Genomic DNA, 57,671 nt, shown 5'->3' with positions numbered 1-57,671 from the left:
TGAATGCGCAAGTGGGGATTACCACTCCGGGCTATATCGGCGCTGATGTATCACACCTCAACTTGCACAAAACTTTCTGCATCCCACATGGTGGTGGCGGTCCGGGTATGGGGCCAATTGGTGTCAAAGCCCATTTGGCGCCTTTTGTTCCGGGCCATAGCGTGGTGCAAATTGATGGCATGACGACCCAACAAGGCGCAGTTTCAGCGGCGCCATTTGGTAGCGCATCCATTTTACCTATCAGTTGGATGTATATCCGCATGATGGGAGCCGATGGCCTGAAACAAGCCAGTCAGGTTGCTATTTTGAATGCGAACTACATTGCGACGCGCCTGAAAGAAGCATATCCGGTGCTGTATACCGGCCATGATGGCCGTGTGGCACATGAATGTATTCTGGATATTCGCCCGCTGAAAGAAGCAACAGGGATCAGCGAGATGGATATCGCCAAGCGCTTGATTGACTTCGGTTTCCATGCGCCAACGATGTCCTTCCCGGTCGCGGGCACACTGATGGTGGAGCCGACAGAATCTGAAAGTAAAGTCGAGTTGGACCGCTTTATCGATGCCATGCTGGCTATCCGTGCGGAAATCGAGAAAGTTGCCCGTGGTGAATGGCCACTGGAAGATAACCCGTTAGTGAATGCGCCGCATACTCAGGCTGAGCTGGTTGGTGATTGGCAGCACCCTTACAGCCGAGAGTTGGCGGTGTTCCCGATTGCGGGTGTGATGGAGAATAAATACTGGCCGACCGTGAAACGTCTGGATGATGTGTACGGCGACCGTAATCTGTTCTGCTCATGTGTACCAATCAGTGACTACGAATAAATACATGTGTTAAATAACAAAGGGGTCGCGTAAGCGGCCCTTTTGCTTTGTGGATGACAATCAATGGTATTTGCCATATCTCACTATCAATGACTACGCTTATTTTTCGTTATACAAATAGTGAGCATGAATATTATGGTAAGCCATCAGTTTATCGGCAGTTGGTCACTGATTTCACAGCACTTTACTTTGCCGGACGGCAGTATTCATTATCCGATGGGGCAGCAAATGTCTGGTCGAATTAATTATGAAAAACAAGGTACTATGGCTGCTCAGTTATACTGCGGTGGTAGACTGAACTTTGCTTCTGAAGACTGGCTGCAAGGCAGTGATGATGAGATAAAAAATGCCTTTATCAGCGCGCTAACTTATTTTGGTCGATACAAAATCGATGAACAACAAGCCACCGTTACACATTTTATTGAAGGCAGTTTATTTCCCAACTGGGTAGGTAGCCAGCAACTTCGCTATTATCAATTCGAAGAAAATCGCTTAACACTTCGCACACCACCGCTGCAAATGAACAATTCTGCGCTGGTTGGGGTACTCATTTGGGAAAAAATTCACCGTTAAGTATGGAGCAGGGATATGCATAAGAAAGTCGCATTAGTGACCGGGGGGAGCCGGGGGATTGGTCGTGCCACAGCATTGCTATTAGCCAAACACGGCTATCGTGTCGCGGTTAATTATATCAATGATGAGCAAGCTGCCCGGCAGGTCGTCGCAGAAATTGCCGCCGCGGGCGGGTTGGCGGTGGCAATACAGGCCGATATTGCCGATGAATATCAAGTCATTGCACTATTTGAAAAGCTTGAAGCACAGCTCGGGCCGATCACTGCGCTGGTCAATAATGCCGGTATTTTGTTCCCGCAAACCACCATCGAGGGGCTGACGGCTGAGCGCATTAATCGGGTGCTGAGCACTAATGTGACGGGATACTTTTTATGCAGTCGCGAAGCAGTCAAACGCATGGCATTTCGTCATGGTGGCAATGGTGGTGCGATTGTTAATGTCTCTTCTGCCGCGGCCCGCCTTGGCGCACCGGGCGAGTATTTAGATTATGCCGCCTCCAAGGGCGCAATCGATACATTGACCACCGGCCTGTCACTAGAGGTGGCGGCTGAGGGGATTAGGGTTAATGGAGTACGGCCAGGCCTTATCTACACTGATATTCATGCCAGTGGGGGGGAGCCGGGGCGGGTTGACCGAATCCAAAGTTTGTTACCCATGAAACGTGGCGGTCAGCCACATGAAGTGGCAGAAGCAATTATCTGGTTGTTGTCAGACAATGCTTCTTATGTCACTGGCAGTGTGTTGGATTTAGCGGGTGGGAAATAAGTTACTTCAGCCAACCCTTTTGCTGCGCTGCTTGCAACTGTGGCAGTAAATGCTGCCAAATCTCAGGATAGTATTCGGCAACCAGTTGGTTGCGTTCCAGAACTTGCTGCAACCGAATACCATTTTCTATCCAACTTTGCCCCTCAGTATGCAGGTTAATGAGCATGGGCAAAATACGGTCTAACACGGTAGCAAAACGCGCATTAGCAGTCTCTTCCGCTTCATACTCGTCCCATAGCTCGGTAAATTGTGCGCCTAATGCTGGAGGTAATATGCCAAATAAGCGTTTGGCGGCAGCCACTTCTTGTTCATGAATTGCGGCTCTGGCCACCAGGTCATAGACGATAACATCACCTGCATCTATCTCGACAATATCGTGCAATAGCGCCATTTTGATTACGCGATTGATATCAACATCCGGCCCTGCATAGGGGGCCAGACTCATGGCCGCCACAGCAAAATGCCAGCTGTGTTCGGCCGAGTTCTCCTGACGTAAGCTGGCGATGACTTTAGTCCGCCGCTGGATATCTTTCAGCTTATCGATTTCCATCAGAAACTGAATGGTTTCTGTCAGTGGGCCAAAATTCAAAGTTGCTAATGACATAATAAACCTCAGTTTTAGATAACTAGCAGACCAGCCAAAAGTTAACTGATTATCAGCAATTGCCCTAGTTTTTTCGATGATTTATCCAATAGACATGATGGTTTACATGTACTGACAGAATATTTAAGCGTACACGTGTACACTGGAATCATTCTCAGTTAACCTATGTGTACTATTTTTGTCCAGTTACAGTGCTCACCGGATGAAATAACGATATTAATCATACTTCAAGTCGCCTGTGCGTTGGCCGCTTTGTTCACTTACCGCCTTCCAGTAACTTGAATTATTTGGAGTATATTCACTTTTAGGATAATCAGTATTGAAGAATAAATCAGCTCTGCCGACGTCGACGACCTCGGTCACGTCCACGGACGTAACAACACCGTCTTATCCATGGGCAGAAGAAATCGCCAATAGCATCAGTCATGGTATTGGGGTGATATTCGGAATTATCGGTTTGGTTTTACTTTTGGGGCAGGCGATAGATAGCGGAGCCGATACTAAGGCGATGACCAGCTATAGCCTGTATGGCGGCAGTATTATTTTGCTGTTTTTGGCCTCAACGTTGTATCACGCGGTCCCACATCGCAAGGCGAAACTCTGGCTACAGAAGTTCGACCATTGCGCCATTTACATATTAATCGCCGGGACATATACACCATTTCTATTGGTGGGGTTAGATTCCCCCTTGGCCAGAGGTTTAATGGCGGTGATTTGGGGATTGGCTTTGTTCGGCGTGATATTCAAGCTAGCTTTTGCTCACCGATTTGAAGTGCTGTCGCTGGTGACTTACCTGACAATGGGGTGGCTATCACTGATTGTGATTTACCAACTGGCGATAAAACTTGAGATTGGCGGGCTGGCATTACTGACCATTGGCGGCTTGCTGTATACCTTGGGCGTAGTTTTCTATGCTTCTAAACGTATTCGCTTTGGGCATGCTATTTGGCACGGCTTTGTGTTGGGCGGCAGTGTCTGCCACTTTATGGCGATTTACCTGTACGTTTAATGCTTGATTTGCGGAGGCCGGATGACCAGCCTCCCGCTATTATGTACTCAAAAATAGATATCCAAAGAATTTGGTATTGCTGCTAAATCACAATAATTTCAAGTGATTAGAAATATTATTTTTCTTCGGCTAATGAGTATGGCAATGGCTGAATAGTAAGCACGCTATCCACATCATCACGGACACGCAGCACACTGTCTGCTGCCAAATCATTGTTCAGCACCGCCTGAACCCAAACCGAGCCGTCACTGAGTGCAACAGCAGCCAAAACGCTACCGGTACGCCGCCAGTTTTCACCCAATTGCCATTCTAAATCTTCACCCACTGCCGGAACACGGCCGGCGCGACCGGCTAACCAGTAGAGCGCGCGCTTGTTGGCGCCACGGTATTTTGCTCTGGCGACCATTTCTTGCCCGGTATAACACCCTTTGCTGAAACTGATGCCATTCAACGCCTGAATGTTTGTCGCTTGTGGAATAAACTGGGCGCTACTCTCGGTATCAATGATAGGGAAGCCCGCTTCGATATCCAGAGCCAACCACTGCTGACTGTTATTGAGCTGCGCGCGGCCAGACAATTTTTCCACCACTTGCTGTGCCTGTCCGGCATCGGTCACCAGCAGGAAACGCTCAGCGGGCAATGAAAAATGCAACAGTGTGGTATGACCTTGCTGCACGACCGGATGCTCGATATTAGGCAATTCAGCAAATACTTCCGCCAGTGCAGTTTTTGCCTCAGCACCCGCGATACCTAACAAAATGGCATCAGGTGGCGCAGCAATATCCACTTTGGAGAACACGGCATATTTCTTCAGTTCACTTAACTGTTTATCAAGCACGTTACGGCGTTCGATAAAAGCCAGACCTTCGCCGCGATAAAATAACCGCAGATTGCTCCACATCTTGCCTTTGGCATCACAGTGGGCGCAAAGCACATGTTGGTCAGTGGGCAATGCATCAATATCCGCCGTGACTTGCCCTTGCAGATACTTTACACGGTCCGCGCCAGTTAATGTCACCAGCGCCCAGTCATCAAGTGAAATCAATGTTAACGGCAGCTCGGAAGAGGCAACCGGTGGTTGTGCAGTAAATGGAGTGTTGTAAGCCATAATTTACCTGAAAATAAATATACCCGTCATACTTCGAGCTGTCTGCGCGTTGGCTGCGCTAAATAACCCGAATCACTTACTCATGTAAGCTCATTGGGACGTTGTGTTCGCCGCCTTCCTGCACTCGAATTATTTTGGATATAGTACCTGCGGATAAGTAACATCTGTCAGCGAGATACAGTGAACCGATGCTCAATGGTAAAATAGCCGGGTAGCATTGCAAGCAGTTATTCGACAGATTGAGCATTATTATTCAATATCTGAATTCGGCGATATCTGAGGTACAATAACCGCAGATTTTGTGGCAGAGTGCTGAATATGATTGAAAAACAGCACTATAACGCCTTTAGCCTATCAGCATCCTTCTTTGAGGAGTCAATCAGGACATGGAAATCGATAATAAAGCCCGTATTCACTGGGCGTGCCGTCGGGGTATGCGTGAGCTGGATATCTCTATCATGCCGTTTTTTGAACATGAATATGATGGCTTGAGTGACAACGAGAAACAGGTTTTTATCCGTTTGCTTGAATGCGATGATCCAGACTTATTTAACTGGCTGATGAATCACGGGGAGCCGCAGGACAGCGAGCTGCGTCACATGGTCAAACTGATTCAAACACGAAATAAAGCCCGTGGCCCAGTGGCGATGTGACCTGCGGATATCCTGGCACACTCAACTCTTCTCTTTATTAGCTCATGGCGTCTTGGTAATACTCACGCTTGTGGCGCCGTGGCCTCAGGGCTACACGGCACTCTGGCTAGTATTACTGACGTTAGTGGTGTTTGAGTGTATCCGCAGCCAGAAAAACATTACGTCTTGTCAGGGTGAAATCAGGCTGAAACCCGGCAATGTGGTGCTATGGAAAAGGCATGAATGGATTGTCATTAAACAGCCTTGGATGACCCCTTATGGCGTGTTATTGAGTTTACAACAGACCAGCAGCCGCTCAACTCGTAAGCGTTTATGGCTAGCTGCTGACAGTATGTCTGAAGAAGAATGGCGGCAATTATGCTTGTTACTGCGTCATTCATTTGGACCTGATGAAGGTATCAATTAATGAAGCCTGTAATCTGGCTGGTGGAAGACGAGCCGAGCATCGCCGACACTTTAATTTATACCTTGGAAAGTGAAGGTTTTACCCTCCGGTGGTTTGACCGGGGGGAACCTGCACTTGCGGCTCTTGCCAGTGGGCCACCCGCGCTGGCGATAGTCGATGTGGGTTTACCTGATATCAATGGTTTTGATTTGTGCCGCCGCATATTGGCCTTGGTGCCGGAGCTGCCAGTGGTCTTTTTAACTGCCCGTAGCGAAGAGCTAGACCGGATTATCGGCCTGGAAATTGGTGCCGATGACTATATTGCCAAACCTTTTTCACCGCGCGAAGTGAGCGCCAGAGTTCGCACTGTGCTGCGGCGTCTACAAAAGTCACAAACACGGGCTATCTCTACCACACTCCATCAATTCGGCCATTTCACACTGGATGAGGCGGGGGCTAGAGTCACTTATCACCAACAAGTTTTATCGCTGACTCGTTATGAATATCTGCTACTAAAAACCTTATTGCTGGCACCTGAGCGCGTATTTTCACGCCAACAACTGATGGATATTGTCTGGGCTCAGGCGGAAGAGAGCCAAGACCGCACCGTCGATACTCACATCAAAACTCTGCGCTCAAAACTGCGCATGACCCACGATAATGAATCGCCAATCCGTACTCATCGCGGATTGGGTTATAGCCTGACATATCGAACATGAGCCATCCCCTATGAAGATAGGCGTGCGTTTATTACTGGGTTATTTTTTGATAGTCGCCATCGCCGGTTACTTTGTCATTCGTATTTTTGTGCAGGAAGTGAAGCCCGGCGTGCGGCGTGCTACTGAAGGGACATTGGTTGATACCGCCACCTTGCTGGCGCAATTTGCCCGTCAGGATATGTTGCAAGATAAAGCCGCCGGGGGGCAGTTGGCACAAGCATTCGCGTCATTAAATTTACGGCCAATCGGTGCAAATATTGAAGGCATCCGCAAGGATCGCAATGAATACCGAGTTTATCTGACCAATGCTGACGGGCGGGTGATTTTTGATTCATCCGGTAAAGCTGTTGGGCAAGACTATTCGCGCTGGAATGATGTGTGGCTGACATTGCATGGCGAATATGGTGCGCGCAGTAGCCGCACTGATCCTAATGATGAACAATCATCAGTGATGTATGTGGCAGCGCCAGTTATCGTAGATAATAAAATTATTGGCGTGCTCAGTGTGGGCAAACCCAATATTTCTATGGCACCGGTAATAAAACGCAGTGAACGTAAAATCTTGTTAGCTGGCGGTGTATTGCTGGGTATTGCGCTACTGATTGGCTTGGGTTTTGTCTGGTGGATCAATCGGGCTATCGGCAAGCTGGTGGATTATGCCGAGCGGGTTTCCGAGGGGCAGGTTGCCACACTGCCAGCAATGGGCAGCAGTGAACTGAATGATTTGGCTCATGCGCTGGAAAGTATGCGCCTTAAATTAGATGGCAAAGCTTATATTGAGCAATATGTTCATACCTTGACCCATGAGTTGAAAAGCCCGCTGGCGGCAATTACTGGTGCGGCAGAACTCTTACGTGAATCTCCTCCACCCGCCACTGCTCAGCGTTTTCTGATTAATATTGAGCAGCAAAGTGCCCGTATCCAGCAATTGGTGGACAAAATGCTGATACAGGCACGGCTGGAAAGTCGGGTTGATTTGCAACTGTTTCCATTAGAAATAAGTCATATTGTCAAACAAGCCATTAGTGCCAAAGAGGCGCAGGCTGCCAGCCGGGGAATTAGCTTGCGGCTAATCCGTGTCGATAGCGCGATATTAACGGGTGATGGTTTGTTACTCAGTCAGGCACTGACCAATCTAATTGATAATGCACTGGATTTTACCTCAATTGGCGGAGAGGTGACATTAAGTGGCGAGCAGCAAACGAATGAATATCTGATTACGCTTGAGGACTCGGGCAGTGGTATTCCCGATTATGCCCAAGAGAAGATTTTTGACCGCTTTTATTCATTACCGAGGGCCAATAGCCCGAAAAGTACGGGATTGGGGCTAAATTTTGTGCGTGAGGTCGCCGCTATTCATCGCGGGAGCATTTCCCTTGAAAACCATTTACCGCACGGGGTTTGCGCCCGTTTAACTCTGCCGTTAGATATGACTTAAATCGCGGACTTCACTTTCACTTCACATAACCTCATTTTCCTTTCACTTCACTTAGTTAAGCTGCTCTCCTGACCTTAAAAGGAGTGCAAATTATGTTCAAATCCGTCCTGTTTTGGAAAATTGCCGCGTTGTTGGGCTTAATTCTGTTAATGATGATCCCGAAAGAAATGTTACTGAATGTCATCTCGGAGCGCAGTAGTTATCGGCAAAGTGTGATTGATAAAGTCAGTGACAGCACCAGTCGCGCGCAAAAAATCCTTGGCCCGCTGATTGTGGTGCCTTACAGCGAATGGATTGAAACCGAAGTTGATGGCAAGACACAGGGGCAGCGAGTTAGCCGTCATCGCTACTTATTGCCAGAAGTGATGACTGTTACGGGCGCGCCAGATGTTGAAGTGCGCCAATTGGGTATTTATAAAGCTCAAGTCTACCAAGGGGAACTCAACTTTTATGGGCAGTTTGACCCCTCTTCATTAGAAGATTTGGACCGTGAAGGTGTCACTATCGGCACACCGTCTCTGGTGCTGGCACTGAGTGACTCTCGGGGTATTCAGCATATTTCACCGTTGAGCCTGGGCAATACAAAGATTAATTTCGAACCAGGCGCATTCTTGGGGCGGACGGCGCAAGGGGTGCATGCGCCACTGACCGTTGAGCAGTTTCGGCAGGGCAAGTTCGATGTTAACTTTAAGCTGACACTTGCGGGTACCAACAGCTTGGCGGTAGTGCCTGTCGGGCGCAGCAGTGAACTGACTTTACAAAGTAATTGGCCCCATCCTAATTTTGTCGGTGAGTTTTTACCCTTGCAACGCAAAGTAGATGAAAACGGTTTTCGTGCCAATTGGAGCAGTAACTGGCTGGCTAACAGCATGAATATCAACTTTGCTGGTGACAGTGTGCGCTTTGATTTCAATGAGTTACCTGCCTTTACCACCAGCTTGATTGAACCGGTTGACCACTACCAACTGACAGAGCGCGCCATTAAATATGCCATTTTATTTATTGGCTTAACATTCTTCAGCTTCTTCCTATTTGAGAGTCTGACCTCGCTGCGTGTACACCCCATTCAGTATCTGCTGGTGGGCGCGGCATTGGTTTTATTCTACCTGATGCTACTGGCATTCTCTGAGCACCTTGGTTTTACTTTGGCTTATATTATTGCCAGCTTAAGTTGTAGCTTGTTGATTGCTATATATTTAAGTGCGGTGCTTGGCGGGTGGTTGCGTGGCGCATTATTTGCCGGCGGATTATTACTGCTGTACGGCGTTTTGTTTGGCTTACTGCAATCAGAAGACAATGCACTGCTATTGGGCACTGGTTTACTGTTTATTATTCTGGCTGCGGTTATGGTGCTGACCCGAAGATTGGATTGGTATCAGGTGGCTTCCCCGCAACGCTTTACGGGGCAGAAAAATCCTGAATCAACCGCCAGCGAAATCAAAGACGAAGAAATTTCGAGCGCGATTGTCGCGGCCGAAAGCGGCTCCCAAGATACATTTCGTTTGTGGAAGTAAACTAGCTAAGTCATACGGGGATAGCAAACGGGCACAGCAGATGCCCGTTTATCGCATTAAAGCAAGGCATCCATCTCAAGCAGAATTTGATCACACCACTGTTCGATGCGCTCTTCACTCAAATCGTATTGATTAACCTCATCCAATGCCAGGCCAACAAAGTGTTTGCCATCAGCACTGAGCGGTTTCGGGCTGGTAAACTCAAATCCATCTGTCGGCCAAAAGCCGATAAACTTTACGCCTAGCGGCGCAATATGGTCGTGCAGCATGCCAAGGGCATCCAGAAACCATTCGCTATAACCGAATTGATCGCCCATGCCATACATGGCGACAATCTTTCCCTTGAGATTAAGCTGAGTTAATTGAGGCCAGATGGCTTCCCAATCTTCCTGTAGCTCACCAAAATCCCAGGTAGGGATACCCAGAATCAAGATGGAATATTCTTCCATACGGCCGGGGCTGACATCTTTTAAGTTATGTAAATCAACCAGATCCTCACCCAGGATATCGCGAATTTTTTCTGCCACCATTTCGGTATAACAGGTGCTGGATCCGTAAAAGAGACCAATCTTCATGATGTGTAGCCATAGCATTACTAATAAGGAATAGCATCGAGTGTACCAGATTTGGTTCGTCATCAGGCATAATGGCTACTTATCCAATCAAAGAGAGAAACAGTCATGCAACAGCAAAATAACCCGCTGATTGAACAGTTTCTTGATGTCCTATGGCTGGAGCGGAATCTGGCGGGGAATACACTGGCCTCATACCGTTTGGATTTACATGCGCTGAGCGGATGGTTAGAACATCACGACAGTGATTTATTGCGCGCCGGTTCGCAAGACTTGCAGTCCTTTCTTGCTGAGCGCATAGAGGGCGGCTATAAAGCCACCAGCTCTGCTCGCTTACTCAGTGCGATGCGCCGCTTATTCCAATATTTATACCGCGAAAAATTACGCGAAGATGATCCGACAGCGCTACTTTCATCACCGAAATTACCACAGCGCTTACCGAAAGATTTAAGCGAGGCGCAGGTGGATGCGTTACTCAACTCCCCCAATGTCGATATTCCGCTAGAGTTGCGTGATAAGGCCATGCTGGAAGTGCTTTATGCCACAGGCCTGCGGGTGTCGGAGTTAGTGGGGCTGACCATCAGCGATGTCAGTTTGCGCCAAGGGGTTGTACGGGTTATCGGTAAAGGGAATAAAGAGCGGCTGGTGCCCTTGGGCGAAGAAGCGGTGTACTGGATAGAGAATTACATGGAACATGGTCGGCCGTGGCTTATTAACGGTCAATCGCTGGATGTATTATTCCCGAGTAACCGCAGCCAGCAAATGACGAGGCAGACTTTCTGGCATCGAATCAAACACTATGCGATCCTTGCTGGTATTGATAGTGAACGGCTTTCGCCTCACGTATTGCGGCATGCTTTTGCCACGCACCTGTTGAATCATGGTGCGGACCTACGTGTGGTACAAATGTTACTGGGCCACAGTGATCTGTCGACAACCCAGATTTATACCCATGTAGCGACTGAACGTTTGAAGTTGCTACATCAACAGCATCATCCGCGCGCATAGTTGTTTTTATGAAAACCCTACCGTGTGGAAAAAGATAGGATTTATAAATGAAAAAAAGTTTATTGCTGCTGCCGATGATTATCGCCGCACTTACTGGCCTGGCTCATGCTGATGATGCCGCTATCCAACAAACTCTGAAGAAATTGGATATTCAGAAAGCAGACATCCAACCATCACCTATCCCAGGTTTGAGTACCGTGATGACTGACAGTGGTGTGCTTTATATTTCTGCTGATGGCAAACATCTGTTGCAGGGGCCGCTGTATGACGTGAGTGGCAGCCAGCCCGTGAATGTGACCAACCAGACACTGGTGAAAAAGTTGGAAGCATTGAGCGGCGAAATGATTGTGTATAAAGCACCACAGGAAAAGCACGTGATTACGGTGTTTACCGATATCACCTGTGGCTACTGCCATAAGTTGCACGAGCAGATGAGTGACTATAACGCGTTGGGAATTACTGTGCGTTATCTGGCCTTCCCGCGTCAGGGGCTGAGCTCTCAAGCAGAAAAAGATATGCGTTCTATCTGGTGTATGGCAGATCGTAATAAAGCCTTCGATGAGGCAATGAAAGGTGTCGATATATCACCTGCGACCTGCAAAACCGATATTTCTGAGCACTATAAGCTAGGTGTGCAGTTTGGTATTCAGGGCACTCCGGCCATTGTGTTGCAAAACGGCACTGTCGTTCCGGGATATCTGGAGCCAAAAGAAATGTTACAGATGCTGAATAAGCATCAGGCTTCCTTAAAAGCAGCGGGTTAATCACCCGTGACATTGAAAACTCAACTTCGTCGTCGTGAGGCGGTGGATGATAGCCATTTGCCTGCGCTGGTGCCCCCCTTGTTGCGCCGCCTCTATGCCAGCCGTGGGGTAACAAGTGCGGAAGAACTGGAGCGCGGTGTAAAAGGCCTGCTTGCATGGCAGCAGCTCGACGGTATTGATGCCGGCGTCACTTTGTTGCAGCAAGCATTGGCCTCACGGCAGCGTATCGTTATTGTCGGTGATTTTGATGCCGATGGTGCAACCAGCACCGCACTGGCAGTTCTCGCTTTGCGTAGCATGGGCGGTAGCAATGTTGATTATCTGGTTCCCAATCGCTTTGAAGATGGCTATGGGCTGAGCCCCGAGGTTGTCGAACAAGTGGCTGCGCGTGGTGCAGAACTGATTGTCACGGTCGATAACGGCATTTCCTCTCATGCGGGGGTGGATTTAGCCCACGCCATGGGTATCCAGGTGTTGGTGACTGACCACCATCTACCCGGGGAAACCTTGCCTGCAGCAGAGGCTATCATCAACCCGAATTTGGTCGGATGCAATTTTCTCTCCAAATCACTGGCCGGAGTGGGCGTCACCTTTTACCTGATGCTGGCGCTGCGCGCTCGTCTTAGAGACAACGGCTGGTTTGAACAACGTGCTTTAGCGGTGCCAAATTTGGCTGAATTGCTGGATCTGGTGGCGCTCGGGACCGTAGCTGATGTGGTGCCATTGGATGCAAATAACCGCATTTTAGTGCATCAGGGCTTAAGTCGTATTCGTGCGGGAAAATGCCGACCAGGTATTCGTGCATTATTGGAAGTTGCCAATCGTGATGCTCGCCAATTAGCGGCAAACGATCTGGGTTTCTCTCTCGGCCCACGGCTTAATGCGGCAGGGCGTTTGGATGATATGTCTATTGGGGTGGCATTGCTGCTCAGTGATGATATTGCGCAGGCGAGGGCGCTAGCAATCGATCTCGATACGCTAAACCAGACGCGCCGCGAGATAGAACAAGGCATGCAGGTAGAGGCTTTGCAACTGTGTGACCAATTAGAGCGGACCAGCACTGAGTTACCTTACGGTATCGCGATGTACCACCCAGAGTGGCATCAGGGAGTGGTTGGGATTCTGGCTTCCCGTATTAAAGAGCGTTTTCATCGGCCAGTGATTGCCTTTGCTCCTGCGGGTGATGGTTTGCTGAAGGGTTCCGGGCGTAGTGTCGCGGGCCTGCATATGCGTGATGCTTTGGAGCGACTAGATACCCTAAACCCAGGACTGATGCTGAAATTTGGTGGACATGCCATGGCGGCAGGGTTATCGCTGGAGCAGGATAAATTCGATGAGTTTCGTCAGCGATTTGCCGATTTAGTCGGTGAATGGATGGATGCTTCGCAGTTAGAAGGCGTTATTTGGTCAGACGGCGAGCTGAAAGGCAACGAGTTATCACTGGAAACAGCTGAGTTGCTGCGGGATGGCGGCCCATGGGGGCAATCTTTCCCTGAGCCTACATTTGATGGAAAATTCCGTATTTTGCAGCAGCGGTTGGTGGGGGAACGCCATCTGAAGCTGATGATTGAGCCATTGAATGGCGGGCCTTTGCTCGATGGCATAGCTTTTAATATCGATACCACCTTATGGCCGGACAGCAGCGTACGTGAAGTAAAACTGGCTTATAAACTCGATATTAATGAGTATCGCGGTAATCGCAGTGTCCAGTTGTTGATTCAACACTTGTGGCCTTATTAATCGATAGATTGATATCAGGTTAAATACGGCTTATAGCGCTATTCGTCGAGATAGCGCTATAAATACAGTCAACTTGCTATAAACCGTCGTACAGATCCGTTAGAATTATCTGTTCTAATGACATTCCGTCATCTACGACTTAACGTAAGACTTTAAACCATGTTTGAAATAAACCCGGTAAAAAACCGAATTCAGGACCTGTCTGATCGGACAGCCGTTCTCAGGGGGTATCTTTGACTATGATGCCAAGAAAGAGCGGCTGGAAGAAGTAAACGCCGAGCTGGAACAGCCCGACGTCTGGAATGAACCTGAGCGCGCTCAAGCTCTGGGTAAAGAACGTTCCGCGCTGGAAGAAATTGTCACCACTATTGATCAGCTGGATCAAGGTATGGAAGACGTAACTGGTTTGCTGGAGTTGGCTATTGAAGCTGACGACGAAGAGACATTTAACGAAGCTATTGCTGAGTTAGATATCCTTGATGGCAAGCTGGGCCAACTTGAATTCCGCCGGATGTTCTCTGGTGAATATGATAGCGCCAACTGTTATCTGGACCTGCAAGCGGGTTCTGGTGGTACAGAAGCTCAGGACTGGGCCAGTATGTTGCTGCGCATGTACCTGCGTTGGGCTGAGGCTAAAGGTTTCAAAACTGAAATCATTGAAGAATCTGATGGTGATGTAGCGGGCTTGAAGTCAGCCACTATCAAGATTATCGGTGATTATGCGTTTGGCTGGTTGCGTACTGAAACTGGCGTGCATCGCCTGGTACGTAAAAGCCCGTTTGACTCTGGTGGTCGTCGTCATACTTCATTCAGTTCTGCCTTTGTCTATCCTGAAGTTGACGACGATATTGACATCGACATCAACCCGGCCGACTTGCGTATTGACGTTTACCGCGCATCCGGTGCTGGTGGTCAGCACGTCAACAAAACGGAATCTGCAGTACGTATTACCCATATTCCGACCAATATCGTCACTCAGTGCCAGAACGACCGTTCTCAGCATAAGAACAAAGATCAAGCCATGAAACAGTTGAAAGCGAAGCTGTATGAGTTTGAGATGCAAAAGAAAAATGCTGATAAACAGGTTCTGGAAGACAATAAATCTGACATTGGTTGGGGTAGCCAGATCCGTTCTTATGTACTGGATGACTCTCGTATCAAAGATTTGCGTACCGGTGTGGAAACACGCAACACGCAAGCGGTACTGGACGGTGATCTGGACAAATTCATTGAAGCAAGTTTGAAAGCCGGGCTATGAGGAACAGAGATGTCAGAGCAAAAACCACAAGTCGCTGAGCAAGCGCAAGAACTCAATAGTGAGTTACAAGCTCGTCGGGAAAAATTAGCTGTGCTGCGGGAGAAGGGGATTGCTTTCCCTAATGATTTCCGCCGTGAGCATCTCTCTGACCAGCTGCATGCTGAGTACGGCAGCAAAGAGAATGAAGAATTAGAAGCGCTGGATATTGAAGTGACCGTTGCTGGCCGTATGATGACTCGTCGTATCATGGGCAAAGCATCTTTTGTGACGCTGCAAGATGTTGGTGGCCGTATTCAGTTGTACGTTTCCCGTGATGACCTACCGGAAGGCGTTTATAACGAAGAATTTAAAAAATGGGATCTGGGCGATATCCTGGGTGCGCGCGGTAAGTTGTTCAAAACCAAAACCGGCGAGCTGTCTATCCACTGTAGCGAATTGCGTTTGCTGACCAAAGCATTGCGTCCGTTGCCGGATAAATTCCACGGTTTGGCTGATCAGGAAACTCGTTATCGCCAACGTTATTTGGATCTGATTGCTAACGACGAATCTCGCAATACGTTTAAAGTTCGTTCGCAAGTGATGTCAGGTATTCGCAGCTTCATGGTGGAAAAAGGCTTCATGGAAGTCGAAACGCCTATGATGCAAGTGATCCCTGGTGGTGCTTCAGCGCGTCCATTTGTGACCCATCATAATGCGCTGGATATCGATATGTATTTGCGTATCGCGCCAGAATTGTATCTGAAACGCCTGGTTGTTGGTGGCTTTGAACGCGTGTTCGAAATCAACCGTAACTTCCGTAATGAAGGGGTTTCACCACGCCATAACCCAGAGTTCACTATGATGGAACTCTATATGGCTTATGCAGATTACAAAGACCTAATTGCATTGACTGAAGAGTTATTCCGTACTCTGACTGAGAAAGTCTTGGGCAGCAGTGTGGTGCAGTATGGCGACCAGACCTTCGATTTCGGCAAGCCTTTTACCAAATTGACAATGAAAGAAGCAATTTGCAAATATCGTCCAGAAACGAATGTGGCTGATTTAGACGATATGGACAAAGCTGTGGCCATTGCTGAGTCATTGGGTATTAAGATTGAGAAGAGCTGGGGCTTGGGCCGTATTCAATGCGAGATCTTTGAAGAAACCGCCGAGAGCCATCTGATTCAGCCGACTTTCATCACTGAATATCCGGCAGAGGTTTCTCCGCTGGCACGTCGTAATGATGATAATCCATTTATCACCGACCGTTTCGAGTTCTTTATCGGTGGTCGTGAGATTGGTAACGGTTTCTCTGAGTTGAATGATGCTGAAGATCAGGCACAGCGCTTTGCTGATCAAGTTAGCGCTAAAGAAGCTGGCGACGACGAAGCCATGTTCTATGACGAAGACTATGTTACTGCACTGGAACATGGTTTGCCGCCAACCGCGGGTTTGGGTATTGGTATCGACCGTATGGTGATGCTGTTTACCAATAGCCATACTATTCGTGATGTTATCTTGTTCCCGGCAATGCGCCCGGTAAAATAAGATACTCCGGCTAACGGTAAATCTATTAGGGCGCTACGGCGCCCTTTTTACTGAGCAAAAATAGCCATGGTTATACTTTGTTTAATCTAATCGCTTAAATTACCGGCAGTTAGATTATATCTTCGCTTGCCCACGCCAAAGAACCGGTTATAATGCAAGCCGCACACCGAAGCGGGTGTAGTTCAATGGTAGAACGAGAGCTTCCCAAGCTCTATACGAGGGTTCGATTCCCTTCACCCGCTCCAGAACTTCCTTAACGTATTAATTCCATTCTTTTTTTATTAATCATACGTGATGGCGCTCGTGATCCTCCTACAACGAGGTTCTACAGCCAATGGCTCAGCGTGATAATCTTTATCGACGTCCCAGCGGGATCTATGTTCTACGGATAGCTGCAATCTTCACCATATGTTAAAACATAAATCCTGAAATTCAGAGGTTCGATAATTAAATGATAAGCAAAGAAATCCTCGCGGCTAAATACCCGACTGCCGTTTATGCGGCTTTTGGTGATTCATCGGAGTTAGCAGATGAATTGGCAGAGTTGATAGCATCTGGAGTAAAAACAGGGTCATGTGGTTCGTTAGCGGGTTGCATAGAGGAAAATGCTTTCCCAGTTATTGGCGCTTACGGAATTGTTGAAAATGGCTCAGGAGTTCCAGTATGCGTTATAAGAACGACTCGACTTCACTTGCTCCGTTTTTCTGAGATGACAGATGAGCTAGCCCGGAAGGAAAGAGAGGGAGACTTGAGCCTGGATTACTGGAAAAAAGAACATCAGCGCTTTTTTGAAGGTGAAGGAACTTTTACCGAAGATATGGAGGTGATATTTGAAGAGTTTTCACTTATTGAAAGAATTCAATGAAGTTCAAACTTATAAGCGGAAATTGAGAAGGGGAATTTCCCTTCTCTGATCACTCAAAAGAAGCCGCAATGATTTCCCCAGTGTTGGCGTTGAAAATACAAAAATATTGAAGTGGCGTTAACATCCCCAGACTGTTAATAGCATTGGCCTGATTTCCAAATGCCTGAACAATCTTAGCTTCCTCATCGTGCCAGAAGTATTTTTCGAAAACTGGTTTTGCTTCGTTCCCCAGCCATAGGTGGCGAAATGTCGCTTTCTTGTCCATTGCCTGCTTGCACGCACGGACGGGATTGTGATGTATTTTTGCATAGCATTCCGGGCCGTTGCCTTCGCACCCTACACCTTGTTTTTCTGCCGGGTACTCTGCACTTAGAGCTGAAAATGCGCACCCCCCCAGCACCAATGAAAGAGTGCATAGCCCTCCCAACGAGATTGCTCGAAGGGTGCTGACTTTCTGTTTAGAAACAATGTGAGCAACTACGTTGTAGCTCACCCAACCGATCGCGGCTCCCGCTACCATTGGTAATAAAAAACCTAATCCCGTCATGGATTCCCTCATGTGCTAAACAACTCCACGCGTTGTAGCGTGCTCTAAAACCCCCCAACCAATAGCAAGCATCATACTTTTTTAATTCAATTTGTCACTATTGGTGTTTATTTTGAATCTGTTAAATTGTAGTGATACAAGCCTCTTCTGAGGGGGAGTGTGTTCACAAACGGGGCTGATAGATTCAAAATGTCTCATATGGAGCGTGGCCTTACAGTGGTCAAAATTGCACATTCAGGGCATGAAAAAGACCTTGAGAATACAGTTTGGCGAGCGGGTAAAAGAACTGCGTATAGCCACCGGAATGAGCCAGGAAGCGTTTGCTGATCGGTGTGGATTCGCTCGTAGCTATATGAGCCGCATTGAACGTGGTAGCTCTAATGCGTCTCTTGATGCGATTGAGGTGCTGGCTAACGCCTTGAACGTTGAGCCGTGGCAGTTGTTAGCATCCGACTTATCCGAAGATAACGACCCGGAACTGTTAGTTCCATACGCGGCCGATGGCTCGTGCTTTCATCCCGGACTGGCAAGCACTCGCGATGGCTCATTTGGAGTGGGCGATAAGACCGCTCAGAAGCGCTTTGGCACGTTTACCGAAGCACTTGAGTATCTCCGTGGCATGGAGACGGCAAAATGGCGTAGACCCAATCCTAGTGGCAATTGGGGAATCGTATCCGCGGTAAAATGGGATAGGTTGAAGAATTAAAGCAGATGTAAGTTTCAGATTTTAAATTACTGAGTAAATAAACAGTTACCTTGTGCGGTGAATGACCGCACGTCTTATCTGAAACTGATAACTTTAAGTATTCCTAAAACATCAAAATACAGGTGCGTTACATAGGTGTTACAGTGGCGTTTCACTTCAGCCAAGGAGAACGGCGTTGAGTAAAAATCATTTGGTATCCGAGAGTTTTCTAACCTCGCTGAGTGATCTTGAGTTACTGTCACTTCATTCCGAAATTTTAATAGAATTGCGTTCGAGAGGTGTTATACGCACCAAGAATAATCCTGTAGGTGATTATGCAGAATGGCTGGTTTCTAAAGCACTAGGTATGACTCTTCTCAGCAATTCATCTGCTGGTGCTGATGCCATCGACACTGATGACAAGAAGGTGCAGATCAAAGCGAGGAGAGTCACGCCGGATAATCCTTCCCGGCAACTGAGTGCATTGCGTAACTATGAAGCAGCCGATTTTGATTATTTGATAGCCGTTATTTTCGATGAAACTTACAACGTTCTTGATGCCTACAAAATCCCACATGAAGTAATACGAGATTACGCTCGGCATAGTGATTACGTTAACGCACATATCGTTAACCTCAAGGGCGCGATTCTTACTGATCCCCGAGTTATTTCCATCAAAGAAGACTTGATTGTCAGGAGTTCAGCTTCAGCTATTGAAGTGCCTATTCAAACCCCTCCGCCCGAAACTATGGAAGAGGTTTTGAACCAACCAGAGAAGATAACGAGTAGTGCTACGCTGGCCAGACTCCTTAAGGCTATCGGGATGGAGTGTTTTGTAAACTACTACCATCATTTTGCCGATTCAAATTTATCAAGCGCTGACATCATTGAACAAATGCACTCACGTGAGGGGTATACAGAGAAAAGTTGCCGGAGTCGTCTCAGTAAAGCGCGAAAAGTGATCGGGGATGGTTTAAGTATTGAAGCTTTGATGTTGATCGCTGACTCTGGGCGAATACAAGATTCTGTCAGAAATGATTCGCTTAAACTTATCAGCGTTCTGAGTAAAACGGTTTGCAAAACGTTGTAGTTCCTCCTACAAAACATCAAGTTTTTGTTAATAAATCCATGGGATTACGAGATCTTTGGAGCGGGGGTGATTTCCCTTCACCCGCTCCAATCTAACATCTCACAGTATCTCCCGAATATATAAAACCCAGTCATAGCAAGGATTAGGCCACTGTTGTCTCTTGACGATTATCGTTGCCCACGGGAATCCACTTACAAACGTGTATAGTTATCTGTATAGAAATTTTCTACACTCCATATTCTATACTCATGGCACTCACGGACCTTGAAATACGTGGTGCAAAACCCCAATAGCTTTTCAGATTTCTATATCCGCCGTTGTTCCGGTGTTATAGCACTGGCTATTGGTGTATTTCCGCGGAGTTCCCCACGATATTGCCGTAACACAACGGTGTAAGGTTGAAAGCCCAATATTCATTATTTCAGCAGCCTGAGTCACTGGATAGTTATGTTGAATAACCAGATTGACACATTCCTGTTTGAACTCATGGGTAAACATTTTTCCTCGCATTATCAACTCTTTAGTATTGCTCATTATACCTCTAACAAAGTGTCCGGAATGATTAGACTATTACAGTAAGAATATTCCTATTCAACACTGCATCCAATCCTATATACGCAGCAGCAAAATCTATATTAAATTCCTATTAAGTTAGTACAAATATAATAAAAACAATTTTTAGAATTTTATTGAAATTATATTTTTTCAGAAGAATTACTACACCGGAAAATTTAATATGACTAAAACCTACGGATATACTACTTTGACTTTTAAAAGAAAAGTCATGCAGTCATCATCTGATATACAAAAGTATGCTGCACTAAAAAATAGTAAATTAATAATGACTATTTTTCTTAATGCGCTGCTCATTGCAGTAGCACCAGTGCATGCAGACACCATCATTGATGGTGGTGATATCGTTACTGTGCCTGATACACAACCTTTACCCTGGGATGTCATTGGTAATTTACAAGTGGGTAATACGGGGGTTGGTGAACTGAATATTATTGATAATGGTAGTGTTAATACCAACGGTTCGGCCATTCTCGGCAACCAATTAGGGGGTTCAGGTACGGCTACAATTTCAGGTCCCAATGCGACATGGATGCATGGCAATGAACAAATAATCATCGGTTATGCTGGTACAGGTGTATTAAATATTACGAATGGCGGTACTTTGTCTAGCGGCACGGGAGGGGGGAACCTATTTAATTCGATTGGTGCCGATGCAGGGAGTTACGGTACGGTCAATGTTTCCGGCGCAGGGTCTAAATGGATGAATGATACCAGGGCCTTTTTCGGTGTCAGTGGCACCGGTGAACTGAACATCACCGATGGTGGTGTCGTTTCTAATCGTGATGGCTATCTTGGTGACTTTGTGGGTTCCTTAGGCACTGCCACCATTTCTGGCGCGGGTTCCACTTGGTTCAATGATGGTGTCACGGTTGTCAGTTTAAGAGGGACCGGAATACTTAATATTCTTGATGGCGGGGTTGTTTCAAACACCGGTAACGGTTATATCGGTGGCCAGGTAGAAGGTACTGGCACCGTTAACGTGTCAGGGACTGATTCATCCTGGATAAATGCGAGTAATCTCTTTGTTGGCTTTAGGAATATTGGTGCATTGAACATCTTTAATTCCGCCAAGGTTTCCAATATTAATGCGAGTGTCGGTACAGGTGTAGGCACTACCGGCACAGTTACCGTCAGTGGGGCTGATTCTCAATGGAACAGTTCTGGTATTCTCGATTTGGGGGATGAAGGGTCTGGAACATTGACTATCACCGATGGCGGTGCTGTTTCAGCTTCAAGTCTAGTCATTGCAAAAATGGCGGGCAGTATAGGAACTTTAGATATCGGTTCGGCGGCTGGAGAGGTTGCCAGTGCCGCAGGTACTCTGGATGCTGCATCCATCACTTTTGGTGATGGTAGTGGCCAAATTAATTTTAATCACACTGATACTTCCGGTTTGTATACCTTCGCCCCTGCAATCAGTGGTGTGGGCAATATCAATGTGTATAGCGGTATCACCGTGATGAGCGGCCTTAGCGATTATTCTGGTTCGACGGTTATCCATGGCGGGACATTGGCAGCCGGTGCCGTGGGGGCTTTCAGTGCCAATGGGAATTATGTCACTGAGACCGGCGGTACTCTGGATCTGCGCGGCTATAGTCAAACTATGGGTAGCTTGGATCACTCAGGACAACTGGATTTTGGCAGTGTTCCGGGCACTATTTTGACTGTTGCGGGTAATTATACCGGTAACAATGGTCTGCTGAATTTCAATACGTTGCTACATGATGATACCTCAGTAACTGATAAATTGGTGGTTGAGGGTAATACCGCCGGTACCACTCTCGTTAGTGTAAACAATGCAGGCGGTAGCGGTGCACAGACTCTTAATGGCATTGAGCTGATTACTGTAGCCGGTAATTCGGCGGGTGAATTTACTCAAAGCGGGCGCATTGTCGCCGGGGCTTATGATTATTACTTAGAGCGCGGTATTGGCGGTAATCAGAGCAACTGGTATCTGAACAACTCCATGCCAACAGATATACCGGGGCCCGGTGTTCCGGGTGAACCTTCACCAGTGGTGATTGAGCGCCCGGAAGCCAGTGGTTACAGTGCTAACCTCGCGGCTGCCAATAATATGTTTGTCACCCGCCTGCACGACCGTCTGGGTGAAACTCACTATATTGATGTACTGACCGGCGAACGCAAAGTCACCAGTTTATGGTTACGTAATGAAGGCGGCCATAACCGCTCTCGCGATACGCAAGATCAATTACGCACCCAAAGTAACCGCTATGTAATGCAACTGGGTGGTGATATTGCCCAGTGGAGCCACAATGGTGCAGATCGTTTCCATCTGGGTGTGATGGCCGGTTACGGCAACAGCAAAAGCACCACTGAATCACGGCTGTCGGGCTACAGCGCCCGCGCCTCGGTGGACGGTTACAGCACCGGTGTATACGGCACTTGGTATGCCAACAGTGCGGATAAAACTGGCCTGTATGTCGATAGCTGGGCGCAATATAGCTGGTTTAATAACACCGTCAATGGGCAGGATTTAGCAGTTGAAAAGTATAAATCCAAGGGTGTCACCGCCTCAGTTGAAAGTGGCTATACCTTTAAAGTCGTTGAAAATGCGGCGAAAAATGCCAGTTACTTTATCCAACTGAAAGCGCAGGTCACCTGGATGGGCGTCAAAGCCGATGACCATAAAGAAGCCAATGGGACGAATGTGTCTGGCGAAGGTGATGGTAATATCCAGACCCGCCTCGGAGTGAAAGCCTTTATGAACGGCTACGCCGATCAGGATAAAGGTAAAGACCGGGTATTTCAGCCGTTTGTGGAAGCCAACTGGATCCATAACACCAAAGACTTTGGTACTACCATGGACGGCATGACGGTGAAACAAGCCGGTGCTGCCAATATTGGTGAACTGAAGCTGGGTGTTGAAGGCCAGATCAATAAGAATGTAAATCTCTGGGGCAATGTTGGTCAGCAGGTGGGCAACAAAGGCTACAGCGATACCGCCGTGATGTTAGGGGTGAAATATAACTTCTAAGGGCTAATTGTCAGGTAACATACTGTTTTTTTTGATGTTACCTGCTCATGTCTCTGATCCTTCGTAATATCGAAGAGATGAACGGGGTTGTCGTTGATCAGTCATTTACCTGTGTAAATAACCGGTAACTGTCAGGTCTGAGCTAATCCCGTCAAAACCAATCACTGCTACATCCTGCGGTCAGCCCTTTTTGCAATCAATCCGAAAAATAAGGGATAACGGTATCAATCGAAATATAGTGAATCCAAGGAAATTAGCTGTATTCTATTCTGATGCCAAATATCCTTCGGTATTCCTATGTTAGTAACTGACTTAGATGCATTAAATCTATTGAGTACGCCGATTTGGTTTGCCTTGCCTCATAATCAGGAAATACTTTTTGCTAACAAGGAAGCTCGTAAAATTGCCGGCGACGTTCAACTGCCGATACTGCGTAACGGGCGCTTTTCAGCTCATGCACAGCAGCATTTGAGTGCCTATCTTCCTGCCTTGGCTGTTGATGACCAAATTGTCGAGATTTGGACTATTCAGACAGAAAAAAATGCCTTTCCTCTCAGTTGCCGGCTCTCCTTAACGCAGTTAGAGCCTTATGGTGCGGTGATTCTTTTTGAAGGGATTTATATTTCAGAAAGCGTGGTAACCCAGCCCACCAGCGCACGGCGATTGGCAAAACCCTATTCCCGCAGCGAACAGAGTTTTTACGAACAATTTTTTAGTACTAATACGGCTCCGATGTTACTTATTGATCCCTCGCGAGAGGGGCTAATTGTGGATGCTAATCAAGCAGCAACCCGTTTCTATGGCTATTCGCGGGATGAAATGTGCATGAAGCATACCTGGGAAATCAATAGTATGGGGAAGGATGTATTGCCGGTAATGAATGAGGTCGCCAAACTGCCGGGTGGGCATAAGCCGCTCAATTTTATTCATAAGTTAGCGGATGGAAATACCCGTCACGTCCAGACCTATGCGGGCCCAGTCGAGTTGGATGGCATAAGATTGATGCTTTGTATTATTCATGACATCACGGAACAAAAGCGGCTTGAACAAGCATTGGAGCGTGCCGCTCTGCATGATCCACTGACAGACTTAGGTAATCGCCGCCAGTTTTTCCCGTTGGTCGAACAAGCACATGCCCAGAGCCAGCGCTATGGCCAGATTTTCAGTTTGATCCTATTGGATGTCGACCATTTCAAAAATATTAATGATCAACTTGGGCATCATAAAGGCGATGAAGTCCTGATTTTCTTGGCCCGAACGCTAGAATCCATCATCCGTGAGTGTGATATTGTTTTCCGCTGGGGAGGGGAGGAGTTCGCTATTCTTCTGCCCTTGACTAATTTGGACGGAGCATTGCAATTGGCTGAATCTATTAGGGAAACTATTCAAATGATCTGCCAGCCTAACTTACCGCAACTGACGGTAAGTCTTGGGGTTGCGCAGCATCAAGTGGGTGAAGACACTGATAGTTTGTTCAAACGCATGGATGAGGCACTTTACCGCGCCAAAGCATCGGGGCGAAACAGGGTTCTGGCGGCGTAGGTTTTTATCGTCGCCTATTCCAGCGGTAAATGATCCAGTGGTTTTACTTCGCGCAGGACGAATGTCGTTTGCATCTCTTTAATCCCGGAGAGTCGGCGGATAACTGACATTGCAAAAGTGGAGAAACTGTCGAGGTCTTCCGCCACCACTTGCAACAAGAAATCCGCATCTCCCGCGACCGCGTAGCAAGCAATCACCGGCTTTAACGCCCCGACCTGCGCTTCAAACAATTTCGCTTCTTCTTCACTGTGGCTATCAATTTTCACCCGAATAAAGGCCAAAATCCCTAAACCGATTTTCCGCCGATCAATGTTGGCTTGATAGCCGGTAATGACGCCGCTTTCTTCCAGTTGCCGCACCCGCCGCCAGCATGGGGAGGTTGCCATCCCAACTTTATCGGCCAGTTCTTGGTTAGTCATCCGGCCTGCGCGTTGTAATTGCTTTAAGATTTTGATATCTGCCGGTGTTATCAGTGGTGATGGCATTTTCTACCTGATTATTATTTTGTGTGGGTATGATTTACCAATATTAGCTGAATGAGGCTGATAAAAGAAAGCACTTACCCGCGCGCGCGCGATATTATCTTTTGCATATATTATCGGCAAAAGGATATGAACTGTGGCAGAACAAATGCGGATCGCAATTATTGTTAATCCTGAACTTCCTATTGGTGTGATTGCTAATACTACCAGCGCCGTGGGGATTGGTTTAGCCGCAAAATTTCCACAATTGGCGGGGACGGTATTGTCTGATTCGACAGGGAAAGAAATTGATGTTAGCTCAAAATTGCCAGTGCCTATTTTGCAGGCGGATGCTTCACAAATGAGAGCGGTGTTGTTGAAAGCTTTGGCGGCCAGTCATGAACGGGCGATTGTGCCTTTCCCGGCTTTTGCTCGCTCAATGCACAGTTTTCAGGATTATGAAGAGGCGTTTCCGTTGCGCTCCCTGGCTGATGAACAGTTGGATGGCCTGGGATTGGTGGGGCCGGAGAAATGGGTGCGTTCATTAACCGGTGCATTAAAGCTACTGCGCTAAGTCAGCTGATTATTGAAAATCAGCGGGTTCAGTAATCGAACCCGCTTGAGGTAGCTGGCGGTGTCGCTCCCCGCCGGCCAAAGGATTAACCAAGAAGACTCAGCTGTAATTGATGACTGGCAACCCCGTTGATATATAACTCGCGCTGTTCATGTTCGGGCAGATTAATCACCAATTCATGCCAGGCGGGCTGATAGCTCCCTGTGCGCTCAAAAGTGATATCAATGCGGTGATTATCGGTCTTCACCTGCCAGCTTAGCCACAATGCATGGCCTTGCTGCCAACGGTGGCTTTCGCCATCATCTTCAAATAGCATGCCGCTGGATTGGCCGCCCCCTTTAGTCGGATAGAGTGCCAGTTCTCGCTGGGTGTCTTGTGCGGCATTCACATAAGCAATCCGCCGTGACAGTGGCAGCGCAGCGCCCGCTCGGACTAACAGAGGTAGGCGCTCCAGCGGCGCATCTAAAATGATGGTTTGCCCGCCGCTATACCATTGGCCGGTATGGAAACAGTACCAACCAACATTATTATCCGGCAGATAGACCTCGCGTTGGCGTTGGCCCGACTCCACCACACTGGCGACCAACAAATCACGGCCCAGCATAAAGTCGTCATTTTCTTTAAACGTGCGGCTATCGTGCTCATGATCGAGGAAAGTTGGGCGCAACATCGGTTCATCATCATGAGTAGCTTGCCATTGCAGCGTGTAAAAATAAGGCAATAGCAGATAGCGCAACACCATCGCATCGCGAATCATCGGCGTGGCGGCGGGGTACATCCACGGCTCATTTACTGTGCTGTCGTCATTCCATGAGTGAATAGTAAACCTTGGATGCATAACACCGTTTTGTACCCAGCGGATAAATAACTCAGCGTCGGGTTTATCACCCGAAAAACCACCGACATCATGGCCTAAGTTATAAAGCCCGGACAGGCTCATGCCTAGCCCCATGCGGATGTTGTAGCGCAGTGTTTGCCAATTGGTGCGGTTGTCACCACTCCAGGTTTGGGCATAGCGCTGCATTCCAGCACAGCCAGAGCGTGATATGAGATATGGGCGCATATCGGGCGCGAATGTCTGTTGAGCTTCCATTGATGCGCGCATCATCAGTAAAGGCATCACCGGTCTGATATGTTTAATAGCAATTGATTCACCGAATCCATTGCATTGCGCTTCACCATCCCACACTTCGTATTCATTATTGTCATTCCAGGTGGAACCAATCCCCATTTCCAGCAATTGCTGAGTGACGTTTTCCTGCCACCACACCACGGTGTCCGGGTTGGTGAAATCAAGATGAGAACCTTCGTCATCCCAAAATGAAGAGCGCTCCGGTAGCCCGGTTTCACCGTCACGGATAAAGAGCCCGCACTGTGCAACCTCCTGATATTTTGGGTGATCTTGCAATAAACATGGTTTGATATTGGCCGCTAACTTAATACCGGCCTGCAAGAATGCCTGACTCATCACCTTGGGCTGTGGCACTTTGTCGTAATTCCAGTTAAAGACATAGCGCTTATTGTTGATGGAGGTATAGCCGGACGAAAGTTGGAATGAGTCGCACGGGATATCATGCTGCTGACACAAAGTAATGAACTTTTGCAATTGCACTTGAGCATCGGGGGCGTCAGTGTAGTGCATGGTGGAGCCGCTGTAGCCGAGGCTCCATTTGGGGCCAAACTGTGTTTTACCGGTCAGGCGTACAAAGGCTTTCGTCACATCCAATACTTTCGGGCCGAGGAACATATAGTAATCAAGGTCGCCGGCCTCCGCCTGATAACGGCGATAGGCCAGGTGGTAGTTATCAATCTCATTACCCAAATCCAGCCAGCAGCTACTTAAATTGTCATAAAACAAACCAAAGCTGACATCATCACGGCGAGTGATGGTAAAGGGAATATGCTTATAAAGTGGGTCAGTGCTGGCGGCGTTGTAGCCCATAGCATCTAAATTGCGCATTTCAAAACGGCGGCCAGCGCGGTTAAGGTCACCGGCTTTTTCACCCAGCCCATAATACTGCTCATTAGGATAGCGGCGCTGATAGTGAGCAATCGCTTCTCCTGTCGGGCTGAGTAAATAAGCACTGGTCGGCCTATCCGCGGCCAGCGGTTGCCATTCGCCGTGCTGATTTTTATATTCCCATGCCAAATACAGCGGTTGATGAATAGTGACTCGCAAGCAATCAGTGGTCACGATCAATTGCTGCCCATGATGTTCCAATTGATAACCCGGCACCGAGAAGCCCGCGACACTCAGGCGATCGCGCCCAGACCATGGAACATCCCCTTGCGGCGCAATGCTCCAGGTGCGGTTCAGTGCCAGCTTACCATTGCGCTTAATCAGTACCCGGCAGAGGTTTGGCTCCAGAACATATAGACAAAATATATGGCGGTCATCGACCAGCAGTTCCAGGTGGTCGGGATATTCATTGAGTAACAACCAGTTCTTTAATGTTTTCATCACAGCTCATCTCTTAAAGGGCATAGCATTAGGCAGCCGGTTGGTTTTTATTACGGCGCTCAGTAAACAAGGCAACCAGGAACACGGCACCAATCAAATCGAAGAAGCCCATGGCGATAAATAGCGGGTTAAAGCCGATGGTGTCGGACACGGCTCCTATCAATAATGTAAATAGGAAACTGGCTATCCAGGCGGAAGAACCGCGTAGCCCGTTGACGGTAGCCACTTGGTTTTTATCAAAGGAGTCAACGACTAAGGCGCTAAGCATGCAGGAAATAACCTGATGGCCGAAACCACCAATGGAAATTAATGCAATCGCCAGATACGGGTCTTTGGTGACGGCCACGAAGGCCAGCGAAACCATCATGAAGGCACCAGTAACCGAACTGGCCACTACGGAGTTAATACGGCTGCAACCGAACCATTTCTGATAAAGTTTGGTTAAGTAGCCACTGGCAACACTCCCGATATCTGCCGCAAGGAAGGGCAGCCAGGCAAACATGGCGATTTGTTTTAAATCCATCCCGCGCTCGGTCGCCAAATATAGCGGAACCCAGAAGCTAAACACGGCCCAAGCTGGCTCCGCCAAGAAAGCGGGGATGGCAATGCCGTAGAATTTCTTATTTTTACTGAGGATGGCTAACGATTTAAGGAATGGTAAGCGTGGTAACACTGGCTCATTATCCTGATGAATCAGTTCAAACTCTTCTTTACTCAGATTGGGGTGAGTATCCGGTGAATGGTAAAAACGCCACCATAACAGCACCCACACCATGGCTAAGGCGCCAGAGAAGAGGAATGCACCTTGCCAGCCGAGAGCCACATGGGCCAGCACGATAATCGGTGGTGCTAACATCGCGCCGATAGAAAAGCCCACGCCAGCCCAACCCGCCGCAATTGGGCGCTCTTTTTTCGGGAACCAATCGGAAATGGCTTTGGCGTTTGCCGGTGTTGCCGCCGCTTCCGCACTGCCCATAAAGAAGCGCAACACGGCTAATTGGAACCAGGTGCCCGCTCCGGCATGCATCATACACACCACCGCCCAAACACTGGCGCAAATCAGGAACCCCATTTTTAAACCGATAACATCTATCAACCAACCGCAGAGCGGCTGAAATACGGTATAAGCCAATTGGAATGATGCCACTATCCATGAATATTGTTCAGTGGTCATATTCAAACTGGTTTTTAACTCAGGGGCCAAAATACCCAGAGAGTTACGCGTAATATAGTTAACTGTGACCCCAAGCAGAAATAGCGCCAGCATCCACCAGCGTAATGATTTTATTTTCCGTCGCCCGACAACCTTTGCGGATTGATTAATCTCAACACTCATCCCAGCCTCCTGGTGTTAGTCGGTAGCAAATTACCCCGACCAACTTATTGTTTTGGTAAGATCTATTTTGGGTTATTAAGATTATGCTGAGTTTTAATGTGATTTCGCTCACACTAAAATCATCGGATAAAATATACTTAATTGATATTGTTAGTATTTTTATTTTTAATCCACAATAACCGGACTGATAAGTTTTTAAAATTGGTTTACCAAAACAAGGTAACTAGCTTAAATTGGCTTTAATACGCCTTTTTTTGAAAAAATTTTCATAAGCTGAGTGATAATTCAGCATTTATCATTTTCAGCGCCCTAAATAAGCTAATGATCGGCTATGAAAATTTTTTCATTTGCTAATTTGAGAGAGATCACAAAATGAATGGAAAGCTAAAAATACAGGAAATAGCTAATCAGACTGGCCTTTCAATTAGCACAGTATCCAGAGTATTAGCCGGTAAAGCGAATACCAGCGCGAAGGCAAAACAGCGGGTCATGGCTTATGCGCAGTCACAGGGAATTTTGCAAAATTTATCTAGCGGCCGATTAATGCTAAATAACATTATGGTATTTGCGCCGCACCGAGCCTTTGATGTGCGAACCGATATTTTTTATTACAAAGTCATTCAGGGAATAACTGAAGCAGTCAGCCAACATGAAGTGATGATTCGCTACTGCGGTTTATCCGAAACTCACAGCGATATTTCTCTGTTTCTGGAAAAAATGACCAATCCTCAGACGGAAGCGGCCATTATCATTGGCATCGACGATCCTCGCATTCATACATTGGCGGCTGGAGTGCATAAACCGTCAGTATTAATTAACTGCCGCGACAAAGAAATGTCACTGGATAGTGTTTCCCCTGACCATCAATTGATCGGCGAATTTTCTGCCAACTATCTGATACAGCAAGGGCATCGGCGTATTTTAACATTGCAATGCTTACGGCGTAACACCATGGAATTACGATTGGTGGGAATTAAAGAAGCATTCGCCAGCAATAATATGCATTTTGACGATAACCAACATCTGGTGACCACTCATGGTTTTGGTGCAGAGGAAGCCGAGCTGGCAATTACCGCCTTTATTACTGGCTGTGAAGATAGCCGCCAATTGCCCACGGCTATTTTGGCGGGTGGCGATTATATGGCGGTGGGGGCCGTTAATGCGCTGAATAAATTGAATATAAACGTGCCAGAGAGTATTTCAGTCATGAGTATGGATGGTTTTAATTTGGCAGAAATTCATGATATTGCGCTGACGGCGGTACATGTCCCGCGTGATGAATTGGGGGCTGAGGCTATTCAGCTATTGCAACGGCGTTTATTGCGACCCGATGCCCCCTTCAGCAATACCCTTTTACAGGGGAAGTTAGTGGTCCGTTCGTCGGTGAAACAGGTTAATCAGAAAAGAACCTCGCCTGCGGCCAGCAAGTCTACCGATCAGTTGTATGATTTGTAATGCTTAAGAATGAATATGTCATTTTATACAAATAGACACTGCTAGCCCACAAATAGACAGTTAGCGCTATAGTTTACTGTTAGGTTTACCCACTTGCTGGGGTTGAAAAAATTGAAAATAGACATAAATAGGTTTTATCTAAGTCTGGTGGGGATATACCTAATCGAACATTGAATTTAAGGATATTACCGCATGGAATTTAAAGATTATTATGCCGTCATGGGTGTTGAACCCACGGCTTCCCTAAAAGAGATAAAAACAGCCTATCGCAGGCTGGCCCGTAAGTACCACCCCGATGTGAGTTCTGAAGCTGATGCTGAAAGTAAGTTTAAAGAAGTTGCCGAGGCTTACGAAGTATTAAAAGATGCTGAAAAACGTGCTGAATATGACGAATTAAGATTACACCGTAATGACCCCCAGTTTGGTCGACAGCAAGCGGCCTACAATAGCGGTAGTCAGCAGTGGCACAGTAGCACTGACGGTGGCGCGCATGACTTCTCAGATTTTTTCGAGTCTTTCTTTGGTCAGCGCGGTGCTTCAGCGCAACACTCATCTCATCGAGCCTCTCATGGGGTGCGCGGGCAGGATCTTGAGATGGAACTTCCCATCTTTTTAGAAGAAACGTTAACTGAGCAGACCCGCTCAATCTCTTACAAGATACCGACTATTGATGCATCTGGTTTCTCTGGTGCTGAAACCTCTAAGACACTAAAAGTTAAAATACCGGCGGGTGTGGGTGATGGCGAACGCATCCGTCTTAAAGGGCAAGGGGCTCCCGGTATCGCGGGGGGAGCTAATGGCGATTTGTTCCTAATTATTCGCATTGCACCACACCCGTTGTTTGATATTGATGGTCAGAATTTACAAATAGTGGTGCCGTTAGCTCCATGGGAAGCGGCATTGGGTGCCAGTGTTGAGATACCGACACTGACAGGGAAAATTGCCTTAACTATCCCGGCGGGGAGCCAAAGTGGCCAGCGCTTGCGCATTAAAGGCAAAGGTCTGGTCAGTAAAAAGGGAACGGGCGATCTGTACGCAATCCTCAAAGTGGTCATGCCACCGAAACCAGACGAGAAAACGCGGGCGCTGTGGCAACAACTGTCAGAGCAGGCGGCATTTAATCCTCGGACTGGATGGGAGTAACAGATTATGGCTGAAATAGAAATCACTTACACCGTGACTGAATTATGCCAGTCAACGGGGATCATGCAGGATGAATTGGTCGAGGTCGTCGGGCTGGGTGTGATTGTGCCATTAGAGCCGACAGATACGGTTTGGATATTTGATGCGGATGCATTGAACTGCCTTAAACGTGCCCGGCGCTTGCAAAATGAGCTGGATTTGGACTGGTCTGGTGTCGCCATGACGTTGACTCTGCTGGAGAGAATTGAGCAGTTAAAGAAAGAAAACAGCCAACTACGCCGGCAACTTGACCGTTTTGTTCAAGCATCTTAGCGTGACTAACACGGGTTGATGCGCATAATTGCTCAACCCGTGTTAGACCTTATTTGATGGACAGTACAGAGCGTACATCACTGTTTTTATTCATATTCCAGACTTCAGATATTTCTTCCAACTTATGAGTCTGTGTCTCGATAATCAGTTTTTGTTGCGCAGCAAGGCTGAAAATATCAGTCACGATCCGCTTTAATTCAGGAATCGGTGGGAAATTCCCGGTACCACTGCCCAGAATTTGCAGATCGGCACTGCGTAAAACGGCGGAGGGCAGTTGTAGTGTCGGAGAGGCCATTGAGCCAACATTCACTAAGCGGATGCTACGGCCTGATTCATTGGCATGAGACGTCAAATCATGGCGAGTCAGTGCGGCAAAAAGTGCTTCGGTCGCTGGCCCCCAAATATAATCCACAATCACATGATAGCCCGCTGGCCCGGCTGCTTGGGCAAAGGCCTCTGTGAGTTCCGCCCCCTGTAATGTCAGGTCTACCGTGGCATCAGCCCCCAGAGTTGCTAGTACTTCCTGACGCCTACCCGCGGCGACAATCCGGCCTGCACCAAAATGTCGTGCGGCGGCAATAGCCAGTTTGCCTGACGTTCCGGTGGCCCCCAGAATTAGCACGGTCTCACCCGGTTCGATTTTAGCTCGCCAGTCAAGGGGCAACCATGCAGCTAACGCGGGGTTAATCAACGCTGCTGCCGTCGCATCATCAACTTCGGTCGGTACTGGCACATACCAGGATGCAGCCGCTCTTTCAGCCATCGCGCCAAAAGGTTGGCGGAATGAAGCAAAATAAACGCGCGAGCCGTCCGCTAGAAAACCAATGCCATCGGTGCCCGGAATGATGGGCAGTATTTTCGGACTTGAATAATGAGTTCCTCTAACAATGGCGCGATCAAGTTGTTTGATACCCGCCATAGTCACATTCACCACTGTTTCACCCGACAGGATCAGTGGCTCAGAAAATTGCCCCAAGACAGGGGCCTCTCCCAACGTCTTAACGATTGCGGCCTTCATCATATCGCCTCATTTTAGTGTGCCATATTAAATAATACTCTCAATCTGCACCTAATTTATTTTGAAGACAATATGTTCAGTAAGTGACTAATTTATTGACAATAATTTGTCGCTAAAGGCTGCTAACTCCCCCATCAACACGAAACTCCGTTCCCACGACAAAACTCGATTCATCCGAAGCCAGAAATACCGCCGCATGAGCAATTTCAGCCGGTGTCCCCATTCTTTTAATCGGCACCAGTTGGCGGATTTGCTCAGTTAGCTTTTCTTCTTCACTGCCCGATAAGCCCAGTTTTTGTAGTGCGGGAGTTTGCGTTGGCCCCGGACTTAACCCATTGACCCGAATCCCTCTTTCGGCCCACTCTCCGGACAAAGTTCTGGCAAGAGAGAGCAACCCCGCTTTGCTGGCAGCATAGACACTACTTTGAGGCAAACCAATATGGACACTGGCCGAACCGCAAAGAATGATAGATGCGGGGTTAGCCAGCAGGGGTAATAATGATTGCAGCAGAAAAAAAGGGCCTTTCAGATTGGTTGATAGAACTCGCTCAAAACTGGTTTCATCCCATTCCTCTATGGGATTGTGTGTAACATCACCAGCATTGATATAGACAATATCCAGACGTGGCCAGTTTTTAGCTAACTTAACAGCCAGTTGAGATTGATCAGTGACATTGCTGGCATCACTCTTGATTAGCAAAACGAGGCCCCCGAGTTCGGCATGTACCGCTTGTAATGCCGCTTCATTTCGGCCCGTTATCGCAACAGTCGCCCCCTCGGCAAGAAACTGACGTGCCGTTTCCAGGCCGATACCGCTGGTACCTCCTGTAATCAGCGCATATTTATCTTTTAAACGATTCATGGTGAGTCATCCAATTAATAGCAGTGGAAGACCATTTTTAATACAAAAGTATCTAAAGTATAGTAGGTACCAATTTGATACTAATGATGCAACAGGAATCTAATGACAGCCTATCAGCCCCTCACACCTAAAAATAAATTGGTACTCGACAATGACATTGCCGAAGAAAAATGCCCGATGGTGCAATTTGTTGAACTTATTGCTGGGAAGTGGGCAATTCCAATTCTCTATCGTTTGATTGTGACTGCTGCCCCCATCCGATTTGGTGAGCTACAGCGGGCAATTGCCCCTATTACCCAAAAAGAGCTTACCCGGCAACTGCGAGCCTTTGAGCAACGTGGTTTGGTGCATCGCAAGGTTTATGCCGAAGTGCCACCACGGGTTGAATATGAAATTACCCTGTTAGGAAAAACATTGCAGCCAACACTGGACTCATTGGCGCAATGGATGAGAGACCATCATCAAGAGCTTCATCGCGGTATATAACGCGAATGATAAGAAATTTGAGCATAGATTGATTTTTCACAATCTCTACATCGGCCATCGCGTAAAACAAATGGGATGTACTACATTTAATAGGCTGCTCATTAAGTATGCAGTATCGAAAATAACAACAATAGTTTCAAGGAGAGAGTATGAGTAAGCTAACGGGTTGTTGTTCAGAAGATAGCCATCCCAGTAGCCGACGGAACGTGCTAAAAGCAGCTTTAGGCATTACCGCCGCGGGTGTTATAGGCGGGATTGGACTAGGGCTACCTCAAATATCATATGCTGCCTCCCTAACACAAGAAGAGCGGAATAAATTAACCCCAGATCAGATAGTGGAAGGATTGAAGCAAGGTAATAAAAGATTCGTTTCAGGAAAAATGCAGCAACACGATTATCTGGCGCAAAAGCGAAGTAGCGCTGATGGACAATTCCCGGCCGCAGTTATTCTGAGTTGTATTGATTCCCGAGCACCTGCTGAAATTGTTCTGGACACAGGAATTGGTGAAACATTCAATGCTAGGATTGCCGGCAACATTTCTAATGATGATTTATTAGGTAGTCTGGAATTTGCTTGCGCAGCTGCGGGAGCAAAAGTCATTGTGGTGATGGGACATACAGCTTGCGGCGCTATCAAGGGTGCAATTGATCATGTTGAGCTTGGTAATTTGACTGGCCTACTGAATAAAATTAAGCCTGCGATTGAGGCAACTCAGTTTGATGGTGAGAAGAGTAGCAAGAATGAAAAGTATGTTGATGCTGTTGCGAAGAATAATGTGAAGCATACTATCGAAGAGATCCGAAAAAATAGTGAAATAATTAATAAATTAGAGAAAGAAGGGAAAGTAAAAATAATCGGTAGTATGTATAACCTAAATGGTGGTGAAGTCGAGTTCTTCATGTAATAACTCGTGTTTTACTATTCCCCTTGCGTTGTATCAAGGGGAATATCAGAAATTCATTTACGTGTTAATATTAATTTATTTATCCTGTGATCTTTTTTATTGATATAAGATGCTTGGTGGTGATTAAATTTTATGGTTATATGATTAAAGCAAAGCTTGCACGATAAGATAGAAAAACCCATATAGAATAATGGGTATGTTTAAGTTATTTAATGATTATGCTAGCCAGACAACCAATAAATAAGAATTATAGATAAAGATAACATGCAATGTTATTATTATGTGTCAATAGTAAATAACTTGATTTGATATTATTAAATGATATTTATTTCTTGAATTTTTTAATTATTATTGTAAGTTAACTCAGTGATTACCTGTGGTTTTCGAGATGAATATAGCAAGATATAAATATTCTAAATGTAAATGCCATCTCTCATTGGTCTGGGCTATTTGAATATGGTTGGTAATGTTATGTTTAATTTTATCATCATACACTATCGCTTTTTTCGTTATACCCGGATTGGGAGTGTGTTTTTACATTAAAATTAATTTTAATACATTAAATATAATCAAAAAATATAATTTAATTGGTTTTATTCATTAAGTAAATGCAATGCTAATCACTAGTTCTCTTATCACATGTGCAGTGTGATTTATTTATATTAACTGAGTGAATATATTTGTAGGGGTTATTTATGTATGTTGATACAGTCTCTGTTGTTTCTGGTAGTAAGTTCATTGATATTAATGGAAAAGGGGTGATTGATTATGAAAAAGAGATATCACTGGATTGCTGTATGAACAAAATACATTTCCACTCTAAGAAATTAACTATAGATATTAATGAAAAACAAAAGAGATTGGTTATGTGTTTATTTAATGATGTAAATAGGAAACAAGACATTATTAAGGTTGTCTGGTATGAAAATCATAAAAGCATTTCTGATAATAATTATCATCAATTGATACATAAATTTAGAGTACATTTGAAGAATGCAGGTATTCCCGACGGGATCGTCAAAACCATTAACAGATATGGTCTTAGATTAGATTCTGGGATACTGAATTCGATGGTGTCTAATAAAATGAGTGATAGGTTTATTGGTTATTAGAAATAGATAATTTATTATTCTGATATATACTGAATGTATTGTGAATAAGAGAGAGGTCAGGGTGTTATCACTTTTTAATCGAATAGTCATAACACCCTATCAAAGATTAGTTAATGGAAGAGGATATATACTGGATATTATTATAATATTATGTATCCTCTATCAAGTTAATGTTTTTATTCAAACAGTAATGAACTCACAGAAAAGAACCCCTCCACAACTATATGAAGGTGAAAGCGTAGAAAGTTATACTTTGATCAATAATACTAAAATGACTAATGAAATTAAAAACAGTGACCTATTTAAAAGAAGAGATAAAGAGTTAAAAAATGTAAAGAAGGAAGATGTCGACATTATAAATTCACCAATCTATACCGGTGGTTTGAAGTTGGTCGGTGTATTAGTATATTCTGAGAGCGATAAATCGATTGCAATTATAGAAGTTAACGGTAAACAAAGGTTATATTTAATTCATGACGAAATAGAGAGTGATACTAATATTACTATAGTGAGAATATTAAAGGATAAAATTATAATTAAAGAGGATAAATCATACTACTCCTTGGTGATATTATAATAATCATACCCTAAGTTCTCCATAAAGGGGTTGTTATGCATTGCAATAATAAAATCTTAATAAAGTATATTGAATTTGCTCCTTCTTTTATGATATTTAAGCGTTTTTATATTTATTTATTTGGAGTGATAATTCTAGCGACCACCTTGCCTATGAAGTCATATGGTAATAATGCAACTTTTTCTGTCTCTTTTAGAGACGTTAATATAAAAGAATTTATCCATACTGTAAGTAAAAACATCAATAAAACTATAATTATAGATCCTAAAGTTCAAGGGCTAGTCAGTGTTCGTAGCTATGAGCAGTTAGACGAAGAAAAATACTATCAATTCTTTTTAAATGTACTTGATGTCTATGGCTATACAGTAGTTGAAATGCCCAATAATATCTTAAAGGTTATACCCGCAAAACGCGCAAAAAGTTCGGTTGCTCCTCTGCAAAAGAATGAAGGTGAAACCCATGGCGACGAACTTATTAATCGTGTATTTAAACTTAAACATATATTAGCTAAAAAACTGGCGCCGTTACTTCGTCAGCTCAATGATAATTCAGAGTCGGGCAGTATTATTCATTATGACCCCTCAAATGTAATATTAATTACAGGGCGCGCAGCAGTAGTCAATCGCTTATATACTATAATTAGTACATTAGACCAGCCGGGAGATAGCGAAGTTGAACTCTATCAACTGAATCATGCAGTTGCGGCAGATATTATTAAATTAGTCAATCAAGTCATAAATCCAGTAAATATGACGGCCAAATCAGAGTCATTGAATGTTGGACACGTAATTGCAGATGAACGAACAAATTCAATTTTAATCAGTGGTGAGCACCATGTCAGAAAAAGAGCGCTGCAAATAATAAAGAAGCTTGACCATCAACAAGACAGTGATGGAAGTACTAAAGTTATTTATATGAAATATGCTCAGGCATCAAAGTTATTGGATGTCTTGAATGGTGTCAGTCTCGGAGTCCAAAGCAATAAACCTGGGAAAATGACAGGGAAGAATAACATCACGAATATGTCCATTAAGGCATACGACCAAACAAATGCTTTAGTCATTACTGCCCATCCCCGGCTAATGAAAGAATTAGATCAGGTTATTGAAAAACTGGATATAAGACGTGCCCAAGTGTTGGTGGAAGCAATTATAGTTGAAACCCAGAATGGAGAGGGTCTCAATCTTGGTATTCAATGGGCTAATAAATTTCACGGCGGAGTTAATTTTCTCAATAAATCAGAGAGTAGAAACGAGAATAATAATATTGGAGACTCTATACCACTGGCGATCTCCGGATTAACTTCGGGCTTTTATAAAGGAAATTGGAATGGTCTTTTTACTGCATTAGCTACCAATTCAAATAATAATATTCTAGCAACTCCGAGTATTGTTACATTGGATAATATGGAGGCTGAATTTAATGTCGGGCAAGAGGTTCCTGTATTGACCTCGTCGCAAACAACGGCAACAGACAAAGTCTATAACTCGATTTCAAGACAATCTGTGGGTGTCATGTTGAAGGTCAAGCCACAGATAAATAAAGGTGATTCAGTCCTGCTGGAAATTCGACAAGAAGTATCAAGTGTAGCTGATAATTCTGATGTTAATGCTAATAACCTAGGATCAGTTTTTAATAAGCGGGTTGTTAATAATGCAGTATTGGTTAAAAGCGGAGAAACTGTAGTCGTGGGCGGATTGCTAGATAAAAAACTTAATAAGGTAATAAATAAGGTTCCATTCTTAGGGGACATACCTTTGATCGGTGGATTATTTAGGCAAAGTAAAGAAAAGATTGAAAAAAGCAATCTGATTCTCTTTATTAGGCCAACGATACTGAGAGAGACAAGTGACTATAGTCAAGTAACTGCAAATAAATACACAGAACATAGTAACCTACATTCTGTTAATACAGATATAAGACGTCCAATTGGAATAGTGTCAAATAAAATAAACTATGACGTTTTTAATGAACTTAAAAATGACATAGTAAAGTTCTATGCGATGGTGGGAGTAAATCATGAGCCGAGATAAAGCAGAATCACTACCATTAAAATTTAGTTGGGCAAAGGATAATGGTGTAATATTATCACCCGTTGAGCATGGCTATCAGCTCATCTGCCGTAAGTCAGCTTCTCTTGAGGCAATACTTGAAGGTAACAGAGTCGGGAATAGGCCTGTTGGGCTTCATTTCGTCACTGATACTGAGTTTGAAAATAGTCTTACAACTGTATATCAAAATAGCTCTGTGCAATCACATAAAATAATGAATTCTATAAGTGAAGAAATAGCTATTTACTCATTTAATAGTGAGTTTCCCGTTAGCGGGGACTTACTCGATAGTGATAATGAAGCGCCCGTAATAAAATTAATCAATACAATTTTAGCTGAGGCAATTAAGGAGTTGGCATCAGATATACATATAGAATCTTTCGAAGAGAAGATTATTATACGATTTCGTATTGATGGTGTATTAAAAAACATATTAGAACTACAACGGCGGGTGGCGTTATTATTAGTGTCGCGGATTAAAATCATGGCAAAGTTAGATATTGCTGAGAAAAGGATCCCACAGGATGGTCGCATTGCACTAAGTTTGGCTGGGAAAGCTTTGGATGTGCGAGTTTCAGTACTGCCAGTGAATCATGGTGAGCGTGTGGTCATGCGGCTATTGGATAAGAACAGTCTTAAACTAGATCTAGACTCTTTAGGGATGTCACAAAAAAACTGTCATTTAATGAAGTCATTAGTCCTTAAACCTCATGGCATTATATTGATTGTTGGGCCCACAGGGGCGGGCAAAAGCACCACACTGTATGCTGCTTTAATGGGAATAAATGCAAGTGAAAGAAATATTATGACAGTGGAGGATCCCATTGAGTTTGATATAGAGGGAATCTCCCAGACTCAGGTTAATACGAAGATTGATATGACGTTTTCGCGTAGTCTGAGAGCAATATTGCGCCAAGATCCTGATGTTATTCTTATCGGTGAAATTCGAGATGTAGAAACTGCACAAATAGCAGTACAAGCTTCTTTAACAGGACATTTAGTTTTATCAACATTACATGCTAATAGTGCTATTGGTGCTGTAACCAGACTCAAAGATATGGGGGTTGAGCCATTCATGTTATCAAGTTCATTGTTGGCGGTACTCTCCCAGCGGCTGGTTCGCCGATTATGTACTGGATGCCGGCAGCAATGTTTCCATCGACAAGATATTTTACAAGAATTTTGTATTAATGAAGAAATAGCGGAGGAAGGATACGGGTTTCATTCTGTCGGTTGTAACATATGTAATAAAGTAGGCTATCGTGGGCGGATAGCCTTGCATGAAATACTGATTATTGATAATAATTTTCGGGAGGGTATTTATAAAGGAAAAAGTGAACTTGATTTAACTATCTTAGCTAAGGGATATATGCGTAGCATAGAGCAAGATGGGATTGATAAAGTGATGGTGGGCCTTACAACAATAGAGGAAGTAATGAGAGTAAGCTTAGAGGATAAGTATGCCTGTATTTAATTATACGGCCATCGATGCTAAAGGGGGGAAGGTAAAAGGCAATGTTGAGGCTGAAAATTTATTAACAGCCAGACATATTATTTATCAAAGAAAACTGTATTTATTAAGTGTAAAGATTAAACATGTAAGTTCATACGCCAGATTTATAAAGGTTTTAAAAAAAACAAGTCATATAGATCTTATTTTAATTACCAGACAATTGTCTATTTTAGTCAATGCGGCAATCCCTCTGAATGAGGCGTTAGAGTTAATTGAGAAACAAAGTGAGAAGAGTCATGTCAATAGTGTGATTCATGAGGTAAGAAAAAAAATCCTTGAAGGCTATTCACTTTCTGATTCACTCTCGCAATTCCCAACAGTTTTTAATTCTCTCTACAGATCCATGATTGCGGCTGGTGAACTCTCGGGGAACTTAAGTGAGGTTTTATCTAATCTTGCCGATCATATTGAGCAAGTATATAAGATAAAAAATAAAATAGCTCAGGCATTAATATATCCGATAATTTTAATTATAATATCTATCGGTCTTATCGGTATACTTTTATCTGTAATAATTCCAAATATAATTGAACAGTTTGTTTCTTATGATAAAACGCTACCATTATCCACACGTATTCTTATGGTAAGTAGCTATTGGCTTGAGGATAATATTCTATTTATTATTGCAGGTTTTGCTGTGTTGTTTATGGGAGGGTACGGTATATCTAAGATGAAAAAGATAAATATACTGTTCGAGTATTATTACTTAAAGTTACCAATATTAGGAAATACACTATTTAAGTTAAATATATCTCGATACTTGAGGATGATGGCTATTTTAAATTCAAATGGTGTAAGTTTGATCAAAACAATGGAAATTAGTGGTGGCGTAGTGACTAATTTATATATTAAACAACAACTAGAGTGTGCTCTTAAACTAGTTAGCGAAGGAGGGAGTCTGTCAGTGTCTTTGGCTAATAGCCATGTCTTTTCTCCTATGATTTCACATATGATCGCATCCGGTGAACGCAGTGGCAAATTAGATATTATTTTGGAGAAAATAACAGGCATGCTAGAGCAAGATATAGTTGATCAGATAAATATATTTATAATATTGCTAGAGCCTATAATAATGCTATTTATGGCGGGGTTTATATTCTTTATTGTTTTGGCAATATTTCAACCAATATTGGAAATGAATGATCTAATTCTTTGATTTTCATCTAAGGATAACCATGGTAAATATAAAATCGTATGGTTTTACATTATTAGAAATGATGGTGGTTATTATCATATTAGGTTTGCTTGCTAGCCTGACAATCCCCAGTGTGATGTCCAATAAGAATAGAGCTGACCAGCAAAAGGCATTAAGCGATATTGCTGCTATAGAGAACACATTAGATATGTACAAATTGGATAATGGTTATTATCCAACTGAGTTACAAGGCCTTATTTCATTAGTTGTGAAGCCGATAGATTTACCACTGCCTCGAATATATCCTAAGAGCGGTTATATTAAACGATTACCAAAAGATCCATGGGGGAACTCTTATCAAATGAATAACCCTGGTCGACATGAAGAGATTGATATATTCTCTACCGGGCCTGATAGAGAAGTAGGGACTGACGATGATATAGGAAATTGGTCCACATCTTTAGTTGAGAGTTCAATAACTAATAACTAATAACTAATAACTAATAACTTATGAGATTTTATTGAATTATAAATAGGTATCAATTTGCGATATTGCACGGGTTTTACATTATTAGAGTCTATACTCGCAATGGCCATTTTTTCTATTGTTGGCATAGGTATTATGGCCATTATGAGTGAACAACTTATACGTGTGAAAACACTAGAAAATAAAATAATGGCCTCTTGGGTAGCAGATAATGTCTTAGTAGAAATTAATCTGACAAAGGTAGAACAAACTGAAAATTGGCTACAGGGTAGTGATTTTATTAGTAATAAAATATGGTATTGGCAATCACGAGAAAAAATAATTAAGTCCATTGGAATTATTACGGTTGAAGTCCATAGCCACGAAAATAGTAATGCTCCTGAATTTATCCTTGAAGGATACCGTGTCATTGATGAATAAAAAATTTATCCGAGGTTTTACATTATTGGAGGTTCTATTGGCTCTGATGATTTTTACTTTGATAAGTTTAACTGTTTACCAATCCATCATGGTTACCAGTAAAGGAAGTGTTATAGTTAATAAAAAATTAAAACAAATGAATAGATTGCAAAGAGTTTTTGATATACTAGAGCAGGATATTTCGCATGCTATTATATACTCTGACCCACAAGATAATAATATACTGAATAGTGGAGTTAAAATAGGTAAGTCTCTCTTGGAAAGTGATGATTTTGGTATTTTATTTTTATGCGACATTAGCACTAATACTAATTATTATTCTCGATCACAAACACTAGGGTATAGATTAAGAAATAATAGTTTAGAAAAGCTGTCGTATGGAATAAATAAAAAACAACCTAAGATTTCTAAAGTTATTGATGGTGTTACGGCATTTCATATCCAAGTCTATCATAAAAATAGATGGTTAAAGGAGTGGAATGAGTCAGCCTATCTACCTGAGGGCGTTGAGTTGGTTATTTCGCTGGAAAATATCGGAGTAGTAAGAAAGGTTTTCATTTTATTAAATTATACTATTTAATTAAGGATGAGATAGTGCAACAACGGGGTATTGCTTTGTTACTTGTTTTATCTACCATTTTGCTGATGAGTATAATGCTTTCTACCACTTATTTTTATCTATCCGAGACCATTTTTTTGGTTGGAAATAGCAAAAAAAGACAATTTGAAAAACACCTATTACTAGGTGCAGAAGATTTTTTTTCAAATTTTTACTTTAAAAAATACTCAACTCAAGAATATTTAGTCGGATTTTCAGATCTGTTTATAAACTCTCAGAATATTATCATGCTAAATAACAAAGAGATAAGTTATAGATTAATTGATATGACCAATTGTTTTAATATAAATACTATTAATTATTACTCGACAAATATTGATAATAATGCACTCTATCCTTGGCTAGTGTTAAAATACATCTTACAGCTAAACAATATAACTTCATCAGTACTCAATAAAATCATAACAAATTTCGCTCATTCTTCTCCGGCCGATTCTATCCTCGGGAGTATGGCTCATGAGCATCATTCTTTAGAAAACTATCTACAACTGAATAATTCAATTGATAAGTCACTCAATATTGGAGATGAGGTTTTTTTACAAATAGCACCGCTGTTTTGTTCCAGAATCGATAATACATTACTAATTAATATAAATATGCTTGAAGATAAACATAGTAAGTTAATACAAGCGGTTCTCATGAATGAGATCAATGAAAGTGATACTTCTAAAATATTACTATCTAAACCTGATAAAGGGTGGGTAACTGTTGAGTCTTTCTTAGATTTTCTTCTGAAGAGTTCATTCGTTGATACCGATATGATAAATAAATTACTAGAAAATAGGATTTTATATTTCACGCATGATGAGTACTACTTTATATCTGTTTTTAAATTGGGTATGGAAGGTGAGGATTACCAATTGACAAGTCTTTTCCATGTGAAAGGAAAAGATATCACTGTGTTGCGGCGGAGGTTTAGCTTTAATGAATAAAAGTAGTCCCCCCCTGGGAACACTGATTATTAGGCTTGGTAGTGACATAAGTGACCCCGTCTATTGGTATTCGATCACAGGGGAGAGAAAAAATAAACAATGTGGCCGTATAAATAACTATTCTGAGTTGAAAAGTCTTTCTTCATTTTTTAATTATAATGTGACGGTTCTAGTTTCATCGAGTTTTGTTATTTTTAGGAGGATTAAGTTAATAAGTAAAAAAATTTTAAATAAAGAATCTTCTATAGCATTTTCTATTGAGCCTACCATTGTAAGTAATATAGACGATTTTCATATTGTGGTATTAAAATCGGACGATTTTTTTTGTTATATAACAGCAATTGAACATAAATTAATGAATCTTTGGTTGGGGTGGCTAAAGGATGTCGGTATATATACAAACGTTATGATACCAGATGTATTAACACTGCCATTTGACGGTGATAAATACTTTTCTATTAAGCTGAATAATGAATGGTTAATAAGAGATAGTGGAGAATCAGGATTTGTACTCAGGGATGATATATTTGATAGCCTATGTTTATCATCCTATTTTTCTGGTGATGAAAATATATTTATTTCTATTAATAGTAGAGAGGAAAACGCCCATTCAGCAGATTATTGCGATGTGTTACGCATTATGGCCGATAACATTGATAATAATAGTGCTAATTTATTAAGTGGGCGATATCATCGACATGATAAACAGATGATTAAAACCTTTTCATTTTTTAGAACGGTTAACTTGTTTTTTTTATTATCGATAGTTATTTTTTTTAATTCTTGGGTTGATAAAAATAATATATTACGAGATATTCATATGCTAAATGAATCTTTACAAGATATCCATGTTCAATACCCACTACTACAGCAGTCTATGGATAATGAGAGTATTAATGATAAAGTTGATTATCGAGGTTATAGTGTTATTAAACCTGACTTCATTAGATTATTGCACGCTACACATTTGCTTGTAGGTGATCTGAATATCGTTATAAATAGTATTTCTTTTGATAATGAACAGAGTGAAATTAGTTTTAATATAAATAAATCGGATGAGAATGGCATGGGGTTAAATGTTATAAGTGAAGAAAAACAGTATCTAAATGTTGATGAAACAATTAACGATGACGGAACAAGAAATATTATATTTAAATACTTATTATGAATTCTAAAAGAATATCTCCTTATTTTGTATTTAGAGACTTTAAAGTAGTCTTTGTCTTGGTTATGACTGCTATCTTTTCTGGATTTATTTTGTTTAATTTATTTGAAAATAAAAAACTATCAGAGGAATACTTTTCACTAAAAAATAAAATTATGAATCATTCATCTTTTGCCGATATGTATCAAATGAAAAAACATTCTAACCATAGTGTTGGTCATCCTTATAGTGAAAGTGTTAATAGCACTTTGTTAATATTGTTTAGTGAGCATTTTCCTGAGTTTGAAATTAGTGACTTGTCGCGTGACTCTATTTTAGTTCGCGTTGAAAACGCGGATTTTACTCTATTTATTAATGTTGTCTTTGCACTATCACAGATCGCAAGTATTGAAGTCAGTCATGTCGATATAAATTTCATCAAAGACAGCGATTATATCAGCGGCAATATAATCATTCTTAGGAAACTATAGCAAGGTATATATAATAATGATTTATAATATAGATTACTTAACTCACTTTTTATTTTATTCTGTACTTGGGCTCTGTGTTGGAAGTTTTTTAAATGTTATTATTTATCGTCTTCCTATTATGATTTTTGATACTGTACCTCAAAGTAGAATGAGTCATAAAAAACAAAATATTTTTAAAAATAGATTTAATTTATGTTTTCCAAAATCTTTTTGTCCAGATTGTTATCGCGATTTACCGCTTAGATATAACATTCCTGTGTTCGGTTGGTTATTTTTGCGTGGTATGACTAAATGTTGTCATCAGAAAATAAATCCTAGATATATTTTTGTAGAGTTATTGACAGCTATTTTAACTTTGGTTACTGTTTTTTTTGTAAAAGATACTTACTTGATTTTTTGTAGTTTATTATTGGTTTGGGCTCTTATTGTTCTGACTTTTATTGATCTTGAGCATTATCTTCTCCCTGATTGTATTACATTATCATTACTGTGGTGTGGGCTTATTCTTAATATAAATAATACCTTTTCGTCGTTGTCACTTTCAGTCATGGGAGCAGCAGCGGGATATATATTCTTATGGTTCCCTTACGTTATGTTTAAATTACTCAAGAATATTGATGGGATGGGATATGGTGACTTTAAGTTAATGGCAGCCTTAGGCGCTTGGTTTGGCATAACTGCCATTCCTTATTTGGTTTTGCTTTCTTCTTTTTTTGGGATCATTGCATATATTATTATCAATTGTTCATTTAATAAGAAAACTGATTATATAGCTTTTGGTCCTTATATTTCTCTTGCTGGGGTTGGATATCTTTTTATTGGTAAATATATCAATTTATTTTTTTAATAATGACTGTTGTAGCCACTATCAAAGATTATGGTGTTTTGTTTTTTCTCATTTATTCATGAGTTATTCCGTAATGAAGTTGAGTGGCTGTAATTTCATACAAACTATGGTTGTTTATTTATCATGTTAATTTCTTTGCTGATTTTTTACTTTTCATTTAATGTTTGTTTTTATTACTCATTGAGTTTTCTTGATAGACTTTATTGTTGAGTTTTTTATTTTCTTTTAAATTTTGGTTGTAATTCTTATTTTTTGTTTTCTTATCTCCTTGAGTTAAGACCTAATGTTGTTATCTCTATTATTTCTGTTATTTTCTCAAGTTATACTTTTAAGTGTGAGAAATGGAATGAATGAAATAATTATAGGAAATATTATTTTTACTCCACTCAAAAGAACTCTTAGTAAAGGGGATGGGATAGTCAAGATAAGAAATAAAGAATCAGAATTATTGTCCTTGCTATGCTCTCACTATCCGGTTGCTCTTTCTCGTGAGGATATTGAGGAGAAAGTATGGGAGGGAAGTTATGTTACCGATAATACGTTAACACAAACCATTAGTAATTTGCGCAATGCTCTTGATGACAAAGATCATGAGTTAGTTATTACAATCCCCAAGAAAGGATATTGTATTGGTATTAAACCTGAATTTATTGCTAAGGGGTCATCAACAAGTCCGCTGCTGCCTAATATCAATCTCCTAGGTGATTTTGAAGATAACCTTATTAAATTACCCTCAGTTCCCATTCCTGTTTTAGGGAGGATTTCTATTTTTATAATTTCTTGTCTTTTTTTATTGGTGTCATTCTATATAACTTATTACAGCTATCAGGTTAATATTATTAGTGTTAAAAAACTACCGATATTAGTTGGTTTAAATGAGGCTAGCGATAAGGGTTTTTTAAATGCCTATAATAAAGATCCTTATGTTTTTTTAAAGAAACAAAAAAATGGTGAATATATTGCCTGTAAATACCAGTATGGGGTACTAGCATGCGAAAAAAAATAACGAAAATATTGTGCTTAGGTATTTTTCTGGGGGCAGGAGGGGGGTATGAGCTTGGAAGGGTTTATGCTTATATTCATCCAATGAAAGATATAGAGGGGTACTGGGAGGTTAATTATGATTTTAAACATGAACAGGAGATTTATCATGTCCATTCAAGAGTTAGCGTGATGAAACGAAAAATAAGCTCATCCGCAGATGTATATGATGAAAATGACAATATCAAAGCCAGGCGTAATATTATTTTTAATGTAGTAGACGCTAAGAAGAATATTTTCATTGGTAAAGTATTATCTTTATCTATTGACGGCGGTAAAGACCGTTATTTGTATGACTTCTTAAATACGCCTTATGCGGTAAGCTATCCTATTTTTTACCGATTGAGCGATAATACTCTTTTGACGGAACAATCTCAGGGGCATCCTGTTAATAGTCTACGTTTACTGTCTCGCATTGACAGATGAGTATATCATTCTATTTATTGAAATATTTCTGTCATGTTTGACGAGTAATATTGATATATCAATCATCGCTAAGTGTGAAAATAATGTTATCTCGTGCTGGCTGTTTTGTTATGAGATTTATGCCTGGTGTTAAATATATAAGTTCATTTACCAATGGGAAGTTTGGCATCTTATCGGGTCTTATTTTGGTTATTAGCCTTTTCTCTTTACTACAATTTATTTCTATAGGGTATTTATCTCATATATTAGATAATACAAAAGGCAATATTGAGAAAACACACCACAGCCATCAGCAAGAAGTATTAATGGATCGTGCCAGAATGGAATTATTAATTGCCAGCGATAAACTCAATCGGGCCGGAATCTATTATATGGAGGACAAAGAGACTGGATCTGAAGGGAGTTGGCATAGCCTTTTGAGTGAAGCGATGCAATCTATGCAGCAGTCACAGAACGATTACCGTCAGTTGTTACTGCTTTCTGCTCATGATGAACGACCGGAATTTATTGCTCTGAAGGAAAGTTATCAGCAGTTGTATCAGGGCTTAATGGAACTTGGGCAAGGGCTGGTCAAAAATAACAATATTGATGTTTTCTTTGAAGTCCCTATCCAGGGTTTTCAAAGTGATTTTACCGAAAAATATTACAGCTATTTGCAGGATAGCGAAAATAATCGCGCAGTTATGGATAGCCAATTACTTTCTTCACTGTCTTCGGCAAAGCAGGCCGTTATTATAGCTTTGGCTATTTTATTATGTCTTGCTTGCTCTGTCTGGTTAGGTGTGACTCGCTGGGTTATTAGGCCACTCAATTATCTTATTTCCCAAATTCATGTTATTGCGGCAGGTGATTTATCTCGCCAGATTGAGCATAGCGCTTTTACGAGCCGGGAGGTTCGGCAATTGGCTGATAGCATATATCAAATGCAGCAAGGATTAGTGGCATTGGTTAGTCAGGTGCGTGGAGGTGTCGATATTATCTTGTCTGGTGTGAATCAAATAGCCGCAGATAGTCATCGTATTTCTGAGCAAACACAATCGCAAACACAGTCATTGGCCGCCACAACATTAAACATGCATCAACTTACCGAGCGCGTAAAGCAGAATTCAATGAGTGCAGGCCAGGCGAATCATTTGGCGAATGAAGCCAAAAATATCGCCAGTCAGGGCGGGGATATGATGTCTAGTGTGGTGAGTTCGATGACTGATATTTCCGAGGGCTCTCAGCAGATAGCTGAAATTATCACTTTAATTGAATCGGTGGCTTTTCAGACCAATATTCTGGCGTTAAATGCTGCGATTGAAGCCGCCCATGCAGGGGAACACGGGCGCGGGTTCTCTGTGGTTGCACGGGAAGTCGGGATGCTGGCGCATCAGAGTGGCAACTCAGCGCTAAATATTAAGCGGCTTATTGATAACTCGTCAAAATACATCTCGGCTGGAGCTGGTCTGGTAGGGCGATCTGGTGATAATTTACGCGCTATCATTGATGCGGTCATAAAAGTGACTGATTTGATGGCCGAAATATCGGCCGCATCACATGAGCAAAGTAAAGGAATTGAAGATATCACTGAGCGGGTGGGCATGATTAATGAGGTAACAAGGTTGAATGCTGAATTAGTCGACCAATCCACCCGCGCCTCTGAAGTTTTACAACAGCAAATATTTCAGCTTAATCAATCTGTAGCCCGCTTTTGTTTACCCGCTACAGTACGGCCTCCTCAACATATTAATGACGAGGCCGTGGTGAGTTTTTAATGTGAGATAATATTTTTTAGCCATTCACGCCAGTCAGACGGGTTTCCATAATATTCGCTTGCCGGTAGGGGAGTTATTTTCCCCTGTTCGTCTTCTAATGCAAATGTGGGGAAACCGTGCCCGTGTACTTTAGCCAGTAATGCACGGCTTTCAGCAATATGCTGGCTGGATATTGCCAGCGCTATATTGTAGCCATTAATAAATGAGTCGCGGTCTAGCCCAATTTCCGTAGCCAGCGCCGTTAATACCGGCGTATCCGCTATACGTTGCCCTTCGACATAATGGGCATGTTGGATGCGATGAAGCATTTCTGCACCTTGGCCTGTAAGTTTGTCAGCGGCCAGGATAGCAGCAATAGGCGGAGTGGAATCCATTATTGCCGAAGTATCATTCAGTAAATTATTAAAATAATCGTCACCAAAAATTTGCCCAGTAAGTTGGGCAATACGCTGGTCATGAGGCATAACATAACCACGCCATTGGCTATCTATCTGGCGACGATTCGCCCCAGACATCATTCCGCCGCCGTGTAATACCAGCACAAGATTAGGAATATTTTGTGCAGCTTGTACCAGTGGCGCAGCACCGTAGCACCAGCCACACAGTGGATCAAAAATGTAATGTAACTTTGTGGCGGTCATTGTATCTTCCTCAATTATCTTTTCTGACGTAAAAATTTAGTGACGATTAGTATTAATAGTTTTTATTGCGGCCATTTCATTTCGTTTTTAAGCACCTTAGCGCTTAATTCCAGGCTAGATTCATCTTTCAGCTCAGGATAATGTTTTTTCATTGCGCCAATCAGTTCTGCAGAGTCTTTTGCTTTAGGAATTTCCGCATTTAACGTCGTCAAATAGCGTTGAGTAAAGGTGACTGATTCCAATGTTTGTGGTGCGTTATCAAGATAATGCCCCGGAACAACAGTGACCGGTTTTAATGCTTTGATTTTCTCCAGTGTTGTCAGCCAGTTTTGGCGTGACTCGGAGGTCTGAGTATCCGCAACCCATAAATGAATATTACCTGAAACGGCAACTCCCCCGACAACTGCTTTTAATGATGGGATCCAGACAAAGGTTTTTTCTGGTGATGGCCCATCTAAACCCTCGACATTAATTTTTTCCTCGTCGACAGTGAAACTATTACCTTGCAGCGCTTGCGGCACAATAATTTGTGACGGGGCATTTTCTTTCAAAATTGGCCCCCAATAGGCCATTTTCCCGTCTTTGGTTGCTTTAATTTCTTCAATGGTTTGCGGTGTTGCGATCACTTTGGCTTGTGGGAATGCCTTGGTAATAACATCCAGACCGAAATAGAAATCAGGGTCTGCTTGGCTGATATAAATCGTGGTCAGTTTTTTACCGCTTTGCTGAATTATTTTCACCAACTCTTCGGCATCATTGCGCTGAAATTGCGCATCGATCAGGGCTACTTCCGTTTTACCACTGATAATTTCAGAGGAAACAGGGAAGATGCTTTTTTCTCCGGGGTTATAGACTTCCATTTTGAGCTGTTCAGCAGCATTAGCTGTTGATATGGCAGCGAAAGCTGTTAGGCCAGCAAAGGCCATTGGTAATAGAGTTTTATTTAGCATGTTCATTTTCCTGTGAGTGACTGGGTATGGGCTAGATAATAGATTGCTTATATCGATAGAAAAACCCGATAATAGGCAATTATTTGTTGCTTAAATCGAGCTAATCATGGATAGGATCACCGCAGCTGAGGTTTTTGTCGCCATTGTTGAGCGGGGCAGTATGATTGCCGCCGCAGAGGCCTTGGAGATGTCGCGGGCAATGGTGACCCGTTATTTGGCCGAGATGGAGCAATGGGCCGGGGCACGTTTATTACATCGGACAACGCGAAAATTGAGTCTGACCCATGCTGGCGAGGCGACTCTTGCACGTTGTCGGCATATGCTTGAATTTGCTAAGGATATGGATTTAATTGAGGGTCAGGAAAATGATGAATTGCGAGGTTTGTTGCGTCTCAGTTGTTCTCAATCTCTCGGACAAAGTGCATTGGTGATTGCTGTCGCGGACTATTTGCGCCGTCATCCTTTGGTCGCGGTAGATTTACAAATGAATAATCGAGCGGTCAATTTGGTGGAAGAGCGCATTGATTTGGCATTGCGCATTACTAATGATTTAGACCCAAACTTAATTGCTCGCCGGCTTTCTACTTGTCATTCCGTTGTTTGTGCCTCGCCAGGTTATCTATCCGCCAAGGGAATACCAAAATACCCACAAGATTTGGCCATTCACAACTGCCTGACATACTCCTATTTTGGCAAAAGTTTATGGCACTTTGAGCAGCAAGGCGTTAAATCATCTGTTGCAGTAGGGGGAAATCTAAGCGCCAATGAGTCGGTCGTTTTGCTCAGTGGTGCATTAGAAGGGGCCGGTATCACTTTGCAACCCAGTTACTCAGCAGCACCTTATATCGCCAATGGAGAGTTAATAAGATTATTGCCGGATTATCAGCCACAGGCGATGGGGATTTATGGCATTTATACTTCACGCCGACAAATGCCGGCCACATTAAGGGCGATGTTGGATTTCTTGGTGGAGTGGTTTGCCACCCACCCTCTGCCTATTTGAAACCACTGCGGTGTTGGCGGCTCTCATATGAATCGCGGGAGTCAGAATGATGTCCGTAACATTCTCAAACATATTTTTATTATCAGCGATGTCGCGAATTTATTTCTTATTTCATTAGGTTATCAGCAAAAATAAGGGGAAATTGCTTATCATGCTAGTTATAACTCTGTTCACGACTAGTCATGCTTCATCAACTCATGCTATTTCTATTTATACCCGTCAGGTTGAAATCGATTGGGTATAGCAAGTTGAGAAATTAAATAATTATAAATTATAGGGTTATTGCTGGATTATTCAGCCATTGGCCCGATTCTTTTGCCTTTCTTTTACTCACTACAATGTGCCGGTTAATTGATAATTACTGGCAATAATTTGATCTGCCTGTTGCCTGCGATGGGAAGATATTATCTGACTGGGAGCTTTTATTATGCCTGTTGCGCTGCTGGCATTAGCACTGAGTGCTTTCGCTATTGGTACCACTGAGTTTGTCATTATGGGGTTGTTGCCTCAGGTGGCGGGTGATTTGCACATCTCGATTCCAACCGCTGGTTGGCTCATCAGTGGTTATGCACTGGGAGTGGCTATCGGCGCACCTATCATGGCGGTACTGACGGCCAAATTACCGCGTAAAAAGACGCTATTGTTATTAATGGTGATCTTTATTGTCGGTAACCTGATGTGCGCGCTGGCCTACAGCTATGATTTCTTGATGTTAGCTCGGGTTATTACGGCGCTGAGCCATGGGGCCTTCTTTGGTATTGGTGCTGTGGTTGCCTCGAATCTGGTGGCCCCGAATAGACGGGCGTCAGCGGTGGCTTTGATGTTTACCGGCCTGACACTCGCCAATGTGCTGGGCGTACCTTTGGGCACGGCTTTGGGGCAAGCTTTCGGTTGGCGCTCGACATTCTGGGTTGTCTCAGTCATCGGCTTATTCTCATTAGCCGCACTCTATCGCAAATTGCCTTCTTCTCAGGAGGAAGCACCTACCGAGTTACGTAAGGAAATTGCTGCTCTGCGCGGTGGCGGCATCTGGTTATCTTTGCTGATGACGGTCTTTTTTGCCGCCGCCATGTTTGCTCTCTTTACTTATATCGCGCCAATTTTGACTGAAGTCACTCAGGTTTCTGAACATGGTATCAGTTGGACATTGTTGTTGATGGGCGTGGGCCTGACGTTGGGGAATATTGTCGGTGGGCGGCTGGCCGATTGGCGTTTACCCGTGAGTCTGACGATGACGTTCTTGCTCATTGCGATATTTTCCGCCCTATTTAGTTGGACAAGCTACTCATTATTAGCGGCGGAAGTGACACTATTCTTGTGGTCTGCTGCGGCATTCTCGGCCGTGCCCGCCTTGCAAATTAATGTGGTCACTTATGGCAAAAAAGCGCCCAACCTGGTCTCAACACTGAACATTGCGGCTTTTAATGTCGGCAATGCGCTGGGGGCATGGGTCGGTGGTGTGGTGATTACTCAAGGGTTGGGTTTGACGACTGTCCCGCTGGCTGCCGCCGCACTGGCGATGATGGGGTTACTGCTATGCCTGTTTACCTTTTCCCGCGCACGCGCCAGTAAGGTCACATCAGCTTAAATAACAGATTAATATTGTTGGGCAATCACCGCAGCCAGCCGTTGTTGGAAGGTGATTGCCTGCTGTTTCAAATGCTCGATAAAGGTATCGACCAAGCTAGATGAGGGGCGGTGTATTGGTTGTATCAAGCTGATAGTAAAAGGAATCTCAACACTAAATGGCCGCACGCAAACACCGTCACCCACTCCTTTGCCAATATAATCCAGCGCAGTTAATGGGTTAACAATTGAGACACCCACCCCCTCTCGTACCATGGCGCAAACTGATGCAGCGCTGTGAGTTTCCAAGACTAATCTGCGGTTAATGCCTTGTTCAGCAAAGAGATTATCCAGTAACTGGCGATAACTGTCAGTGACTGACAGACTGATAAAGTTCTCGCCCTGGAAATCTTGTGGTGTTAGAACCATTTTTTCCCGCAATGGGTGAGAACTGGGTAATACACAAACTTCATTCACCGTCATCAATGCATGGCGCACCGTGCCTGCGGGTGTCTGCGTATTTTCCGTCAGGCCAAGGTCATGTCGCTGGGCTGAAAGCCATTCTTCTAGTAAAGGCGATTCCTGCGGAATAACACTCAGACTCACTTCTGGATAGCGGTCAATAAAGGGTTTGCACACGGCAGGTAGCAGTGATTGCGAAAATACCGGCAGGCATGCAATAGAAAGCTGCGCATGTTGAAATTGACGAATTCCCTCGGCGGCTTGTTTGATCCGATCAAGCCCATAATAAGAGCGCTGAACTTCTTCAAATAAACGCAAACCTTGCACGGTGGGATAAAGACGCCCCCGCACGCGATCAAACAGTGTTAATTGGACTAATTGCTCAAAGCGGGCCAACTCACGGCTGACGGTAGGTTGTGATGTCTGGAGCAATAATGCCGCCTCAGTTAGGTTACCCGTGGTCATAACCCCATGAAAAATTTCTATTTGTCGTAAAGAAATTGCGGGCATCACAGCGCTCCTGCGGTGGTGAAAAAGTCATCTAACCCATATCATAAATGAATAGACTAAGGGTAAATAGATATTTTCCTAACAACCACTCTGTTGTTAATAATAACCCATCAGCGAAACCGTTATTTTCGCCCATTATTTTGCTCACCCATTATTAGGAAAGACTTATGCCGCGCGCACTTAACGATACCTCTACGGCACTGACTGCCCACAATCTCATTGCCTTGCCTGAGCGTTTTGGCTGCCCGGTTTGGGCTTATGATGGTGATATTATTAGCCAAAAGATCAATCAATTACGCCATTTTGATGTGATCCGTTTTGCGCAGAAAGCATGTTCAAATATTCATATTTTGCGTTTGATGCGCGAACAAGGGGTTAAAGTCGACTCGGTATCGTTGGGTGAGATTGAGCGCGCACTACAGGCCGGTTTTCAACCGGGACAAGAGCCTGCTGAGATTGTTTTCACAGCAGATTTACTGGATCAGGCCACATTACTGCGGGTGACAGAATTAAACATTCCCGTGAATGCGGGTTCCATCGACATGCTCGACCAACTGGGGCAACATGCGCCCGGTCACCCGGTTTGGTTGCGCGTCAATCCAGGTTTTGGACATGGGCACAGTCAGAAAACCAATACCGGCGGTGAAAACAGCAAACACGGTATTTGGCATGAAGATTTGCCGCAAGCTATTGATAAAATTCAGAAATATGGCTTAACACTGGTGGGCATCCATATGCATATTGGCTCCGGTGTTGATTATCAACATCTGGAACAGGTCTGCGATGCCATGGTGGCACAGGTTATCTCTCTGGGGCAGGATATCAGTGCTATTTCCGCCGGTGGCGGGTTGTCTATTCCGTATCAATTTGGCGATGATGAGATTGATACCGAGCATTATTACGGCTTATGGAACAGCGCCCGTGAGCGAATTGCCGCACATTTTGGCCACCCAATCAGTCTTGAAATTGAACCCGGCCGCTTCCTGGTGGCGGAATCGGGTGTGTTAATCGCGCAAGTTCGGGCGGTGAAAAATATGGGGCGTCGGCACTATGTTTTGGTGGATGCCGGCTTTAATGATTTGATGCGGCCCGCGATGTACGGCAGTTATCACCATATTTCATTATTGCCAGCTGACGGGCGCTCACTTGCTGCTGAACCGCTGATTGATACTGTTGTTGCCGGCCCACTTTGCGAGTCAGGCGATGTGTTTACTCAGGAAGCGGGGGGCGGATTAGAGACCCGTGCATTGCCAGCCACCAAAATTGGCGATTATCTGGTATTCCACGACACCGGGGCTTATGGCGCATCCATGTCTTCAAACTATAATAGCCGCCCATTATTACCGGAGGTCTTATTCGAGCAGGGGCAGCCGCGCTTAATCCGCCGCCGCCAAACTATCGAAGAGCTTATCGCATTAGAGTTGCTTTAATGATAGAAAGCCAACGCCTCAGCCATCTGTTGGTGTTTGTAGGCTGGCGACAGAATGGCGTCGCACCAGTGTTGGGCTGAACATATTGGTGATTTCGGGCAGTGGCGTGTTGTTGGCAAGTGCCAATGCCAATTCAGCCGCCTGTGTCGCCATCGCCACCACCGGGTAGCGAATGGTGGTCAGCCGGGGGCGCAGATAACGGGAGATCAATACATCGTCAAAACCGATCAGTGAGATCTCTTGCGGCACTTCGATACTGTTATCACTGAGCACCGACAATGCTCCAGCGGCCATGGAATCATTATAACAAGTGACCGCAGTGAAGTTTCTGCCTCGGCCAAGTAAGTCGGTCATAGCTTGTTCGCCGCCGATTTCATCCGGCGTACCGTAGGAAATTAAGCGGTCATCAACCTGAATACCAAACTCTTCCAGAGCATCCAGATAACCTTGTAGGCGATCGGTGGCATCAGAAATTTGATGATTGGAGCAAATAATTGCTATTCGTTTATGCCCTTGCTGAATCAGATGGCGGGTTGCCAGCCAGGCACCATAACGATCATCGAGTGCAACACAGCGAGTTTCGAAGCCCGGTAATGTGCGGTTAATCAACACCATACCGGGGATCTGCACCATTAATGACGTCAATTCTTCGTCAGATAATTTTTTAGCATGAACGACCAGCGCAGCGCAGCGATGGCGAATCAATTGTTCGATCGCCTGCCGCTCTTTTTCCTCGTCATGGTAACCGTTACCAATTAACAGAAAATTACCGGTGGCATA

General features: G+C 43.9%; 57 protein-coding genes and 1 tRNA gene (2 of these 58 running past the window's edge). 44 read left to right on the top strand and 14 right to left on the bottom strand.

Annotated elements, in window-relative coordinates:
• The 3 genes from gcvP to F0T03_RS17250 all read left to right on the top strand — a co-directional run.
• Window positions 1–827, top strand: partial view of an aminomethyl-transferring glycine dehydrogenase gene (gene gcvP / locus F0T03_RS17260; RefSeq protein ID WP_159679687.1) — the 3' portion only. The gene continues 2,053 nt to the left of window position 1, outside the view; the window shows 827 of its 2,880 coding nt (coding positions 2,054–2,880); its start codon lies beyond the left edge, outside the window; its stop codon occupies window positions 825–827.
• 135 nt (window positions 828–962) lie between these two features.
• Window positions 963–1,400, top strand: a complete 438-nt coding sequence (locus F0T03_RS17255; protein WP_159680962.1) for a lipocalin-like domain-containing protein — start codon at window positions 963–965, stop codon at window positions 1,398–1,400.
• Between the two features lie 15 nt (window positions 1,401–1,415).
• Window positions 1,416–2,165, top strand: coding sequence for an SDR family oxidoreductase (locus F0T03_RS17250; protein ID WP_159679684.1), 750 nt, complete (start codon window positions 1,416–1,418; stop codon window positions 2,163–2,165).
• 1 nt (window position 2,166) lies between these two features.
• Here F0T03_RS17250 and F0T03_RS17245 read toward each other — a convergent pair whose 3' ends face one another.
• Complete coding sequence (locus F0T03_RS17245; RefSeq protein WP_145553104.1) at window positions 2,167–2,769, bottom strand: HD domain-containing protein; 603 nt, start codon at window positions 2,767–2,769, stop codon at window positions 2,167–2,169.
• Between the two features lie 319 nt (window positions 2,770–3,088).
• Between F0T03_RS17245 and trhA the strand changes: the two genes are divergently transcribed.
• Window positions 3,089–3,778 (top strand): PAQR family membrane homeostasis protein TrhA, encoded by a 690-nt coding sequence (gene trhA, locus F0T03_RS17240; RefSeq protein ID WP_145553102.1) that lies wholly within the window; start codon window positions 3,089–3,091, stop codon window positions 3,776–3,778.
• 115 nt (window positions 3,779–3,893) lie between these two features.
• Here trhA and ygfZ read toward each other — a convergent pair whose 3' ends face one another.
• Window positions 3,894–4,886 carry a tRNA-modifying protein YgfZ gene (gene ygfZ, locus F0T03_RS17235; RefSeq protein ID WP_145553100.1) on the bottom strand — a complete coding sequence of 331 codons (993 nt, stop codon included), beginning with the start codon at window positions 4,884–4,886 and terminating at the stop codon, window positions 3,894–3,896.
• Between the two features lie 386 nt (window positions 4,887–5,272).
• Here ygfZ and sdhE point away from each other — a divergent pair, with 386 nt between their 5' ends.
• The 5 genes from sdhE (at window position 5,273) to creD (ending at window position 9,595) form a co-directional block, all read left to right on the top strand.
• Window positions 5,273–5,539, top strand: coding sequence for an FAD assembly factor SdhE (gene sdhE, locus F0T03_RS17230; protein ID WP_145553098.1), 267 nt, complete (start codon window positions 5,273–5,275; stop codon window positions 5,537–5,539).
• Window positions 5,520–5,945 (top strand): protein YgfX, encoded by a 426-nt coding sequence (locus tag F0T03_RS17225; RefSeq protein ID WP_145553097.1) that lies wholly within the window; start codon window positions 5,520–5,522, stop codon window positions 5,943–5,945. The genes sdhE and F0T03_RS17225 overlap by 20 nt, the downstream gene beginning before the upstream one ends.
• Complete coding sequence (gene creB, locus F0T03_RS17220; protein ID WP_145553095.1) at window positions 5,945–6,643, top strand: two-component system response regulator CreB; 699 nt, start codon at window positions 5,945–5,947, stop codon at window positions 6,641–6,643. The genes F0T03_RS17225 and creB overlap by 1 nt, the downstream gene beginning before the upstream one ends.
• Before the next feature lie 10 nt (window positions 6,644–6,653).
• Window positions 6,654–8,081: a two-component system sensor histidine kinase CreC gene (gene creC / locus F0T03_RS17215; RefSeq protein ID WP_159679681.1), complete on the top strand. Its 1,428-nt coding sequence runs from the start codon at window positions 6,654–6,656 to the stop codon at window positions 8,079–8,081.
• A gap of 92 nt (window positions 8,082–8,173) precedes the next feature.
• Window positions 8,174–9,595 carry a cell envelope integrity protein CreD gene (gene creD, locus F0T03_RS17210; RefSeq protein ID WP_159679679.1) on the top strand — a complete coding sequence of 474 codons (1,422 nt, stop codon included), beginning with the start codon at window positions 8,174–8,176 and terminating at the stop codon, window positions 9,593–9,595.
• A 56-nt stretch (window positions 9,596–9,651) separates the two neighbouring features.
• On the opposite strand, the gene fldB is transcribed toward creD, so the two are convergent.
• Entirely contained in the window at window positions 9,652–10,170 is a 519-nt protein-coding gene (gene fldB, locus F0T03_RS17205) for a flavodoxin FldB (protein ID WP_145553089.1), read from the bottom strand.
• Between the two features lie 105 nt (window positions 10,171–10,275).
• On the opposite strand from fldB, the gene xerD reads away from it, so the two are divergent.
• The 7 genes from xerD to F0T03_RS17170 all read left to right on the top strand — a co-directional run bounded on the left by xerD (window position 10,276) and on the right by F0T03_RS17170 (window position 17,329).
• Window positions 10,276–11,175 carry a site-specific tyrosine recombinase XerD gene (gene xerD / locus F0T03_RS17200; RefSeq protein ID WP_159679677.1) on the top strand — a complete coding sequence of 300 codons (900 nt, stop codon included), beginning with the start codon at window positions 10,276–10,278 and terminating at the stop codon, window positions 11,173–11,175.
• A 47-nt stretch (window positions 11,176–11,222) separates the two neighbouring features.
• On the top strand, window positions 11,223–11,939 hold the full coding sequence (gene dsbC / locus F0T03_RS17195; RefSeq protein WP_145553085.1) for a bifunctional protein-disulfide isomerase/oxidoreductase DsbC: 717 nt from the start codon (window positions 11,223–11,225) through the stop codon (window positions 11,937–11,939).
• A gap of 6 nt (window positions 11,940–11,945) precedes the next feature.
• On the top strand, window positions 11,946–13,679 hold the full coding sequence (recJ, locus tag F0T03_RS17190) for a single-stranded-DNA-specific exonuclease RecJ (RefSeq protein ID WP_159679675.1): 1,734 nt from the start codon (window positions 11,946–11,948) through the stop codon (window positions 13,677–13,679).
• Window positions 13,680–13,838: 159 nt separating this feature from the next.
• Window positions 13,839–14,937 (top strand): peptide chain release factor 2 gene (gene prfB / locus F0T03_RS17185; protein ID WP_145553081.1). Its coding sequence is split into 2 segments (ribosomal slippage): window positions 13,839–13,913 and window positions 13,915–14,937, totalling 1,098 coding nucleotides; the frame shifts between segments, so codons are not numbered across the junction.
• Window positions 14,938–14,946: 9 nt separating this feature from the next.
• On the top strand, window positions 14,947–16,464 hold the full coding sequence (gene lysS / locus F0T03_RS17180) for a lysine--tRNA ligase (RefSeq protein ID WP_159679673.1): 1,518 nt from the start codon (window positions 14,947–14,949) through the stop codon (window positions 16,462–16,464).
• Window positions 16,465–16,635: 171 nt separating this feature from the next.
• A tRNA-Gly gene (locus tag F0T03_RS17175) sits at window positions 16,636–16,709 on the top strand.
• 206 nt (window positions 16,710–16,915) lie between these two features.
• Window positions 16,916–17,329 carry an ASCH domain-containing protein gene (locus F0T03_RS17170; protein WP_159679671.1) on the top strand — a complete coding sequence of 138 codons (414 nt, stop codon included), beginning with the start codon at window positions 16,916–16,918 and terminating at the stop codon, window positions 17,327–17,329.
• A 49-nt stretch (window positions 17,330–17,378) separates the two neighbouring features.
• On the opposite strand, the gene F0T03_RS17165 is transcribed toward F0T03_RS17170, so the two are convergent.
• Window positions 17,379–17,876, bottom strand: a complete 498-nt coding sequence (locus F0T03_RS17165; protein WP_145553075.1) for a hypothetical protein — start codon at window positions 17,874–17,876, stop codon at window positions 17,379–17,381.
• Window positions 17,877–18,117: 241 nt separating this feature from the next.
• Here F0T03_RS17165 and F0T03_RS17160 point away from each other — a divergent pair, with 241 nt between their 5' ends.
• Both F0T03_RS17160 and F0T03_RS17155 read left to right on the top strand, forming a co-directional pair.
• Complete coding sequence (locus tag F0T03_RS17160; protein WP_159679669.1) at window positions 18,118–18,582, top strand: helix-turn-helix domain-containing protein; 465 nt, start codon at window positions 18,118–18,120, stop codon at window positions 18,580–18,582.
• Between the two features lie 175 nt (window positions 18,583–18,757).
• Window positions 18,758–19,651, top strand: coding sequence for a DUF6998 domain-containing protein (locus F0T03_RS17155; RefSeq protein WP_159679667.1), 894 nt, complete (start codon window positions 18,758–18,760; stop codon window positions 19,649–19,651).
• Window positions 19,652–19,948: 297 nt separating this feature from the next.
• On the opposite strand, the gene F0T03_RS17150 is transcribed toward F0T03_RS17155, so the two are convergent.
• On the bottom strand, window positions 19,949–20,185 hold the full coding sequence (locus tag F0T03_RS17150; RefSeq protein ID WP_159679665.1) for a hypothetical protein: 237 nt from the start codon (window positions 20,183–20,185) through the stop codon (window positions 19,949–19,951).
• A 307-nt stretch (window positions 20,186–20,492) separates the two neighbouring features.
• Between F0T03_RS17150 and F0T03_RS17145 the strand changes: the two genes are divergently transcribed.
• Together F0T03_RS17145 and F0T03_RS17140 are read left to right on the top strand one after the other, a co-directional pair.
• Complete coding sequence (locus F0T03_RS17145; RefSeq protein ID WP_208787087.1) at window positions 20,493–23,222, top strand: autotransporter outer membrane beta-barrel domain-containing protein; 2,730 nt, start codon at window positions 20,493–20,495, stop codon at window positions 23,220–23,222.
• Window positions 23,223–23,519: 297 nt separating this feature from the next.
• Complete coding sequence (locus tag F0T03_RS17140; RefSeq protein ID WP_159679659.1) at window positions 23,520–24,764, top strand: sensor domain-containing diguanylate cyclase; 1,245 nt, start codon at window positions 23,520–23,522, stop codon at window positions 24,762–24,764.
• Window positions 24,765–24,778: 14 nt separating this feature from the next.
• Here the strand turns inward: F0T03_RS17140 and F0T03_RS17135 are convergent, their stop codons facing one another.
• A complete protein-coding gene (locus F0T03_RS17135; RefSeq protein WP_145555639.1) occupies window positions 24,779–25,249 on the bottom strand; it encodes an Lrp/AsnC family transcriptional regulator in 471 nt (156 codons plus the stop codon).
• A 145-nt stretch (window positions 25,250–25,394) separates the two neighbouring features.
• Between F0T03_RS17135 and F0T03_RS17130 the strand changes: the two genes are divergently transcribed.
• Entirely contained in the window at window positions 25,395–25,799 is a 405-nt protein-coding gene (locus F0T03_RS17130; RefSeq protein WP_162527052.1) for a DUF2000 domain-containing protein, read from the top strand.
• An 85-nt stretch (window positions 25,800–25,884) separates the two neighbouring features.
• On the opposite strand, the gene F0T03_RS17125 is transcribed toward F0T03_RS17130, so the two are convergent.
• Complete coding sequence (locus F0T03_RS17125; RefSeq protein ID WP_159679654.1) at window positions 25,885–28,260, bottom strand: glycoside hydrolase family 31 protein; 2,376 nt, start codon at window positions 28,258–28,260, stop codon at window positions 25,885–25,887.
• A 28-nt stretch (window positions 28,261–28,288) separates the two neighbouring features.
• Entirely contained in the window at window positions 28,289–29,596 is a 1,308-nt protein-coding gene (locus F0T03_RS17120) for an MFS transporter (protein WP_159679651.1), read from the bottom strand.
• Between the two features lie 372 nt (window positions 29,597–29,968).
• Between F0T03_RS17120 and F0T03_RS17115 the strand changes: the two genes are divergently transcribed.
• From F0T03_RS17115 to cbpM, 3 genes are all read left to right on the top strand, one after another.
• Window positions 29,969–31,051: a LacI family DNA-binding transcriptional regulator gene (locus F0T03_RS17115; RefSeq protein WP_145562850.1), complete on the top strand. Its 1,083-nt coding sequence runs from the start codon at window positions 29,969–29,971 to the stop codon at window positions 31,049–31,051.
• 192 nt (window positions 31,052–31,243) lie between these two features.
• Window positions 31,244–32,194, top strand: coding sequence for a curved DNA-binding protein (gene cbpA, locus F0T03_RS17110; RefSeq protein ID WP_145556825.1), 951 nt, complete (start codon window positions 31,244–31,246; stop codon window positions 32,192–32,194).
• 6 nt (window positions 32,195–32,200) lie between these two features.
• The gene (cbpM, locus tag F0T03_RS17105) at window positions 32,201–32,506 is read left to right on the top strand and encodes a chaperone modulator CbpM (protein ID WP_145556824.1); all 306 of its coding nucleotides are present in this window, start codon (window positions 32,201–32,203) and stop codon (window positions 32,504–32,506) included.
• Window positions 32,507–32,555: 49 nt separating this feature from the next.
• On the opposite strand, the gene F0T03_RS17100 is transcribed toward cbpM, so the two are convergent.
• Both F0T03_RS17100 and F0T03_RS17095 read right to left on the bottom strand, forming a co-directional pair.
• The gene (locus F0T03_RS17100) at window positions 32,556–33,524 is read right to left on the bottom strand and encodes a quinone oxidoreductase family protein (protein WP_159680960.1); all 969 of its coding nucleotides are present in this window, start codon (window positions 33,522–33,524) and stop codon (window positions 32,556–32,558) included.
• A gap of 112 nt (window positions 33,525–33,636) precedes the next feature.
• Complete coding sequence (locus F0T03_RS17095) at window positions 33,637–34,386, bottom strand: SDR family oxidoreductase (protein ID WP_159679649.1); 750 nt, start codon at window positions 34,384–34,386, stop codon at window positions 33,637–33,639.
• A 102-nt stretch (window positions 34,387–34,488) separates the two neighbouring features.
• Here F0T03_RS17095 and F0T03_RS17090 point away from each other — a divergent pair, with 102 nt between their 5' ends.
• The 17 genes from F0T03_RS17090 to F0T03_RS17010 all read left to right on the top strand — a co-directional run bounded on the left by F0T03_RS17090 (window position 34,489) and on the right by F0T03_RS17010 (window position 50,329).
• A complete protein-coding gene (locus F0T03_RS17090; protein WP_145556802.1) occupies window positions 34,489–34,872 on the top strand; it encodes a winged helix-turn-helix transcriptional regulator in 384 nt (127 codons plus the stop codon).
• A 149-nt stretch (window positions 34,873–35,021) separates the two neighbouring features.
• Entirely contained in the window at window positions 35,022–35,777 is a 756-nt protein-coding gene (locus F0T03_RS17085) for a carbonic anhydrase (protein WP_145556801.1), read from the top strand.
• Between the two features lie 695 nt (window positions 35,778–36,472).
• Entirely contained in the window at window positions 36,473–36,889 is a 417-nt protein-coding gene (locus F0T03_RS17080; RefSeq protein WP_145562852.1) for a winged helix-turn-helix domain-containing protein, read from the top strand.
• Window positions 36,890–36,929: 40 nt separating this feature from the next.
• Complete coding sequence (locus F0T03_RS17075) at window positions 36,930–37,466, top strand: type II secretion system protein N (protein ID WP_246169906.1); 537 nt, start codon at window positions 36,930–36,932, stop codon at window positions 37,464–37,466.
• A gap of 152 nt (window positions 37,467–37,618) precedes the next feature.
• Window positions 37,619–39,499, top strand: coding sequence for a type II secretion system secretin GspD (gene gspD, locus F0T03_RS17070; RefSeq protein WP_246169972.1), 1,881 nt, complete (start codon window positions 37,619–37,621; stop codon window positions 39,497–39,499).
• On the top strand, window positions 39,486–40,991 hold the full coding sequence (gspE, locus tag F0T03_RS17065) for a type II secretion system ATPase GspE (protein ID WP_159679646.1): 1,506 nt from the start codon (window positions 39,486–39,488) through the stop codon (window positions 40,989–40,991). Before gspD ends, gspE begins: the two co-directional genes overlap by 14 nt.
• Complete coding sequence (locus F0T03_RS17060; RefSeq protein ID WP_159679644.1) at window positions 40,978–42,186, top strand: type II secretion system F family protein; 1,209 nt, start codon at window positions 40,978–40,980, stop codon at window positions 42,184–42,186. Before gspE ends, F0T03_RS17060 begins: the two co-directional genes overlap by 14 nt.
• A gap of 19 nt (window positions 42,187–42,205) precedes the next feature.
• Window positions 42,206–42,655, top strand: coding sequence for a type II secretion system major pseudopilin GspG (gspG, locus tag F0T03_RS17055; RefSeq protein ID WP_159679642.1), 450 nt, complete (start codon window positions 42,206–42,208; stop codon window positions 42,653–42,655).
• A 54-nt stretch (window positions 42,656–42,709) separates the two neighbouring features.
• The gene (gspI, locus tag F0T03_RS17050; protein WP_162526972.1) at window positions 42,710–43,072 is read left to right on the top strand and encodes a type II secretion system minor pseudopilin GspI; all 363 of its coding nucleotides are present in this window, start codon (window positions 42,710–42,712) and stop codon (window positions 43,070–43,072) included.
• Window positions 43,065–43,652: a type II secretion system minor pseudopilin GspJ gene (gene gspJ, locus F0T03_RS17045; RefSeq protein WP_159679638.1), complete on the top strand. Its 588-nt coding sequence runs from the start codon at window positions 43,065–43,067 to the stop codon at window positions 43,650–43,652. Before gspI ends, gspJ begins: the two co-directional genes overlap by 8 nt.
• Before the next feature lie 14 nt (window positions 43,653–43,666).
• Window positions 43,667–44,623, top strand: a complete 957-nt coding sequence (locus F0T03_RS17040) for a type II secretion system protein GspK (RefSeq protein WP_162526971.1) — start codon at window positions 43,667–43,669, stop codon at window positions 44,621–44,623.
• A complete protein-coding gene (gene gspL, locus F0T03_RS17035; RefSeq protein WP_159679636.1) occupies window positions 44,616–45,791 on the top strand; it encodes a type II secretion system protein GspL in 1,176 nt (391 codons plus the stop codon). Before F0T03_RS17040 ends, gspL begins: the two co-directional genes overlap by 8 nt.
• Window positions 45,788–46,258, top strand: coding sequence for a hypothetical protein (locus F0T03_RS17030; RefSeq protein WP_159679634.1), 471 nt, complete (start codon window positions 45,788–45,790; stop codon window positions 46,256–46,258). Before gspL ends, F0T03_RS17030 begins: the two co-directional genes overlap by 4 nt.
• A 16-nt stretch (window positions 46,259–46,274) precedes the next feature.
• Entirely contained in the window at window positions 46,275–47,105 is an 831-nt protein-coding gene (locus F0T03_RS17025; RefSeq protein WP_159679632.1) for a prepilin peptidase, read from the top strand.
• Window positions 47,106–47,451: 346 nt separating this feature from the next.
• A complete protein-coding gene (locus F0T03_RS17020) occupies window positions 47,452–48,111 on the top strand; it encodes a winged helix-turn-helix domain-containing protein (RefSeq protein ID WP_159679630.1) in 660 nt (219 codons plus the stop codon).
• Window positions 48,096–48,572 carry a hypothetical protein gene (locus F0T03_RS17015; RefSeq protein ID WP_145556003.1) on the top strand — a complete coding sequence of 159 codons (477 nt, stop codon included), beginning with the start codon at window positions 48,096–48,098 and terminating at the stop codon, window positions 48,570–48,572. The genes F0T03_RS17020 and F0T03_RS17015 overlap by 16 nt, the downstream gene beginning before the upstream one ends.
• A 110-nt stretch (window positions 48,573–48,682) precedes the next feature.
• The gene (locus F0T03_RS17010; protein WP_246169905.1) at window positions 48,683–50,329 is read left to right on the top strand and encodes a methyl-accepting chemotaxis protein; all 1,647 of its coding nucleotides are present in this window, start codon (window positions 48,683–48,685) and stop codon (window positions 50,327–50,329) included.
• Here the strand turns inward: F0T03_RS17010 and F0T03_RS17005 are convergent.
• Together F0T03_RS17005 and F0T03_RS17000 are read right to left on the bottom strand one after the other, a co-directional pair.
• Window positions 50,326–50,970, bottom strand: coding sequence for a DsbA family protein (locus F0T03_RS17005; protein WP_159679628.1), 645 nt, complete (start codon window positions 50,968–50,970; stop codon window positions 50,326–50,328). The two genes, F0T03_RS17010 and F0T03_RS17005, sit on opposite strands and share 4 nt — an antisense overlap.
• Window positions 50,971–51,032: 62 nt before the next feature.
• Window positions 51,033–51,920 (bottom strand): MBL fold metallo-hydrolase, encoded by an 888-nt coding sequence (locus tag F0T03_RS17000; protein WP_159679626.1) that lies wholly within the window; start codon window positions 51,918–51,920, stop codon window positions 51,033–51,035.
• 106 nt (window positions 51,921–52,026) lie between these two features.
• Here F0T03_RS17000 and F0T03_RS16995 point away from each other — a divergent pair, with 106 nt between their 5' ends.
• Together F0T03_RS16995 and F0T03_RS16990 are read left to right on the top strand one after the other, a co-directional pair.
• Window positions 52,027–52,923 (top strand): LysR family transcriptional regulator, encoded by an 897-nt coding sequence (locus tag F0T03_RS16995; RefSeq protein ID WP_159679624.1) that lies wholly within the window; start codon window positions 52,027–52,029, stop codon window positions 52,921–52,923.
• Window positions 52,924–53,350: 427 nt separating this feature from the next.
• Entirely contained in the window at window positions 53,351–54,511 is a 1,161-nt protein-coding gene (locus F0T03_RS16990) for an MFS transporter (RefSeq protein WP_145555999.1), read from the top strand.
• 8 nt (window positions 54,512–54,519) lie between these two features.
• Here F0T03_RS16990 and F0T03_RS16985 read toward each other — a convergent pair whose 3' ends face one another.
• Complete coding sequence (locus tag F0T03_RS16985) at window positions 54,520–55,461, bottom strand: LysR family transcriptional regulator (protein WP_159679622.1); 942 nt, start codon at window positions 55,459–55,461, stop codon at window positions 54,520–54,522.
• Between the two features lie 167 nt (window positions 55,462–55,628).
• Between F0T03_RS16985 and lysA the strand changes: the two genes are divergently transcribed.
• Window positions 55,629–56,891: a diaminopimelate decarboxylase gene (lysA, locus tag F0T03_RS16980; protein ID WP_159679620.1), complete on the top strand. Its 1,263-nt coding sequence runs from the start codon at window positions 55,629–55,631 to the stop codon at window positions 56,889–56,891.
• Window positions 56,892–56,909: 18 nt separating this feature from the next.
• On the opposite strand, the gene galR is transcribed toward lysA, so the two are convergent.
• Window positions 56,910–57,671 carry the 3' portion of an HTH-type transcriptional regulator GalR gene (gene galR, locus F0T03_RS16975; protein WP_159679618.1) on the bottom strand. Its footprint extends 255 nt past the window's final position, so the window shows 762 of its 1,017 coding nt (coding positions 256–1,017); the start codon falls outside the window, past its right edge; it ends in the stop codon at window positions 56,910–56,912.

This window comes from Yersinia canariae (assembly GCF_009831415.1).
Lineage (GTDB): Bacteria > Pseudomonadota > Gammaproteobacteria > Enterobacterales > Enterobacteriaceae > Yersinia > Yersinia canariae.
The sequence above is the reverse complement of the archived record's forward strand: the minus strand, read 5'-3'. Positions and strand labels throughout refer to the sequence as shown.

Bases quoted from the DNA above. Each gene is read 5' to 3' on its own strand.
- F0T03_RS17140 (WP_159679659.1), top strand. From the start codon at position 23,520: ATGTTAGTAACTGACTTAGATGCATTAAATCTATTGAGTACGCCGATT.
- lysS (WP_159679673.1), top strand. From the start codon at position 14,947: ATGTCAGAGCAAAAACCACAAGTCGCTGAGCAAGCGCAAGAACTCAAT.
- F0T03_RS17060 (WP_159679644.1), top strand. From the start codon at position 40,978: ATGCCTGTATTTAATTATACGGCCATCGATGCTAAAGGGGGGAAGGTA.
- F0T03_RS17010 (WP_246169905.1), top strand. From the start codon at position 48,683: ATGAGATTTATGCCTGGTGTTAAATATATAAGTTCATTTACCAATGGG.
- F0T03_RS17125 (WP_159679654.1), bottom strand. From the start codon at position 28,260: ATGAAAACATTAAAGAACTGGTTGTTACTCAATGAATATCCCGACCAC.
- F0T03_RS17005 (WP_159679628.1), bottom strand. From the start codon at position 50,970: ATGACCGCCACAAAGTTACATTACATTTTTGATCCACTGTGTGGCTGG.
- creB (WP_145553095.1), top strand. From the start codon at position 5,945: ATGAAGCCTGTAATCTGGCTGGTGGAAGACGAGCCGAGCATCGCCGAC.
- lysA (WP_159679620.1), top strand. From the start codon at position 55,629: ATGCCGCGCGCACTTAACGATACCTCTACGGCACTGACTGCCCACAAT.
- F0T03_RS17245 (WP_145553104.1), bottom strand. From the start codon at position 2,769: ATGTCATTAGCAACTTTGAATTTTGGCCCACTGACAGAAACCATTCAG.
- F0T03_RS17130 (WP_162527052.1), top strand. From the start codon at position 25,395: ATGCGGATCGCAATTATTGTTAATCCTGAACTTCCTATTGGTGTGATT.
- gspG (WP_159679642.1), top strand. From the start codon at position 42,206: ATGGTAAATATAAAATCGTATGGTTTTACATTATTAGAAATGATGGTG.
- F0T03_RS17025 (WP_159679632.1), top strand. From the start codon at position 46,275: ATGATTTATAATATAGATTACTTAACTCACTTTTTATTTTATTCTGTA.
- cbpM (WP_145556824.1), top strand. From the start codon at position 32,201: ATGGCTGAAATAGAAATCACTTACACCGTGACTGAATTATGCCAGTCA.
- F0T03_RS17135 (WP_145555639.1), bottom strand. From the start codon at position 25,249: ATGCCATCACCACTGATAACACCGGCAGATATCAAAATCTTAAAGCAA.
- F0T03_RS17150 (WP_159679665.1), bottom strand. From the start codon at position 20,185: ATGAGCAATACTAAAGAGTTGATAATGCGAGGAAAAATGTTTACCCAT.
- F0T03_RS17165 (WP_145553075.1), bottom strand. From the start codon at position 17,876: ATGACGGGATTAGGTTTTTTATTACCAATGGTAGCGGGAGCCGCGATC.
- cbpA (WP_145556825.1), top strand. From the start codon at position 31,244: ATGGAATTTAAAGATTATTATGCCGTCATGGGTGTTGAACCCACGGCT.
- F0T03_RS17085 (WP_145556801.1), top strand. From the start codon at position 35,022: ATGAGTAAGCTAACGGGTTGTTGTTCAGAAGATAGCCATCCCAGTAGC.
- F0T03_RS17160 (WP_159679669.1), top strand. From the start codon at position 18,118: ATGAAAAAGACCTTGAGAATACAGTTTGGCGAGCGGGTAAAAGAACTG.
- gspL (WP_159679636.1), top strand. From the start codon at position 44,616: ATGAATAAAAGTAGTCCCCCCCTGGGAACACTGATTATTAGGCTTGGT.
- F0T03_RS17090 (WP_145556802.1), top strand. From the start codon at position 34,489: ATGACAGCCTATCAGCCCCTCACACCTAAAAATAAATTGGTACTCGAC.
- F0T03_RS16985 (WP_159679622.1), bottom strand. From the start codon at position 55,461: ATGCCCGCAATTTCTTTACGACAAATAGAAATTTTTCATGGGGTTATG.
- F0T03_RS16995 (WP_159679624.1), top strand. From the start codon at position 52,027: ATGGATAGGATCACCGCAGCTGAGGTTTTTGTCGCCATTGTTGAGCGG.
- creC (WP_159679681.1), top strand. From the start codon at position 6,654: ATGAAGATAGGCGTGCGTTTATTACTGGGTTATTTTTTGATAGTCGCC.
- ygfZ (WP_145553100.1), bottom strand. From the start codon at position 4,886: ATGGCTTACAACACTCCATTTACTGCACAACCACCGGTTGCCTCTTCC.
- F0T03_RS17145 (WP_208787087.1), top strand. From the start codon at position 20,493: ATGACTATTTTTCTTAATGCGCTGCTCATTGCAGTAGCACCAGTGCAT.
- F0T03_RS17000 (WP_159679626.1), bottom strand. From the start codon at position 51,920: ATGCTAAATAAAACTCTATTACCAATGGCCTTTGCTGGCCTAACAGCT.
- F0T03_RS17100 (WP_159680960.1), bottom strand. From the start codon at position 33,524: ATGAAGGCCGCAATCGTTAAGACGTTGGGAGAGGCCCCTGTCTTGGGG.
- F0T03_RS17250 (WP_159679684.1), top strand. From the start codon at position 1,416: ATGCATAAGAAAGTCGCATTAGTGACCGGGGGGAGCCGGGGGATTGGT.
- F0T03_RS17030 (WP_159679634.1), top strand. From the start codon at position 45,788: ATGAATTCTAAAAGAATATCTCCTTATTTTGTATTTAGAGACTTTAAA.
- F0T03_RS17095 (WP_159679649.1), bottom strand. From the start codon at position 34,386: ATGAATCGTTTAAAAGATAAATATGCGCTGATTACAGGAGGTACCAGC.
- F0T03_RS17015 (WP_145556003.1), top strand. From the start codon at position 48,096: ATGCGAAAAAAAATAACGAAAATATTGTGCTTAGGTATTTTTCTGGGG.
- F0T03_RS17120 (WP_159679651.1), bottom strand. From the start codon at position 29,596: ATGAGTGTTGAGATTAATCAATCCGCAAAGGTTGTCGGGCGACGGAAA.
- F0T03_RS17255 (WP_159680962.1), top strand. From the start codon at position 963: ATGGTAAGCCATCAGTTTATCGGCAGTTGGTCACTGATTTCACAGCAC.
- F0T03_RS16990 (WP_145555999.1), top strand. From the start codon at position 53,351: ATGCCTGTTGCGCTGCTGGCATTAGCACTGAGTGCTTTCGCTATTGGT.
- sdhE (WP_145553098.1), top strand. From the start codon at position 5,273: ATGGAAATCGATAATAAAGCCCGTATTCACTGGGCGTGCCGTCGGGGT.
- F0T03_RS17080 (WP_145562852.1), top strand. From the start codon at position 36,473: ATGTATGTTGATACAGTCTCTGTTGTTTCTGGTAGTAAGTTCATTGAT.
- gspJ (WP_159679638.1), top strand. From the start codon at position 43,065: ATGAATAAAAAATTTATCCGAGGTTTTACATTATTGGAGGTTCTATTG.
- fldB (WP_145553089.1), bottom strand. From the start codon at position 10,170: ATGAAGATTGGTCTCTTTTACGGATCCAGCACCTGTTATACCGAAATG.
- xerD (WP_159679677.1), top strand. From the start codon at position 10,276: ATGCAACAGCAAAATAACCCGCTGATTGAACAGTTTCTTGATGTCCTA.
- dsbC (WP_145553085.1), top strand. From the start codon at position 11,223: ATGAAAAAAAGTTTATTGCTGCTGCCGATGATTATCGCCGCACTTACT.
- gspD (WP_246169972.1), top strand. From the start codon at position 37,619: ATGAAGTCATATGGTAATAATGCAACTTTTTCTGTCTCTTTTAGAGAC.
- F0T03_RS17115 (WP_145562850.1), top strand. From the start codon at position 29,969: ATGAATGGAAAGCTAAAAATACAGGAAATAGCTAATCAGACTGGCCTT.
- creD (WP_159679679.1), top strand. From the start codon at position 8,174: ATGTTCAAATCCGTCCTGTTTTGGAAAATTGCCGCGTTGTTGGGCTTA.
- gspE (WP_159679646.1), top strand. From the start codon at position 39,486: ATGAGCCGAGATAAAGCAGAATCACTACCATTAAAATTTAGTTGGGCA.
- F0T03_RS17170 (WP_159679671.1), top strand. From the start codon at position 16,916: ATGATAAGCAAAGAAATCCTCGCGGCTAAATACCCGACTGCCGTTTAT.
- F0T03_RS17020 (WP_159679630.1), top strand. From the start codon at position 47,452: ATGAATGAAATAATTATAGGAAATATTATTTTTACTCCACTCAAAAGA.